Annotated in this window: 51 protein-coding genes and 2 tRNA genes (2 of these 53 running past the window's edge); 27 read left to right on the top strand and 26 right to left on the bottom strand. The window is 47.9% G+C overall.

Annotated features, from left to right (window positions below; translation table 11 throughout):
• The 3 genes in view from odhB to QU605_RS02780 are tightly spaced (at most 20 nt apart) and all read right to left on the bottom strand, a layout consistent with a single transcriptional unit that may run on beyond the window.
• A protein-coding gene (gene odhB, locus QU605_RS02790; protein WP_289723735.1) for a 2-oxoglutarate dehydrogenase complex dihydrolipoyllysine-residue succinyltransferase crosses the window boundary here: on the bottom strand, positions 1 to 455 show its beginning. Its footprint begins 775 nt before the window's first position; only the first 455 of its 1,230 coding nucleotides appear in the window; the start codon lies at positions 453 to 455; its stop codon lies off the left edge, out of view.
• Between the two features lie 20 nt (positions 456 to 475).
• On the bottom strand, positions 476 to 1,264 hold the full coding sequence (locus tag QU605_RS02785; protein ID WP_289723734.1) for a M23 family metallopeptidase: 789 nt from the start codon (positions 1,262 to 1,264) through the stop codon (positions 476 to 478).
• Positions 1,261 to 4,077 carry a 2-oxoglutarate dehydrogenase E1 component gene (locus QU605_RS02780; RefSeq protein WP_289723733.1) on the bottom strand — a complete coding sequence of 939 codons (2,817 nt, stop codon included), beginning with the start codon at positions 4,075 to 4,077 and terminating at the stop codon, positions 1,261 to 1,263. Before QU605_RS02780 ends, QU605_RS02785 begins: the two co-directional genes overlap by 4 nt.
• 100 nt (positions 4,078 to 4,177) lie before the next feature.
• Between QU605_RS02780 and QU605_RS02775 the strand changes: the two genes are divergently transcribed.
• A complete protein-coding gene (locus tag QU605_RS02775; RefSeq protein WP_289723732.1) occupies positions 4,178 to 4,702 on the top strand; it encodes an alpha-ketoglutarate decarboxylase in 525 nt (174 codons plus the stop codon).
• Here QU605_RS02775 and QU605_RS02770 read toward each other — a convergent pair.
• The 4 genes from QU605_RS02770 to QU605_RS02755 are packed head-to-tail and all read right to left on the bottom strand — an operon-like array spanning position 4,699 to position 8,634.
• On the bottom strand, positions 4,699 to 5,100 hold the full coding sequence (locus tag QU605_RS02770) for a hypothetical protein (RefSeq protein ID WP_289723731.1): 402 nt from the start codon (positions 5,098 to 5,100) through the stop codon (positions 4,699 to 4,701). The two genes, QU605_RS02775 and QU605_RS02770, sit on opposite strands and share 4 nt — an antisense overlap.
• Positions 5,101 to 5,111: 11 nt before the next feature.
• The gene (locus QU605_RS02765; RefSeq protein ID WP_289723730.1) at positions 5,112 to 6,386 is read right to left on the bottom strand and encodes a metal-dependent hydrolase family protein; all 1,275 of its coding nucleotides are present in this window, start codon (positions 6,384 to 6,386) and stop codon (positions 5,112 to 5,114) included.
• Positions 6,387 to 6,403: 17 nt separating this feature from the next.
• Positions 6,404 to 7,426: a UDP-glucose 4-epimerase GalE gene (galE, locus tag QU605_RS02760; protein WP_289723729.1), complete on the bottom strand. Its 1,023-nt coding sequence runs from the start codon at positions 7,424 to 7,426 to the stop codon at positions 6,404 to 6,406.
• A 53-nt stretch (positions 7,427 to 7,479) separates the two neighbouring features.
• On the bottom strand, positions 7,480 to 8,634 hold the full coding sequence (locus tag QU605_RS02755) for a DegT/DnrJ/EryC1/StrS family aminotransferase (RefSeq protein WP_289723728.1): 1,155 nt from the start codon (positions 8,632 to 8,634) through the stop codon (positions 7,480 to 7,482).
• 94 nt (positions 8,635 to 8,728) lie between these two features.
• On the opposite strand from QU605_RS02755, the gene QU605_RS02750 reads away from it, so the two are divergent.
• From QU605_RS02750 to QU605_RS02735, 4 genes are all read left to right on the top strand, one after another.
• Positions 8,729 to 9,967: a 3-deoxy-D-manno-octulosonic acid transferase gene (locus QU605_RS02750; protein ID WP_289723727.1), complete on the top strand. Its 1,239-nt coding sequence runs from the start codon at positions 8,729 to 8,731 to the stop codon at positions 9,965 to 9,967.
• A 62-nt stretch (positions 9,968 to 10,029) separates the two neighbouring features.
• Entirely contained in the window at positions 10,030 to 11,355 is a 1,326-nt protein-coding gene (locus tag QU605_RS02745) for a sugar porter family MFS transporter (protein WP_289723726.1), read from the top strand.
• 165 nt (positions 11,356 to 11,520) lie between these two features.
• On the top strand, positions 11,521 to 11,649 hold the full coding sequence (locus QU605_RS02740; protein ID WP_289723725.1) for a hypothetical protein: 129 nt from the start codon (positions 11,521 to 11,523) through the stop codon (positions 11,647 to 11,649).
• Between the two features lie 498 nt (positions 11,650 to 12,147).
• Positions 12,148 to 12,276 (top strand): hypothetical protein, encoded by a 129-nt coding sequence (locus QU605_RS02735; protein WP_289723724.1) that lies wholly within the window; start codon positions 12,148 to 12,150, stop codon positions 12,274 to 12,276.
• Between the two features lie 139 nt (positions 12,277 to 12,415).
• Here QU605_RS02735 and QU605_RS02730 read toward each other — a convergent pair whose 3' ends face one another.
• Positions 12,416 to 13,375, bottom strand: coding sequence for an L-threonylcarbamoyladenylate synthase (locus QU605_RS02730; RefSeq protein WP_289723723.1), 960 nt, complete (start codon positions 13,373 to 13,375; stop codon positions 12,416 to 12,418).
• A 144-nt stretch (positions 13,376 to 13,519) separates the two neighbouring features.
• A tRNA-Leu gene (locus tag QU605_RS02725) sits at positions 13,520 to 13,601 on the bottom strand.
• A gap of 315 nt (positions 13,602 to 13,916) precedes the next feature.
• On the opposite strand from QU605_RS02725, the gene QU605_RS02720 reads away from it, so the two are divergent.
• The 3 genes from QU605_RS02720 (at position 13,917) to ggt (ending at position 17,120) form a co-directional block, all read left to right on the top strand.
• On the top strand, positions 13,917 to 14,282 hold the full coding sequence (locus tag QU605_RS02720) for a cupin domain-containing protein (protein WP_289723722.1): 366 nt from the start codon (positions 13,917 to 13,919) through the stop codon (positions 14,280 to 14,282).
• 76 nt (positions 14,283 to 14,358) lie between these two features.
• Complete coding sequence (locus QU605_RS02715; protein WP_289723721.1) at positions 14,359 to 15,081, top strand: DUF6090 family protein; 723 nt, start codon at positions 14,359 to 14,361, stop codon at positions 15,079 to 15,081.
• A 326-nt stretch (positions 15,082 to 15,407) separates the two neighbouring features.
• Complete coding sequence (gene ggt, locus QU605_RS02710) at positions 15,408 to 17,120, top strand: gamma-glutamyltransferase (protein WP_289723720.1); 1,713 nt, start codon at positions 15,408 to 15,410, stop codon at positions 17,118 to 17,120.
• 164 nt (positions 17,121 to 17,284) lie between these two features.
• On the opposite strand, the gene QU605_RS02705 is transcribed toward ggt, so the two are convergent.
• Positions 17,285 to 18,337, bottom strand: a complete 1,053-nt coding sequence (locus QU605_RS02705; RefSeq protein WP_289723719.1) for a glycosyltransferase family 52 — start codon at positions 18,335 to 18,337, stop codon at positions 17,285 to 17,287.
• Between the two features lie 72 nt (positions 18,338 to 18,409).
• Here QU605_RS02705 and QU605_RS02700 point away from each other — a divergent pair, with 72 nt between their 5' ends.
• Positions 18,410 to 19,222, top strand: coding sequence for a glycosyltransferase family 2 protein (locus tag QU605_RS02700; protein WP_289723888.1), 813 nt, complete (start codon positions 18,410 to 18,412; stop codon positions 19,220 to 19,222).
• A gap of 121 nt (positions 19,223 to 19,343) precedes the next feature.
• Here the strand turns inward: QU605_RS02700 and QU605_RS02695 are convergent.
• From QU605_RS02695 to QU605_RS02680, 4 genes are all read right to left on the bottom strand, one after another.
• Positions 19,344 to 19,425, bottom strand: a tRNA-Leu gene (locus QU605_RS02695).
• 50 nt (positions 19,426 to 19,475) lie between these two features.
• On the bottom strand, positions 19,476 to 21,161 hold the full coding sequence (locus QU605_RS02690) for an adenylate/guanylate cyclase domain-containing protein (protein WP_289723718.1): 1,686 nt from the start codon (positions 21,159 to 21,161) through the stop codon (positions 19,476 to 19,478).
• Between the two features lie 8 nt (positions 21,162 to 21,169).
• Positions 21,170 to 21,547 (bottom strand): response regulator transcription factor, encoded by a 378-nt coding sequence (locus tag QU605_RS02685; protein WP_289723717.1) that lies wholly within the window; start codon positions 21,545 to 21,547, stop codon positions 21,170 to 21,172.
• Positions 21,548 to 21,587: 40 nt separating this feature from the next.
• Positions 21,588 to 25,952 carry a response regulator gene (locus QU605_RS02680; RefSeq protein ID WP_289723716.1) on the bottom strand — a complete coding sequence of 1,455 codons (4,365 nt, stop codon included), beginning with the start codon at positions 25,950 to 25,952 and terminating at the stop codon, positions 21,588 to 21,590.
• 137 nt (positions 25,953 to 26,089) lie between these two features.
• Here QU605_RS02680 and QU605_RS02675 point away from each other — a divergent pair, with 137 nt between their 5' ends.
• Both QU605_RS02675 and QU605_RS02670 read left to right on the top strand, forming a co-directional pair.
• Positions 26,090 to 27,490 (top strand): dipeptidase, encoded by a 1,401-nt coding sequence (locus QU605_RS02675; RefSeq protein WP_289723715.1) that lies wholly within the window; start codon positions 26,090 to 26,092, stop codon positions 27,488 to 27,490.
• 100 nt (positions 27,491 to 27,590) lie between these two features.
• A complete protein-coding gene (locus QU605_RS02670) occupies positions 27,591 to 28,691 on the top strand; it encodes a DUF4407 domain-containing protein (RefSeq protein WP_289723714.1) in 1,101 nt (366 codons plus the stop codon).
• A 131-nt stretch (positions 28,692 to 28,822) separates the two neighbouring features.
• Here the strand turns inward: QU605_RS02670 and QU605_RS02665 are convergent, their stop codons facing one another.
• The 8 genes from QU605_RS02665 to QU605_RS02630 form a co-directional block, all read right to left on the bottom strand.
• Complete coding sequence (locus QU605_RS02665) at positions 28,823 to 30,619, bottom strand: MutS-related protein (RefSeq protein ID WP_289723713.1); 1,797 nt, start codon at positions 30,617 to 30,619, stop codon at positions 28,823 to 28,825.
• Positions 30,616 to 30,975 (bottom strand): MmcQ/YjbR family DNA-binding protein, encoded by a 360-nt coding sequence (locus QU605_RS02660; protein ID WP_289723712.1) that lies wholly within the window; start codon positions 30,973 to 30,975, stop codon positions 30,616 to 30,618. Before QU605_RS02660 ends, QU605_RS02665 begins: the two co-directional genes overlap by 4 nt.
• A 19-nt stretch (positions 30,976 to 30,994) precedes the next feature.
• Positions 30,995 to 31,396 (bottom strand): Dabb family protein, encoded by a 402-nt coding sequence (locus tag QU605_RS02655; protein ID WP_289723711.1) that lies wholly within the window; start codon positions 31,394 to 31,396, stop codon positions 30,995 to 30,997.
• A 2-nt stretch (positions 31,397 to 31,398) separates the two neighbouring features.
• The gene (locus tag QU605_RS02650) at positions 31,399 to 32,064 is read right to left on the bottom strand and encodes a DUF4230 domain-containing protein (RefSeq protein WP_289723710.1); all 666 of its coding nucleotides are present in this window, start codon (positions 32,062 to 32,064) and stop codon (positions 31,399 to 31,401) included.
• Positions 32,065 to 32,132: 68 nt separating this feature from the next.
• On the bottom strand, positions 32,133 to 32,891 hold the full coding sequence (locus QU605_RS02645; RefSeq protein WP_289723709.1) for a cyclase family protein: 759 nt from the start codon (positions 32,889 to 32,891) through the stop codon (positions 32,133 to 32,135).
• A 21-nt stretch (positions 32,892 to 32,912) separates the two neighbouring features.
• Complete coding sequence (gene hemW / locus QU605_RS02640; protein WP_289723708.1) at positions 32,913 to 34,046, bottom strand: radical SAM family heme chaperone HemW; 1,134 nt, start codon at positions 34,044 to 34,046, stop codon at positions 32,913 to 32,915.
• Between the two features lie 236 nt (positions 34,047 to 34,282).
• On the bottom strand, positions 34,283 to 34,849 hold the full coding sequence (gene ruvC / locus QU605_RS02635) for a crossover junction endodeoxyribonuclease RuvC (RefSeq protein ID WP_289723707.1): 567 nt from the start codon (positions 34,847 to 34,849) through the stop codon (positions 34,283 to 34,285).
• Positions 34,842 to 35,330, bottom strand: a complete 489-nt coding sequence (locus QU605_RS02630) for a hypothetical protein (RefSeq protein WP_289723706.1) — start codon at positions 35,328 to 35,330, stop codon at positions 34,842 to 34,844. The genes ruvC and QU605_RS02630 overlap by 8 nt, the downstream gene beginning before the upstream one ends.
• 185 nt (positions 35,331 to 35,515) lie before the next feature.
• Between QU605_RS02630 and QU605_RS02625 the strand changes: the two genes are divergently transcribed.
• Entirely contained in the window at positions 35,516 to 36,034 is a 519-nt protein-coding gene (locus QU605_RS02625; RefSeq protein ID WP_289723705.1) for a DUF456 domain-containing protein, read from the top strand.
• Between the two features lie 41 nt (positions 36,035 to 36,075).
• Here the strand turns inward: QU605_RS02625 and QU605_RS02620 are convergent, their stop codons facing one another.
• Positions 36,076 to 36,969 (bottom strand): mechanosensitive ion channel family protein, encoded by an 894-nt coding sequence (locus QU605_RS02620; protein ID WP_289723704.1) that lies wholly within the window; start codon positions 36,967 to 36,969, stop codon positions 36,076 to 36,078.
• Between the two features lie 517 nt (positions 36,970 to 37,486).
• Here QU605_RS02620 and hutH point away from each other — a divergent pair.
• From hutH to hutG, 4 genes are read left to right on the top strand one after another with little or no spacing between them, the layout of a single operon-like run.
• Entirely contained in the window at positions 37,487 to 39,067 is a 1,581-nt protein-coding gene (gene hutH / locus QU605_RS02615) for a histidine ammonia-lyase (protein WP_289723703.1), read from the top strand.
• A gap of 3 nt (positions 39,068 to 39,070) precedes the next feature.
• Entirely contained in the window at positions 39,071 to 40,348 is a 1,278-nt protein-coding gene (gene hutI, locus QU605_RS02610) for an imidazolonepropionase (protein ID WP_289723702.1), read from the top strand.
• Position 40,349: 1 nt separating this feature from the next.
• Complete coding sequence (hutU, locus tag QU605_RS02605) at positions 40,350 to 42,371, top strand: urocanate hydratase (protein WP_289723701.1); 2,022 nt, start codon at positions 40,350 to 40,352, stop codon at positions 42,369 to 42,371.
• A 9-nt stretch (positions 42,372 to 42,380) separates the two neighbouring features.
• Positions 42,381 to 43,352, top strand: coding sequence for a formimidoylglutamase (gene hutG / locus QU605_RS02600; RefSeq protein WP_289723700.1), 972 nt, complete (start codon positions 42,381 to 42,383; stop codon positions 43,350 to 43,352).
• Here hutG and QU605_RS02595 read toward each other — a convergent pair.
• Complete coding sequence (locus QU605_RS02595; RefSeq protein WP_289723699.1) at positions 43,344 to 44,501, bottom strand: homogentisate 1,2-dioxygenase; 1,158 nt, start codon at positions 44,499 to 44,501, stop codon at positions 43,344 to 43,346. The two genes, hutG and QU605_RS02595, sit on opposite strands and share 9 nt — an antisense overlap.
• A 319-nt stretch (positions 44,502 to 44,820) precedes the next feature.
• Here QU605_RS02595 and QU605_RS02590 point away from each other — a divergent pair, with 319 nt between their 5' ends.
• Positions 44,821 to 45,051, top strand: a complete 231-nt coding sequence (locus tag QU605_RS02590; protein WP_289723698.1) for a hypothetical protein — start codon at positions 44,821 to 44,823, stop codon at positions 45,049 to 45,051.
• Here the strand turns inward: QU605_RS02590 and QU605_RS02585 are convergent.
• Together QU605_RS02585 and QU605_RS02580 are read right to left on the bottom strand one after the other, a co-directional pair.
• Positions 45,042 to 45,893, bottom strand: coding sequence for a universal stress protein (locus QU605_RS02585; protein ID WP_289723697.1), 852 nt, complete (start codon positions 45,891 to 45,893; stop codon positions 45,042 to 45,044). The two genes, QU605_RS02590 and QU605_RS02585, sit on opposite strands and share 10 nt — an antisense overlap.
• Positions 45,894 to 46,014: 121 nt before the next feature.
• Entirely contained in the window at positions 46,015 to 46,704 is a 690-nt protein-coding gene (locus QU605_RS02580; protein WP_289723696.1) for a Crp/Fnr family transcriptional regulator, read from the bottom strand.
• Between the two features lie 145 nt (positions 46,705 to 46,849).
• Here QU605_RS02580 and QU605_RS02575 point away from each other — a divergent pair, with 145 nt between their 5' ends.
• The 10 genes from QU605_RS02575 to QU605_RS02530 form a co-directional block, all read left to right on the top strand.
• Positions 46,850 to 49,225 carry a heavy metal translocating P-type ATPase gene (locus QU605_RS02575; RefSeq protein ID WP_289723695.1) on the top strand — a complete coding sequence of 792 codons (2,376 nt, stop codon included), beginning with the start codon at positions 46,850 to 46,852 and terminating at the stop codon, positions 49,223 to 49,225.
• 74 nt (positions 49,226 to 49,299) lie between these two features.
• Positions 49,300 to 49,494, top strand: a complete 195-nt coding sequence (ccoS, locus tag QU605_RS02570) for a cbb3-type cytochrome oxidase assembly protein CcoS (RefSeq protein WP_289723694.1) — start codon at positions 49,300 to 49,302, stop codon at positions 49,492 to 49,494.
• 10 nt (positions 49,495 to 49,504) lie between these two features.
• On the top strand, positions 49,505 to 51,706 hold the full coding sequence (gene ccoN, locus QU605_RS02565; protein ID WP_289723693.1) for a cytochrome-c oxidase, cbb3-type subunit I: 2,202 nt from the start codon (positions 49,505 to 49,507) through the stop codon (positions 51,704 to 51,706).
• Positions 51,707 to 51,709: 3 nt separating this feature from the next.
• Complete coding sequence (locus tag QU605_RS02560; RefSeq protein WP_289723692.1) at positions 51,710 to 51,901, top strand: CcoQ/FixQ family Cbb3-type cytochrome c oxidase assembly chaperone; 192 nt, start codon at positions 51,710 to 51,712, stop codon at positions 51,899 to 51,901.
• On the top strand, positions 51,898 to 52,869 hold the full coding sequence (locus QU605_RS02555; protein ID WP_289723691.1) for a cbb3-type cytochrome c oxidase N-terminal domain-containing protein: 972 nt from the start codon (positions 51,898 to 51,900) through the stop codon (positions 52,867 to 52,869). Before QU605_RS02560 ends, QU605_RS02555 begins: the two co-directional genes overlap by 4 nt.
• A gap of 36 nt (positions 52,870 to 52,905) precedes the next feature.
• Complete coding sequence (ccoG, locus tag QU605_RS02550; RefSeq protein ID WP_289723690.1) at positions 52,906 to 54,321, top strand: cytochrome c oxidase accessory protein CcoG; 1,416 nt, start codon at positions 52,906 to 52,908, stop codon at positions 54,319 to 54,321.
• Positions 54,322 to 54,332: 11 nt separating this feature from the next.
• Positions 54,333 to 54,788, top strand: a complete 456-nt coding sequence (locus QU605_RS02545) for a FixH family protein (RefSeq protein WP_289723689.1) — start codon at positions 54,333 to 54,335, stop codon at positions 54,786 to 54,788.
• A gap of 42 nt (positions 54,789 to 54,830) precedes the next feature.
• Positions 54,831 to 55,532: a sulfite exporter TauE/SafE family protein gene (locus QU605_RS02540; protein WP_289723688.1), complete on the top strand. Its 702-nt coding sequence runs from the start codon at positions 54,831 to 54,833 to the stop codon at positions 55,530 to 55,532.
• A 38-nt stretch (positions 55,533 to 55,570) separates the two neighbouring features.
• Positions 55,571 to 57,043, top strand: coding sequence for a vanadium-dependent haloperoxidase (locus tag QU605_RS02535; protein WP_289723687.1), 1,473 nt, complete (start codon positions 55,571 to 55,573; stop codon positions 57,041 to 57,043).
• A gap of 38 nt (positions 57,044 to 57,081) precedes the next feature.
• Positions 57,082 to 57,671, top strand: the beginning of a protein-coding gene (locus QU605_RS02530; RefSeq protein ID WP_289723686.1) for an acetyl-CoA hydrolase/transferase family protein. The gene runs 676 nt beyond the window's last position; the window shows 590 of its 1,266 coding nt (coding positions 1–590); the start codon lies at positions 57,082 to 57,084; its stop codon lies off the right edge, out of view.

Raw genomic sequence — 57,671 nt, 5'->3', positions numbered from 1 at the left:
TTGAGAATACGACCTCCTTTACCCGAACCCTTAACCGAAGAAGGATCAATATCCTTTTCCTGAAGGATCTTGCGGGCAGCCGGAGAGGGCACCCCTGTGGCGTGCGTCGCAGGCTCCGACTGCTTTACGGCTTGTTTTTCCGGGGTTTCCGATGGTGTTTTCGTCCCTTTCTCCTCCTCAGCTTCCTTAGCTTCTTTAGGATCTCCTGACGGTTTCGCGGCACTGGTATCGATAAGACAAACCACTTCACCTACATTTACAGCATCCCCTTCTTCCGCTTTGAGCGTAATAATACCGCTTTCTTCCGCGGGGAGCTCAAGCGTGGCTTTATCGGAATCCACCTCTGCGATGGCCTGGTCCTTTTCTACATAGTCTCCATCACTGACCAACCATTCGGCAATCTCGACCTCGGTAATAGATTCCCCTGGTGAGGGGACTTTCATTTCTAAAATCATGCAGTGCAGTATTTAGTAATTTATTCGATACGTTTTATAAAATCTTCCTTTACAGGTATATACCCTTCCCTGGGTGTTCCGTTGACTAAAATACGATTAAACAACAGGCGTGCGCCTGTTGCCTGATGAATGTCTCGCGTATTCTGAAGTTGCATATGGAGGTGCGGTTCTGTGGTATTACCTGAATTTCCACATTGAGCAAGCACCTGCCCTTTAACGACCTTGTCTCCTTTCCCCACCCGAACTGAACCCTGCTTTAAATGGCACATGAGAATAAATTCTCCGGCAACTGTTTTCAGAACCACGGTATTCCCGGTCAAAAAAATCGGATTTGTTTCTCCAGGGACATTATCAGGAACCCCATCCACCGCCATTTCCACGACCGCATCACAGGGAGCCAATATATCCGCTCCAAATGCAAAATAACTTTCATTCTTAAGCGGATCCCCTTCATAAGAAGCTCCATTGGCAACTTTGAGGATATCGTATGCAAATTGTTGGTTCTTATCAGCCATGTGATAGTTCTCGGCCTCCGTTTCTCCACCCCAATAGACGAACCACTCCCCATTAAAGGGAAGGTCCATGGGCGTGGTGTTGCGATCCAGTTTTGAATCCTGTACATGGGGTTTTACATACATCCCACTAATCTGTTTGGCTGTATCCGGAGTAAGGTGAGTATCAGGTATTCCGCCCTCAAAAGTATTTTTGTGTATATGGGCTTCTGCAACCCGATCATACTGAACATCTTCAGCCTGAGCATCTGCAGTCTGAAGTATCCCAATACTTAAAAGGAGAAGCCAACACTTCATTTTGTCTCAGCCGTTTTCAAAGTCGTTAAGGACTGGTTGTCCTTTTCCTTATCAAAGACGTAGTCGATGACCTGTTGGTGCCGCAATTTTGATCGCACAGCGCTTCCGGCTGCCGGAGAGGCATAAAACCTGCGGGAAGCCACCCGAAACTCCCTGGCCTCCGGGAAGTGCATCAATAAGTGGCTCCATGCACCCATATTCCTGGGTTCTTCCTGGGCCCAAACTACATCATCCGCATTTTTATATTTGGATATAATACCGCGCATTTGCTCCGTAGGTACCGGAAAAAGTTGCTCCAGGCGAACAAGGGCTACATCCGACCTTTCTCGTTTTTCCCGCTCCGCCATCAGATCGTAATAGAACTTTCCGGTACAGAAAACGAGGGATTTTACAGTATCTGCACTTACAGCATCGTCATCAATAACCTCCTTAAAACTCCCTTCAGCCAGGTCGGCTACTGTAGAAACGCATTTCGGATGACGCAGGAGGCTCTTTGGTGTAAAGACGATAAGGGGCTTGCGATAACCTACGAGCATCTGACGCCTGAGCAGGTGAAATAAACTAGCGGGGGTACTGCAATCTGCTACAAACATGTTGTCCCGCGCACAGAGCTGAAGATAGCGCTCCATGCGTGCAGAGGAATGTTCGGCCCCCTGGCCTTCATACCCGTGGGGCAGCAACATGACCAACCCGTTTTGCAATTTCCATTTATCTTCGGCTGAAGAAATATACTGGTCGATCATAATTTGGGCCCCATTGCTGAAATCTCCGAATTGGGCTTCCCATATTGTAAGGGTGTTAGGACTGGCCATGGCATACCCATAATCAAATCCGACAACACCGTATTCTGAGAGCAGGGAGTTGTAAATTTGAAAGTGGCCCTGTTTTTCCCCGATCTGATTCAGAAGCAGTACTTCCTCTTCGCTCTCCTCAACTTTCAGCACAGCATGTCGATGCGAAAACGTTCCCCGCTCCACATCCTGTCCTGAAATCCGCACTCCAAAACCTTGGTCCAGTAGCGTGCCATAAGCCAGGAGTTCCCCCATGGCCCAGTCCAGTTTATCGGTTTCGAAGAACATCTTTTGCCTGTCCTTTATCAGTCGCTCGATCTTGCGGAGGAACTTCTTTCCTTTTGGAAGCTCGGTTATTGCTTTTGCAATATCTTCGAGTCGCTCGCGGGGAAATGTGGTATCCACGGCATCCATCATCGCTTCTTCCCCTACCCGTACAAAACCACTCCATTCATCCTGCATGAATGGCTTAATGACCGTCTTCTCTTCCTTGCGGCTATCTTCGAGTTCTTCTTCAAGACTTTCTTTATACTGCTTTTCCAATGCGGCTACATGCCTGGAATCGATAACGCCCTCCGCAATCAGTTTTTCTGCATAAATATCCCGGGGATTTTTATGGCTGGAAATCATCTTGTATAATTTGGGCTGGGTGAATCTGGGTTCATCCCCTTCATTATGTCCGTATTTGCGATACCCGAGCAGATCGAGAAAGACATCACTGCGGAAACGCATCCGGTATTCCAGGGCGAACAGCGAAGCGTGTACTACGGACTCCGCGTCATCGGCATTCACGTGAAGTACGGGTGAAAGGGTCACCTTTCCGACGTCCGTACAATAGGTGGAGGTACGCCCATCGAGGTAATTTGTTGTAAAACCAATCTGATTGTTAACTACGATATGGATTGTGCCGTCTGTGCGATATCCATCCAGGCCAGCCATTTGAACAACTTCATACACTACGCCCTGTCCGGCAATGGCTGCATCCCCATGGACCAAAATGGGAAGCACCTTTGAAAAATCTTCCGGGTAATGGGTATCCTGTTTTGCCCTGGCAATTCCCTCAACTACAGGACCCACAGTCTCAAGGTGGGAGGGGTTTGGCGCAATGTTCATATTGATCCGTTCCCCTGAAGAAGTCATGCGTTCAGAGGTCCAGCCCAGGTGGTATTTCACGTCTCCGTCAAAGATTTCCTGTTCGTAGTCCTTCCCGTCGAATTCGCTGAAAATATCCCGCGCAGCTTTCCCAAATATATTGGTCAGGACGTTAAGTCGTCCCCTGTGCGCCATTCCCATTGTGAATTGCCGAACACCGAGTTCAGCGGCCCGTTCCACAATGGCGTCAAGAGCCGGAATAAGGCTTTCATTGCCCTCCAGGGAAAACCGTTTCTGCCCTACGTATTTCGTGTGCAAAAAACCCTCAAAAGACACTGCCTCGTTTAACTTAAAAAGAATATGTTTTTTCTGCGAAGGAGTGAATTCCCGGTGGTTGTCATTTTCGTTGAGCCAATTCTGAATCCAGGCTACCCGTTCGGGTTTTCGGATATACATATATTCCACACCAATCGAATCGCAATAGATCCGTTGCAGATGCTGGATAATATCGCTCAGGGAGTTGGGGCCAATACCCAGTATTTCACCCGCGTTAAAAACGGTGTCGAGGTCCTTTGCCTCAAGCCCAAAATTTTCAATTCCGAGCTCCGGAGTATATTTTCTTCGTTCGCGAACCGGATTGGTTTCTGTAAACAGATGCCCCCTGCTCCGATAGCCATCGATCAACCGAATTACCTGAAATTCCTTCTGTACGGACTCCGGCATGCGCACAGATTCGCCCACACCTGTGTGCACTAAGCCTTGTTCTGAATCAATACCTATTTCTTCAAGGGCACTCTCCATTCCGAAATCGAAACCCTGAAAAAATGCACGCCAGCTCGGTTCAACCCGATCGGGATTTGCGAGATACTGGTCGTACATGTCTGAAAAAAAAGCAGTGTGAGCCGCATTCAAAAAGGAGTACTTATCCATACAAAAGCCTTGCGTTTTCCCGTATTGAAAATAAGATCAAAAATACAATTTTTCACATGTAATCCCTTAACTTTACGGGTAATTCCTTAAAACTTAAGCCTTGAAATACTCAAGAAACCCTTTGTCCAGAGTCCTTGTGATTGCAATTCTTCTGATCGGCCTGTCATTTTCGTTAAAGGCTCAGAGCACATATTCAAATTCGGATGAGTTTTGGTCCAAGGTCCGTTTCGGAGGGGGGCTGGGCCTTTCTTTTGGAAATGACAGGGTCTTTATTGGGGTCACCCCTTCAGCCATATACCAGGCCAATGATTTTATAGCTTTTGGGGTTGGCCTGAATTATACCTACTCCAAGACCGGAGATTTCAATTACAACGCCTTTGGAGGGAGCCTTCTCGCCCTGGCCAATCCGGTAGCTGCCCTTCAGCTTTCGGCAGAGTTTGAACAACTTTATGTGAATGAATCAGCTCCTTTTTTCAAGGATTCATACTGGTTACCCGCCCTGTACCTGGGTGTGGGGTATGGCGCAGGTCCTGTTACCGTAGGGATTCGATACGATGTGCTCTATGACGATCGAAGAAGCCTGTATTCCACGCCCTGGCTTCCTTTTGTCCGGGTATATTTTTAAGCTTCCCCTGCCCCATCAAAACGCTTGCGCAATTGCAATTTCTGCCATTCCCTGTTCAGGACCATTCTGGTTAAATGCCCTGCTGCATCCACCGCATCGGCGGGCTCAATCGAGCTAAAATCCCTTTCAGGCACATCCATGGCATACATGAGTGTAAGATGTTGATCGAAAGATTCCATCAGCAGCCGATACATATGCTCCTTTAAAACTGAAAAAACTTCGGAAAGGTCCATTTCGGTAACCATCCTCTCTCCCAACGGATAGTGCAACCCTGCACGCTCATAGTCCTTTCTGAGTTGCTCCATAAGACGCTGAAGCATTCCCGATTCACGCGCCTTTTCAAGTATGTTCAGGGCATCTTCCAGGCCTTCAGGCGATGTCTTGGAATTCTCAGACAAAATCGAAGCTGTTATTGCTTATAGACCTTCCCGTCCTTCATGACAAAACGGACCGACTTCAGCACGCTGACATCTTTGAGGGGATCGCCTTGAACCGCAATAATATCAGCGAGAAAACCCGCCTTGAGCTGACCGAGTTCCTCACCCATCCCAAGCAAATTGGCATTGGTAATCGTGGCAGCACGAAGGGCCTCGTCTGCCGGCATTCCCGCTTCAACCATATACTCGAACTCCTGCGCATTAGTGCCGTGGGGGAAGACCCCGGCATCCGTGCCAAAGGCTATAGGCACCCCTTTTTTATATGCCCTTGCGAAGGTATTCTGAATCTGAGGTCCGATCTCCCTTGCCTTTTGTGCCACAACCGGGGGGAAAAACCCGGGAATTTCAGCGTTTTTCGCCGCTTCCTTCCCGGCAGAAATCGTCGGTACCATATATACCCCTTCCTCTTTCATCAGTTCCATTGTAGATTCGCTCATCAGCGTGCCGTGTTCTATGGTTTGAATACCCCCTTCAATGGCTCTTCGCATTCCCTCATCTCCATGGGCATGTGCAGCAGTAAGCATGCCATAGTCCTTTGCTGTTTCGGTTATGGCCCGAATTTCCTCTACGGTAAACTGAGGGTTCTGACCATTCTTGGCAACACTTAATACACCCCCTGTGGCCGTTATTTTAATAACATCTGCCCCTTCTTTATAGCGCTGGCGAACGGCTTTGCGCCCGTCCTCAGGAGAATTCACAACGCCTTCCGCCGGACCGGGATCTCCCATCAGTTCCATGCTCCTCCCGTTGGTTGGATCAGCATGTCCTCCTGTGGTCGCAATAGCCTTGCCCGCAGTAAATAATCTCGGACCCGGGGTTCGACCATCAGAAATAGCTTTGCTAAGGGCAATATTTACCCCGGAACCCCCAAGATCCCGAACCGTGGTGAAACCAGCCATCAGTGTACGGCGCGCATATACGGCAGACTCAAAAGCCACATCCGCGGGATTCATCGTAAACCTTTTAATATAGGTGGTGGGACTAAACTCACTTTCTATATGAACATGCATATCTATTAACCCCGGGAGGACGGTTAAAGCTCTTAAATCAAGGACTGAATCTGCGGCCGCACCTTGCTGATAGCCATCCAGCAGTTCGAGTATCCTGTTCCCCTCGAGCACGAGGGTTTTTTCTTTTAGCATCTTCCCTGAAGACACCTCAAGAAGTTGCCCGCATTGAACATAAGTCTTCTGGGCAAGGGATGTAAATCCGATGCAAAAAAGCAATAAAGTGATGGTGTATTTCATAAGGGTCGGTTTTTTTGTCAGTTTTCTTTTCGCACTTTTTGTTCCCACTCCCAGGCGGAACGCATGGCATCATCCAGGGTAGATTGCGCATGCCAACCAAGTACATTATTGGCTTTTTTTGTATCGGCATAAGCGCTGATAATATCCCCGGGCCTTCTACCTACAATCTTGTAATTTAAAGGCACTCCGCTAACACGTTCAAAACTCTGAATCACCTCCATTACGGAGCTTCCGGTACCGGTCCCAACATTGAAGACCTCATAATTGGCAGCGTTCTTACCGTTTAAGAGTCTCTCCATTGCAATGAGGTGTGCCTTTGCGAGGTCCACAACGTGAATGTAATCGCGAATACAAGTGCCATCGGGCGTAGGATAGTCATCTCCAAAAACCGACAGTTCCTTCCTCAACCCCATAGCTGTTTGGGTGATAAAAGGCACAAGATTCTGTGGAACCCCAATGGGTAACTCACCGATATGGGCAGATGGATGCGCTCCGATCGGATTAAAATAGCGAAGGGAGATTGCCTGAAGCTCTGGATTTACACAACAAGTGTCACGGATAATCTCTTCCCCTATTTGCTTGGTATTGCCATAGGGGGATTCCGCAGGCTGAACCGGGGCATTTTCATCGATGGGCATGGTTTCAGCCTGTCCGTAGACGGTACAGGACGAGCTGAAAATAAAATGGGCCCGCTGTTTTTCAGTGAGTTCCTGCAGCAGATATACCAGTGTCGACAAGTTGTTTTCATAATACAGGAGCGGATTTTCAACACTTTCCCCAACAGCCTTTGAAGCGGCAAAATGTATAATCCCTTCCAGATTCGGGTATTGCCTGAAAAAAGTACGGACGCTGTCCCGGTTTCTAAGGTCAAACTTTTCAAAATGGGGGCGGACACCCGTAATACGCTCAATTCCATCAAGGACACTTTCCGAGGCATTAGAACAATTGTCAACAATGATGACTTCGTACCCTGCCTGTTGTAGTTCTACTGTAGTATGGGACCCGATAAACCCAAGCCCGCCGGTAACAGCAATTTGCATAGAGGAAATGTTAAATGAATACTATTATTTGGGTTGTAAGAGGCATTTCGAAATCAACCTCCCATAAATTCAAGTACGGCCCGGGTAATGTGCTGTATTTGCTCATCATCGAGTTCGGTGTGCATCGGGAGGGAAATCACTTCCTTACACAACTGGTTTGTCACCGGAAAATCACCTTCGGCATACCGTTTGTCCAAATACGCCTTTTGCCTGTGGAGGGGAATCGGATAGTAAATCCCGAAAGGAATCCCGGAAGCCGCAAGATGTTCGGCCAACCCGTCCCGTTTACCGCCGCCAATCCGCAGGGTGTACTGATGAAAAACATGACAATCACAAGTATCACAAATCCCTTCACATTCCCGGACAGTGGTAGGAATAGTAATTTCAGGATGGTTGCGAAACGCTGAATTATAAGCCCGGGCTGCTTCCCTTCTTTTTTCGCAGTATCGATCCAAATGGGGCAATTTAGCGCGGAGAACCGCGGCCTGCAGCGAATCCAATCGAGAATTCACTCCCACCACATCGTGATGATATCTCTCATACATGCCGTGGTTTACAATACCGCGAATTATATGGGCCAAATCATCGTCATTGGTAAAAATGGCCCCGCCATCCCCGTAACATCCAAGGTTTTTAGAAGGAAAAAAAGAGGTCGCCCCAACGTCTCCCAGCGCACCGGCCTTTTGAAGTCTTCCATCGCCGAAGCGGTAATTGGCACCAATTGCCTGTGCATTGTCCTCGATAACATAAATGTCGTGTTCCTTTGCAATCTCCATGATTTCTTCCATGGGGGCACACTGACCAAACAAATGGACCGGAACTATGGCCTTTGTCTTTGTAGTGATTGCCTTGCGAATAGCTTCGGGATCAATATTGAAAGTATGCGGATCTACATCTACCAAAACAGGCGTAAGTTGCAACAGCGCAATTACTTCTGCAGTAGCTGCAAACGTAAAATCTGCCGTTATAACTTCGTCCCCGGGTTTCAGCCCGAGGCCCATCATTGCGATCTGCAGGGCATCCGTCCCGTTTGCACAGGGAATCACATGCTTGACACCCAAATAATTTTCAAGGTCCTTTTGAAACCCATGAACCTCTGGTCCGTTGATGAAAGAAGCGTTTTCGAGAATTTGCGAAAACGAATCCAAAACTTCTGTTTTGATGTCCTGATACTGAGTGACCAGATCCACCATTTGTATTTTACGCATCGAAGAAAATTTGTTCTAACAAACTTACAAAAATAGGGGCTGGCAGCAACGAATTGTCGAAAGAAGCGTATTTTTGAAGTAAACCCGGGGACAGGTGTATCTTCTTTATGATTTAGCGGTTCTAATTTCCTGGAACATCCTTAAACTCATTGCGCTTTTCAACCCTGGCATACGGAAGTTTGTCGTTGGCCGGAAAAACACACTCCCCTATTTACAGCGGATGCGGGATCCGCAGAAGCCTTTGATCTGGATGCACACCGCCTCCCTGGGCGAATTTGAACAAGGGGCACCCGTATTGGAGAAACTATGTGCGGCCTATCCCGAATATCAATTCCTGATCACCTTCTTTTCCCCCTCGGGCTACGAAATAAAAAAAGACAAACTGAACCCGCATCTGGTTACATATTTGCCTATGGACGGCAGCAGGAACTGTGCTAAATTCCTTTCCATTGTCCGCCCTGAGGTTGCGCTTTTTGTGAAGTACGAGGTATGGCCGGGAATGTATCGGCAAATGGCCCGCCAAAAAATCCCAATCCTGCTTATCTCTGCCATTTTCCGAAAAAGACAGGCATATTTCAAATGGTATGGCGGCCTGCTTCGGGGCGCTCTAAGGCGGGTTACTCACTTTTACGTCCAGGACACCCGTTCTGAAAAAAGATTGAAATCTCTTGGTATAAATGCTGTAACAGTAAGCGGGGATACGCGGTTTGATCGGGTTCTGGAAATCAGCTCCAACGCCAAACCGCTTGCTTTTATGAAAACCTTTAAGGGCAAGCGAAGCTGTTTTGTAGCTGGAAGCAGTTGGCCTGTGGACCATCGAATGATCGCACCCTATATCAATCAGGCCGCAGAAGGACAGTGTTTTGTCCTTGCACCACACAAAATTGATTTAAAAACCATAGAACACCTTGAGCAGCTTATTGAGAAAAAGACCATTCGCTACTCCGACATGAACCAGGGTGACCTGGAAGATGCTTGTGTACTTATCCTCGATACCATTGGCCTGCTTTCCAGGACATACCCGTATGCTGAAATCGCCTATGTCGGCGGGGGTTTTGGTACCGGACTCCACAATACCCTTGAACCCGCCGTCTATGGCCTTCCCATTCTTATCGGACCCGGGTATCACGGATTCCTTGAAGCAGAACAACTCGTAAGGGCCGGAGGAATTCGCGTAGTCCAAAATACGGGGGATTTTGAAGCAGAGGTCAGCGCCTTATTTAAGGCTCCGGAATTGAGAAGCGACATTGGGAAAATCAATGAAGCCTATATCCAGGAAAAAAAGGGGGCCAGTGATGCGATTCTCAAGGGGGTCCAATCCTTACTGGGCTGATCGGCAGTTCCCGCCAAGGGAATTTTTCCTAGATTTAGAGACCCAACTAAACCCAATTCGGAATGAACCCCAAAATACTACGCATATCGCTGATTGCCGCCCTCGCCGGATTTCTTTTCGGTTTTGATACCGTTGTCATCAGCGGAGCCGAAAAAAAACTTCAGGCACTTTGGGAAACCTCGGATGCCTTTCACGGCACGGTAGTCATCGGGATGGCACTCTTCGGGACGGTAATCGGAGCCATTTTCGGCGGGATTCCCACAAACCGGATTGGTCGAAAAAATACGCTCTTCTGGATCGGTGTCCTCTACACACTTTCGGCTATTGGATCTGCCCTGTCCAATGACCCCATAACTTTTGGGATATTCCGCTTCCTCGGTGGCCTTGGAATAGGGGCTTCCACGGTGGCTGCACCAACTTATATTTCAGAAATCGCCCCAGCCCGGCAACGGGGGCGTTTAGTAGGCCTGTACCAGTTTAATATTGTTTTCGGGATCCTTATTGCATTTTTTTCCAACTACCTCCTCAACGGTATCGGAGAAAACGACTGGCGTTGGATGGTAGGTGTGGAAGCCATCCCTGCATTTATTTATACCGTTTTCGCTCTTGGATTACCAAAAAGTCCAAGATGGCTCCTCACCAGGGGGGAAAGCGAAAAGGCCTCCGAAGTCCTGGATCGGATTGGGTCCGAACTCACCCTGGAGCGCCTTCAGGAAGTAATGGTCCGGCCAGCGTCCACTCAGGCTAAGCCTGAGCACATTTTTATGGGGAAATACCGCTTCCCCTTGATTCTGGCATTTTTGATCGCTTTCTTTAATCAGTTTTCCGGTATAAATGCCTTTTTGTACTATGCTCCCAGGATCTTTGAAGAGGCGGGTCTGGGTGAAAATACAGCCCTGCTGAGCAGTATCGGGATTGGGTTTACCAACCTGGTATTTACCTTACTTGGGATTTACCTGATAGACCGCCTGGGGCGAAGACAATTGATGTATATCGGTTCCGTAGGCTATATTATTTCCCTTGGATTGGTTGCTGCAGCGTTTATCCTTGAATGGTCCGGGATTATGGTACCCATTTTCCTATTCCTTTTTATTGCGGCCCATGCCATCGGACAGGGCACGGTGATTTGGGTCTTTATCTCTGAGATTTTTCCCAACCACCTCAGAGGTTCCGGACAGTCCTTTGGGACCTCTGTCCACTGGATCCTGGCCTGGCTTATCCCTTCCTCCATCCCCTTTCTGTTCAGTTGGATAGGTCCGGGACCCGTCTTTGGGTTTTTTGCCTTCACGATGCTACTTCAACTTTTCTTTGTGCATTTCATGATGCCGGAAACCAAAGGAATTTCCCTTGAAGATCTAAGTAAGACTCTGACTCGCGGCAAAAGCTGAAAACACAGCCCATTAAAGATCGGAGCTGACATTTTGTATGTATTCTCCTTCAAGCAATTGCGCAAGTGAGCGCATTATGGAGGGAATTCCCCGCTTGATCGATTTCGGCAGCGCAGAATCAGGGAATGCCCTGTTTTTTAGTACATTGTAGCAAACTATATGAAAATGGCTTTAAATTTTACAGTGGGAACCCGTTTGCTCAACGGCTTCCTGAGCGTAATGATTTTTATGTTGATTTTGGTTCTTGGAGTAGTACTCATCACCATGCTTCTGGCACTGATGGGTATCGTTTAGGATTTTTCCTGGACGCCCCGGGACTAAAAACAATAAACTAAGGGCAGTAGCCCGACTCATAAACCCTTCATACGAAGGGTTTTTTTATTGCCCGCAAACAGGCAGGTCTCTCCTTTACGGGACTTTATTAACCCTTGTAGTCTGCTATGTCCCTTGAGAAAAGCCAGGGCGCAAATCCCGATACTCTTCGATTGGATCGGTTACAGGCCTGTTTCGGATTTATTGATTTTACAATGGCGATTGGCCTTCCCTCTGCGATTTGTATTTTACCTCAAACAAAGGTCATTCCTCTTCATTTCCCATCCGGGAATTCAACATGGGTAAAGAAAGAAGGTTTCGCACTGCAGCCAGGACCTGAAAATGCCCAGTCAGGGTAATTACCTGCATTGATCCGTTTCGACTGGTCCGCTTTTCAGGGTTTCTGCAGTTGATAAATTTCCTTCAAAAAGATCTTCAAAGTCCTGTTTTATTCGTATTTTAAGGGAAATCAACATGAAAATGGAACGAGATATTCAATTCGGTATCCGTTTACTTAACGGCTTTTTGAAGGCAATGATTTTCGTCCTGGTACTGGTTCTTGGAGCCGTGCTTATTACAATGCTTCTGGCGCTTTTAGGGGTGGTTTAACCCATTCCTGATTCCGCCCCTTCTGAAAGAATAAATACGGGCTGAAGGCCTGCGACAAAAGACCTCCACCCGGAGGTTTTGTTTTGCCTGTACTCAAAAGATCTGCCTTTCTCCTGGAACAGGCCTAGAGATTTAAAAACTACTGTGGAGCCTGCGGATCACCATCCCAGGGATGTGCTGCTTTTCTGAGTCGATCCATGATTGCGATACCTATTCCCTCCTCGGGAACGGCTTCAGCAAGGATCACTGCAACATCTGACTCCTGCAACTCGTGCATGACTGAAAAAATCTTTGTGGCGCACTCTGTCAGATCACCTGCAGGTGAAAGTGTAAAGGCCTTCTTGAACGCTGCGGGAATCTCACCCTGAAAACTGATATACCCAGCCTCAGAAGGCACAATACTGGAAAGCATTTCTGGTTCAAACAAATAAAATGGTTTGGATGGGCTATAATGGGACTCCAGCATTCCGGGAGCCTCAGGACTCCCGACCCTCGCGCGTTTTAACGATTCGGGAAGTACTTTTACCAGCTCATCCCGGGTAATTCCTCCGGGTCTCAGAATTTGAAATCCATCAGGTTCTAAACGGATAATCGTGGACTCCAATCCTATGCGGGTAGCTCCCCCATCCAGAATATAGTCGGCCTCCGGCAAATGATGTTTTACATGGGCTGCTTTCGTTGGACTCAGCCGGCCAAATTTGTTTGCACTGGGGGCCGCTATCGGGCAGCCTGATTCCCGAATCAAATCCAGAGCCATGGGGTGATCCGGCATACGAATACCTACTGAGGGCAAACCGGAAGTCACGATATCCGGGACCTGTTCGGTCTTTGGCAAGACCAGCGTAAGAGGTCCGGGCCAAAACGCTTCAGCGAGTTTCCAAATTCGGGGATCTTCAGACGAGCTAAGCACCTTAAGCTGCTCCATATCTGCAATGTGCACGATGAGCGGATCAAAAGAAGGGCGCTCTTTTAATTCGAAAATCCGTGCCACTGCTCTTGGATTCAGGGCATTGGCACCAAGTCCATACACCGTTTCAGTGGGAAAGGCCACTACCCCTCCTTTTTGTATGATCCCAGCTGCAGTCTCTATTGCGGTCATGCCCTAAACTTTGAAACAAAAATAAGTCATTACAGACTATGGGCGGGCCGGAGAATCTGGTTTATTTCCCCACTACAAAAACTTCAGGGAGTGCGCTCACTGTAGGGCATAAAAAAACCCGCCTAACAGACGGGTCTTCAGATGTACAGGTGGGGAGACTCGAACTCCCAAGCCTTGCGGCACTAATACCTGAAACTAGCGTGTCTACCAATTCCACCACACCTGCATCAACCCTACAAAAGTACAAAACAGGTGACAATTTTACTAATATAATTATACCTCAAAAGAGGGCCTGAGTAATTGGAATCAGGGCTTTTCAATAGCTCTGGGCCCGATGATCTGCAGCTGGATACTTTCCAGATACCCCGCGATTCATTACCTTCAGAAACCAGACTTAACAAAGTGTATTACCTGTGGCCGGCAGTGGAGTTTATTTGGCTAAACCACCTGAATAAAGGCAGGAGCAGCAAAGGAACTTTCAGGCTCCTGGGGTTCCTGGAATTAATCAATTAAAGCCAATTCCCGATAAACGAATGTAGAAATGGAAATCGAGAAAGTGAATATCAATGAGAAACTAGGCTTGTTTAGCGCGTACTGGTCCCCTAAAATCATTGGCGAGCTCAATGGACAATTCGTAAAGATCGCAAAGTTTAAAGGGGAATTCATGATGCACAAACACCCGGGGGAAGATGAACTGTTTTATGTAATCGAAGGCGAGCTGTTTATCGAATTGATCTCTGAGACCCTGCATCTGAAAAAAGGGGAATTTGTCATTATCCCCAAAGGAACAGATCACAAACCCTACGCCCCGGAGGAGGCCTGTGTCCTGCTCTTTGAACCCGCATCAACCTCGAATACCGGGGACTCCAAAAATCACCTTACGATTAAGGATTTGGATCGGATTTAAGCAGCCGTTCTTAGCACAAGTCGTAAATACCAAACGGGGTATTATCTCATAAAAACTAACAATCCGGTTTAAATCCATGATCTCATTTTTCCGAAACCTCCGTAAAAAGTTTCTATCCCAAAACCACTTTAGTAAATACCTGCTCTACGCGATTGGCGAAATTGCCCTTGTAATGGTTGGGATACTGCTGGCCCTGCAGGTCAATAACTGGAATGAAAGTAAAAGAGAGCGTCACCGTGAAGTCAGTTTGCTCAAGGAGTTAAAACTTAACCTTGAAACAAATATCGAGAATCTGGAAAAAGATATCGCCATTCAGCAAAAGGGCTCCAATTACATTAACCGTATGATTGATATTATCGATCACAAAGAACCCTATACAGATTCTGTTCCGATTTTTATAACAAGGGGAAGCTATGTTCCGGATGTCATCCTCACTGCCTCGGCTTTCGAAACACTTAAATCCTCCGGGCTTGAACTCATTGAATCGGATACCCTGAGACAGCGGGTTATTGAACTCTTCGAGGTCACCTATCCATACCTCATGCAGGAAACGAGGCGTTTGGAGGATCAACTATGGCCAGCAGTTGTTATACCCCTGATGCAAAAGCATTTCAGAACCGTAAACAACATGTATGTACCTGTGGATTACCAGGCCTTGATTCACGATCAGGAGTTCCTGAATATGTGGACCTTCAGGGGCGCCTTGCGCGTATCTTCGACCCTGAGAAAAAGAGAATCTGCAGAAGAAACAGGGCGGGTAATTACATTGATCGAAAAAGAGTTAGCAAAAAAACCCTGAAGCCCGGGAACAAAAGATAAGTCAAGCGTTTATTTTAGTATTTTTCATGAGCCAATTTAAGGATGGAACCCAATACGGATTTACTTTATGTATTTCCCGCACCAGCACAATAAGTGTGATAAGAACTTACATCCAGCCAAATAAACCGATATTCCCGAATGATTATCATCAAGGAATTCAAAAGGCGGCACTTTAACGTTGGCCCGGGGGCAAACCTCAGCCCTGATTTAGCGATTAAAGATTGAATCAGAATTTAGAACATATTTGCACGAGGGCGTTTACGAAAATCGGGGAGGCGCTATAAAAATGGAATTGAAATAAGCACTATGAAATCAAATTACCTGTTACGTATTCTCTTGTTGTTCATCACCCTTGCTCCAGTAGCTGTATCTGCGCAGGTTTATGCCAAAAACGGCATGGTCGTATCGAGCAATAAAATTGCCTCTGAAGTAGGAGTTGCTATTCTGAAAAAAGGAGGTAATGCCATTGATGCATCTGTAGCTACTGCCTTTGCACTTGCCGTTACCCACCCCACAGCCGGGAATATAGGTGGTGGTGGGTTTCTGGTCTTTATGGATTCAACAGGGACTACAACCACCTTTGACTTTCGGGAAAAAGCCCCTTTGAAAGCCACAGCAGACATGTTCTTGGACGCTGACGGGGAACTGCAGAGCGGGACCAATCTCTTCGGTTCTGAATCGACCAACAACCACATTGGCCTGAAGTCCGTAGGGGTACCCGGTACGGTGGCCGGCCTGTATTTGGCACATCAAAAGCATGGCGTACTTCCCTGGCCGGATTTGGTACAACCCGCCATAGACCTTGCCAAAAATGGTTTTGAACTCCCCTGGAGCCTTGCAAGAGCAGGAGCCTATTTTGAGGCAAATTCCCCAGTCCCCTTTTTGCAAAACTACTTTAAGAATCAGGATGGCGTCATGACGCAATTCGGCGAGGTCTGGAGGCAACCCGAACTGGCAAAAACCCTTATCGAAATTCGGGATCACGGCCATGACGGCTTCTATAAAGGGATAGTTGCTCAGGAGATTGCCCGGTTTATGAAGGATAACGGAGGGCTTATCTCCCTGGAGGACCTGCAGCGGTATACTGCTGTGGAGCGCAAGCCGATTAAAGGCACTTTTAAATCTTATGATATTTATTCCATGGCCCCACCGAGTTCAGGAGGGGTAGCGCTCATTGAAATGATGAACCTCATGGAACAGGCCAGTTTGGATTCCCTGGAATTCAACTCAAAGGCCTACGTCCATCTCCTGGCCGAAGTCATGCGAAGGGCTTTTGCAGACAGGGCGGAACATATGGGAGATCCTGATTTTAATTTGGATACGCCAATAGCGAAACTCACATCTAAAGAATTTGCCAGGCAGCGTTTTGAGAATATCGATATGTCGAAGGCCTCTGTAAGTGATTCCACCAAGTTTGGACAGATATATGATGGAAGCAGTACGACACACTTCTCCGTGGCAGACAAGGACGGTAATGCCGTTTCTTTAACGTATACCCTGGAATACCCCTATGGCTCCGGAATGGGATCCGAAAAGCTGGGGTTTATATTTAACAATGAAATGGGTGACTTTAATCCCAAGCCGAACTTTACTACCGGTGACGGCCTGATTGGGACACCTCCAAATATCATTCAGCCTGAAAAAAGGATGCTTTCGAGTATGACCCCAACCATTGTAGCCAAAGACGGGAAGCCCTATCTCATTATTGGGAGTCCGGGGGGTAAAACCATCATAAATACCGTGTTTCAAACCGTACTGAAGGTGTTGGCTTACGACATGCCTGTGGATAAGGCCATTGAATCCATGAAAATTCACCATCAATGGCTGCCAGACCAGATTCGATACGAAAAGCTGTTGCTTTCCCCGGACACCCGGAAAGCCCTTGAAGCCATGAATCACACCCTGACCCCGACCAATTCTCTGGGCGAATTGATGGGCATTCAAATCGATGCCGAAAACAAGATCCTGATTGGGGCTTCCGATTCTTCCAGCCCTGAAGGCGCTGCCATCGGATATTGAGTTATGCCGCACCGCGTTCAGTAACCTGTCGCTATATTATCTAAAGGATTCCCTTCTGTCAAAGCCTGGGCATCAAGGGTTGCCCTAAAAAAACAGAATAGCTTTTTAAGGCCCAAGGTGGCCAATAGAGCCGATACTCTTAACTTTTTGACCGTATTTCTTTTCTAATTTTCGATAACCATATTTTCGATCAGGTCCCGTACTGCTTTAACCGAAATTTTATCCAGATAATCCTTGCCTAAAAAGAATCGCTCTTTTACATTTTCCAGATTCGAAAGGCCGGTGGACCAAAGGGTGTATCCCTGTTCAAAATGGAAACCCGAACGCAATTCTAGAATTTCAATGGGAAACAAGCCGGGCAAAACGGTTATGTTATCGAAGTGTTTTTCATATCGTGTCGTCTCCCTGGGGTGCATTTTAAGGATGATATTCATCTCTGGAGGCACCCTGGAAAGGACATCTTTATAAATCGCTATTTTTTCTGCCTCATCCCTGATCATTTTATCTTCCGACAAGGGCTGGGTTAAAATCAGCGCAGTGTTATCTCCTTCAACCTTAAATGAATCTGCTGGCAGGAAAACTTCAAATATTTCCTGTTTGGTTTCTGCATCCAATCCGGCCACTTCTTTTTTGATATTCAGCTCGACCGCTTTTTTTTGCAAAGCCGAAGGCAATCGGTCTGGGAACTGGGCATACAACGTCTTGACTTCCCTGTCGAAACCCCCTCCTATCGGGGTTTTGGTTATAAAGGACTTGATATACTGTTCTATCGGGCTGTGACGTTGTCGGTAGGTACGTGCACCGTCCTCGATCATACTAATACCCTTTTGGCCGAATTCATAAATAAAATAGCTTTTCGAAGAATCGGTATCACAGAGGAAGAGGTCCGAGCTCTGAATAAATTCCTTTTCCTTCTTTAGTATTGGGTGTTTAGCCTCCAGGTACGGGATGAGTTTTTTTCGCCTTCTAAATGCATAATTGAACTTTCCCAAATCAGCCACATGATCTTTCCGTTCTGAAATAATATGTACATCCCGGAAAAAACTTTTCTTCAGATTCGGAATCAACGATTCTATCATAGGCGTACTCTCGACCAAAAAAAGAAGATTATCACCTCTATTGGTTTTCTTATCAGGACTATTTTTCAAAATGTGTAAAAAAGCCAAATAGATGTGGTAAATCGTTGAACCCACATAGGTCCGCCTCACAGAATTCATAAGAATTTAACTTGAGATGAAATACAAAAAACTACTTTTATAAAAATAGCATAAATTAAAGGATCGTCAGTGATCACGGTAAGTGTCATAGTGAGTACCTATAACAAGCCCGACTGGTTGAAAAAAGTTTTATGGGGCTTTAATTGTCAGACCTACAAGGATTTTGAACTCGTCATCGCAGATGATGGATCCGGAGAGGAAACACATCGACTAATCGATACGATGCGCGCAAAGGTTTCCTACGAAATCAAGCATGTGTGGCAGGAAGACGATGGATTCCAGAAATGCAGAATTTTAAATAAAGCCATTCAGGCCTGTACGGCCGAGTATATTATCATGACCGATGGGGATTGTATCCCGCGCAAAGATTTTGTTCAGGTACACTACATCAATAAAGAACCGGCCTATTTTATTTCCGGGGGGTATTATATGTTGCCCATGAACATTTCCAGTGCGATAACCCTGGAGGATATTGAAAAGCAAAACTGTTTCGACATCAAATGGTTGAAGGAGTTGGGCATTCCTAAAACCTTTAAAAACAACAAGCTTAAAGCCCGCGGATTTATATCCACGATTTTCAATACGTTTACGCCTACAAAGGCCAGCTGGAACGGGCACAACTCCTCCGGATGGAAGAAAGACATCTGTAATGTCAACGGTTTTGACGAGCGAATGCAGTACGGGGGTGAGGATCGGGAATTCGGCGAACGCCTCTTAAATTTCGGGGTTAAATCAAAACAACTCAGGTACAGCGCCGTTTGTGTGCATTTGGATCATGAACGCGGGTATTTCACCCCTGAAGCCCTCGCCAGGAACCAGGCCATTCGAAAAGAAGTGCGGAAAAACAAAAGTGTATGGACGAATCACGGCATCGTCAAGAAGTAGCCCAGCAAAGAGAACAGGGTCTCAGGGCTATCCCTTTGCGCATAGCAAGTCGGGCCGAACTCCTCACCCAAATCAAATGATCATAAAAAAGGCCTCCCAAAAAGGAGGCCTTATTCTTTTGTACAGGCGGAGAGACTCGAACTCTCACACCTTGCGGCACTAGATCCTAAGTCTAGCGTGTCTACCAATTCCACCACGCCTGCAAAAGGACTGCAAAGATAATGTTATTTTAAAATTGTCAAAGAGTGACCGATTATTTTGTTGTCATGGTCTCCACACCTTTCCAATTATCCTCAATCTCCTGGGTGATGAGCTGGGCCGCCCGGTTCAGGAATAATTTAGCGGGCTGGTCTGCCGTATTGTGCTTAAAGATCTGCTGGAAGGTTACCGCAGCCATGGCAAATTCCTTATCCAGGAAAAGCGTCATGGCATCATCGAAGGTCTTCAGGTTGGTCAGTTTGTGTTCCCGAAGGTCATCGGCATCTCCATTGATGCACTCGTAGAGATCGATGGGCTGTTTTTTTCCTTTTGGCTGAACCCGGCCGAGGTACCTGAAATCGAATTGTTCCGGCTCCGTTAGGTTTGCCTTGCATTCCTGGGTCAGCAAAATGGACGTCCCAAAATGCTTGGAAAGGCCTTCAATCCGCGCAGCGGTATTCACGGTATCTGATATAATGGCGGCATCCAGGCGTTCATTGTCACCGGTAATCCCCATAATCAGCTTCCCGCTTTGCATGCCTACCCCAATGTGTACCGGGAGGCGATTCCTCTGGGCCCGTTCCTTGTTGTACTCCTGCAATTCCCTGTGCATCTCCACCGAAGCCGTTAGTGCGCCCTGGGAGCCTTCAGTAAAGAGGGCCATAAAGCCATCACCCAGATACTGCATGATAAAGCCTCCGTTCTTACGGATAATGGGGCCCATGCGGTTGTTAAAGCCGTTGACGAATAAAAAATTATCCGTAGGGCTAAGCCCTTCCGAGATCGTGGTAAAGCCCCGTATGTCCACAAAAACAACGGTAACCTCGCGCTCCACAAGATCCCCAAGAAACACCTCAGTGATCTTAGCCTTACCCAGGGATTTTATAAACTCAGAGGGGACGAATTTCTGGCTTACATCGTGGATTTTCCGGATAGCCTCTTCCCTGTCCTGTACTTCCTTCAGGCCTTTCTGATAAAGGTGGGCACTTTCGATGGCCGTGGCGGACTGAAGCGAAATAGTAGTCAGCAATTTGAGTTCTGCTGCCGTATACTCCACCTCTTCCTCATGGCCGAGAATAACCATCCCAAAGGTGCGGTGCTTTACTTTTAAAGGCGCATACATGACCGTCTTCAGGTGGTTCAAAGCTGGGTTCCTGGCTATGCGATCTGCGGGGACAATCGCGGATACACCCCGAGTGATCAATTCCTTGAGCACATCTTTCTGTTCCTCGATAAAGGACTGGCTTTTCGGGTTCTCTCCCAGGCGGGCGACCTGCCTGACGGTATCCTTTTCCGGATCGTACATCAGGAAGAGGGCGTGGGTGGTATCTATGATCTGTGAGGCCTCCTCCAGGGTGACCTTAGCGATGGATTCCGCATCGATTTTCTCCGATATCAGTTCGCTTAAATCGTAGATCATATTGATCTCCCGATACAGCCCGAGGACTTCTTTCCCAATTTTCTTTTTCTCCCATTCCTTTTGAAAGAGGAGGTTCAAGGTGTCAAATATGAGCATGGCCTTGTCTGAGGAATATCGAAACCGACCGAGTACCTTGTCCTCGTGCGTTAGATCCCGGGAGTGTTCAAAGACCTCCTCCGAACCCCAGAGCAAATGCCCGTCAACCGTTTCAAAAGCGCAAGCGGCCCCTGAGCTGTCGCATAGCCTTCCCAGGATTTCCCTGGCGGACTTATCCCTTTTGAGAATATGCTTTAAAGCGCGATCTGCGGTGGATAGACTCATTTATGAATTTACACGTTTAGGATTTCTTCGGCGATTGAAAGCATCTCATCCGGGTCAAAAGGTTTTGTCATATACTTATTGGCGCCCATATCCAGACCTTTTTGGCGGTCCACTTCCTGTCCTTTTGCTGTAAGCAGGATGATGTAGGTATCCGTGATATTGAGTTCTTTCTTTACCTTATAGCAGACTTCCATCCCATTCATTTTGGGCATCATCACATCGAGAAAGACCAGATTGGGCCGCTCTTCCTGAATAATCCTGAGGGCATCCGCCCCATTGTCTGCAAAGAGTAGCTCCACTCCTTCATCCTCCAAATCTTCCAGGGTTTGTTCGATAAGCATTCTTATATGGGCCTCATCGTCGACTATCAATAATTTTTTATCCATGGGATCTTATTGCATTTAAAAATTTATGATTGAATTCCCTTTACTGGTACACGAAGAACATGACGTTTTCCATGCCCTCCTGAAACTTGAGTTCCTTAATGGCTTTCTTCTCGAGTTTATCAAGGGATTTGAGCATGATAATGTCCGGCTTCATTTCCGATGCCATCTCCATGAGTTTATCCGGGTTGGCCTCCATCACTTTGTAACCCCTAGCAGTAAGCACATCCGTCAGGGATTTTACCGTTGAGGCATCTTCATCAACTACCAGGACCCGCTTTTTGGATACACCCTGTTCCAAAAGTTCATCGACTTCGTGAAAGAGCTTTTCCGTATCGATGGGTTTGGTCAGGTAGCGGTCCACTCCGATGCGGAAGCCTCGTTCCTTATCCTGAACGATCGAAAGGATTATAATAGGAATATCCATGGTCGCCGGGTCATTTTTCAATACGGCAGCCACATCAAAACCATTGATCTCGGGCATCATCACATCGAGAATAATCAGGTCGGGTTTGCTCAGACGAACGGCATCGAGGGCTGCCTTTCCGTTGGCTGCCTCTTCTACCTGATAACCGGCGTCCGAGAGTTCCTGTCGCAGCAATGACCGTATGGGGGTATCGTCATCTACAACCAATATGGTTGGGGAATCCTCCAGAGTTTTACTCGAAGAATGTTTGATCTGTGTTTTCAGGCTGCTAAGGATCCGATCCAGTTTAATGGGCTGATCACTATCCTGCCCCATAGCGGGAACAGAGAAAAAGAACGTACTGCCCACATTGGGCTCACTGTTCATCCAGATAATGCCTCCGTGGTGTTCGATGATTTCCCTGCAAATAGGCAAGCCAAGCCCGGTTCCCTTGGGCTTGTCGGTTAGGGTATCCCCTGCCTGTCGGAACCGTTCAAAAATCTTGTGCTTGTCCTCTTCAGCAATACCTACTCCCGTATCCTGCACCTCAACAATCACCTGGTTGTTGTCCTTGTAAGCCTCAATGACCACGGAGCCCTTGTCGGTGAATTTAACAGCATTGGACAGCAGGTTGATCACTACCTGTATCAGTTTGTCTTCATCCCCGCTGATCAGGGGAAGGTTATCCGGAACATTTTTTTGAAGCTTCAGGTCCTTTTGCTCAAACAAGGCTGACGTTGCCGAAACCGCGCGACCGATAACATCCTGCATAAAGACGGGCTTCATATTCCACTCCATACGGCCGGATTCTATTTTCGCAAGATCCAGGACGTCGTTAATCAGGCTGGTCAGCCGCTCCCCTTCTGAGACCACCACATCCAGGTTTTCACTCACCTGTTTCATGGTCTTTTTAATTTTCTGATCCTCCACATTCACAGCCGGGAAAACCTTATCTACAAGTCGCTTACGAATGATTTTGGCAAACCCAAGCACTGAGGTGAGCGGAGTTCTTAGCTCATGGCTTACCGTTGATAAAAAGGCGCTCTTGGCCTCATTGGCCTCCTCTGCTTTTGCCTTAGCCACCTTGGCCTCCTCAAAGAGCTCTGCATTGTGCAGGGCCACCCCTACATTAATCGCCAGGGTACTCAGGAGCTTTTTATCCTCCTCATTGAATCGGCTTTCCTGTTGGGTGCTCTGCACGCTGAGGACCCCGATAATATCGTCTTCAACAGGGATAGGTACCCCAAGGTAGGAGATCGCCTGTTTCCCTGTTTGTTCAATGCCGTGTTTCTGGTACTCCGCCATGATATCCACATCGCGGTTGATCAGTAAGGACTCCCCGGACTGAATGATCCTGGAGGTTAAGCCCTCCCCAAGTTTGAAGGGAGGCATATTATCCCCATCCTGATAGGGGAAATTGATCATGTTTGTTTCATGGTCGAGAATCGCCAGGTAAGTGATGTCCGAATTAAAAACATCCTTCATCTTAGTTCCTACCAACTGAATAAGCTCCTCGAGTTCCAATTTGTCGTTCAGTGCTTTGGTCACGGAATTCACCGTGGCCAACTCATTGAGGCGCTGCTGTACTTCTTTGGTGCGCACCTCAACCTTATCTTCAAGTGCTTTTCGCTGATTGACCAGGATACGCGTTCTGGCTCGTACGATAAAATACAACAAGGCCAGGGCCCCAAGGGCATAGAGGGCATAGGCCCACCAGGTGCGATACCAGGGCGGAGTGATTGAGAAGGGTACGGAAGCTGCTTCAGACTCCTCACCGTAGATATTCTTAGCCTTGACACTAAAAGTATAGCTGCCCGGAGGCAGGTTGATATATTCCCTTGACGTTTGTAAGGTCCAATCAGACCATTTGGCGTCAAAACCAGTGAGTTGGGTGCTGTATAGCATTTCCTTCTGCCCGATATATAAAGGTGCTGCGTATCCGAAGTTGACAGAATTATTCTCAGCCGAGATAGTTATATCTTCAGGGATGGCAATATTCCCGGAATAGATAATAGAATCCCCTGCCACTGCAATACTCCGGATGTCCGTGTGGAAATCGGGAATACTCGGTGTTTCCAGATTGCCCTCATAGCGGATGGCTCCGTCCGGGCCAGAAAACCATATAACCCTTGAGCCGTCTTCCCTGACATCTTCAGAGTATATCGTAAAAATGTTATTGTTCTGGATTCCCCTGAACGTCTCTGTATTGGTCACCTGGTACTCCCCATCGATTTTCTCGGCAACCATAATTCCACTACCTGCATTGAAGATAATTTTACCATCAGAAGTCTTACTTGGGGGTGAGCCAGGGCGATCCCAATCTAAATACTTATCAAAGAAAAATTTTCGCTCTTCAAAACGATCCGTTTCAGGATTGTATCCAAAGGTTTTTTCAACCTCACCTGAGAAAATATACATTTCCTCTTCAATAAAATTAACACCTATCCCAGCGTCCGGAAGCCCGTTTTCCGGGGTATATCTTTTATACTCTGAGGCCTCCAGATCTATTTTTCCGTCCACAAAGGCGGGGATCAGCTTAACCATAATTCCTTCTTCCCCAGTGTCCGTCCACCAGGTTCCATCACTATTCTCCTCAATATTCCCGGAACCAGAAATCAATTTCGCGGTGGAGGATTCTTCTACAAATTGGTTCACCTTTTCATCGAAGTAAAAACTTTTTAACCCTTGCTGGTGGTCTACCAGGATCCGGCTGGAATCTGATTTTGACTGGTTGATAATACGGGCCCTGAAATCGTAGTTGTTATCCGCACGGACCATCTCAATAGTAGTCCCCTTGATTTCAAACATCCCGACACCGTTGGTACAGGCATATAATCGGTTCCGGAATTCCAAAAAATTCCCCACCTGCCCGTTGGTACCCGGTATAACTTTAACCTGCTTGGAACCCGGTTCCAGATAGGCTACCCCATTATTGGTGGCGAAATAAAGAATCTCATTAAACTTGCGGGTTGTGAAAACTACAGTATTCAGACCCATATTGCCATCCACGGCTGTAAAAGTAGAATTCAGGTTAACACTGGATATCCCATTAAATAAAGTCATCCATAACACCCCCCGGGAATCTACATAAGTATATGTAGTACTGCCGTCTTGCAAACCATTCTCAGGAGTGTACTTTTGGATGTATTTCCCATCGTGATCCATGAGATAAGCCCCACTGCCAAAAGTATTGAACAAATAACTCCCATCATCTAAAGCCAGTCCGGGAAGATATAAAAGCCCGTTTATTTCATCATCGATTTCAGTTTTAAAGGGGGTAAACGTTTTACCGTCATAAAGGAAAAAACCCTGGGTTCGCGTACCAATGAGCATCTTGTCGTCATACGGTAGCATTGTATAGATACGTTCACTGGCAAACTGTTCGCCTCCCGGTACAATCTCAAAGGTGTCTTCATCGGTCAGAACGCACAATCCGCGATCCCAAATACGAAGATAGTAGACGTCGTTTACAATGGCCCCTACGTGATATCCCTGCTCAGAGGTGATAACTTTAATGGTTTCCCCGTCCCACACGTAGAGTTTAAACTCGGTCCTGAAGATGATCCGACCTTTATAAAAATCAATTTCCCATACGTCGGCAAAAATCCGATGTTCCTCGGGTATTTTATCCAATAGGGAGACATATCCCACTTCCCCTTTTGCTCCCGTGGTCAGATATCCAAAATCCCCGCCGCCACCAATATAGATGGTCCCCTTGTCATCTTTGGCCATGCTTCGACTCGACCCATTAATTTCTATATGGCGCCAATTCACTCCATCAAACTGAAGGGGTCCCCCCTGGTTCGCGAAGTACATAATCCCATTGCTGTCTTCTGTTGCCCACCAGTTTATGGGAGCTCTACCGTATTCCTGGTATTTGTAATTGGTAATGAGGGGTCTCCCGATCTGCTCCTGAGACGTTCCGGCGGCAAGGCAAAAAGCAAAAAACCCAAACAGGCCCAGCTTGAGGCCCGAAAGGGAAGGAATCCGAAAATTTTGCATAGTGTTGGGTTGTGTGTGTGTGGGTCGTGGTGGTTATTTGATTAGAAAAATACGAAAAAGTCCTGAATAATAGGACATTGGGCAGGTGCGATAAAAAACTTCTTTTTTGTATGTTTGAGATTGTCTAAAAAATTGCAATGAATCAACCGCATACCTATTGCTCCGAAAACAAGGAGCGCTTTCTTCAGGAACTCATTGAATTGCTAAAACTACCATCCGTAAGTGCCGATTCGGCTTTTTCCCAGGATGTGCTCAATACGGCTGAAGCCGTTTCGGAGTACCTCAGGGCAGCGGGATGCGATGGAGTTGAAATATGTGAAACCAAGGGATATCCTATTGTTTATGGTGAGAAACTGATCGATCCGTCCCTGCCTACAATTCTTGTATATGGGCACTACGACGTGCAGCCACCAGACCCCGTAGAACTTTGGAATTCTCCGCCTTTTGAACCGGTAATCCAAAAAACGGCGCTCCACCCGGATGGAGCCATCTATGCGCGCGGCGCCAGCGATGACAAAGGTCAGATGTTCATGCACATCAAGGCGCTTGAATGTATGGTCCGAACCGGGACCCTGCCCTGCAATGTAAAATTCATGATAGAAGGAGAGGAAGAGGTAGGCAGTTCAAGTCTGGAAGCCTTCCTGATGGAAAACCGTGAAAAACTGGAAAACGACATCATCCTGATTTCAGATACAGGGATCATCGCCAATGATGTTCCTTCGGTTACCACAGGGCTGAGAGGGCTTTGCTATGTGGAAGTAACCGTTACGGGCCCGAACCGGGATTTGCACTCCGGACTATATGGAGGGGCCGTGGCGAACCCCATCAACATACTGGCAGAAATGATCGCTTCCCTTCACGATGAGGACAATCGGGTTGCCATTCCGGGTTTTTACGATGATGTCGAGGAACTCAGCGACAACGAGCGCAGACTGATGGCAGAAGCACCTTTTGATTTGGAGGCGTATAAAAATGCTCTGAATATCGAGGCGGTCCATGGTGAAGCGGGATATGTTACCAATGAACGGAATTCAATTCGACCCACCCTTGATGTGAATGGGATCTGGGGCGGTTATATCGGGGAGGGAGCCAAAACGGTTATTCCCAGCCAGGCCCATGCCAAAATTTCCATGAGACTGGTGCCCCACCAGGACTGGAATAAAATCACTGTGCTTTTTACCGATCACTTCAAAAGTCTGGCTCCGGCCGGGGTCAAAGTCGAAGTGCGGCCCCACCATGGAGGACAGGCCTACGTGATGCCCATAGAACATATCGGGTATAAGGCTGCAAGCAGCGCGTATGAAACTACTTTTGGCAAACCTGCTATTCCGCATCGCGGTGGGGGGAGCATCCCCATTGTACCCATGTTCGAAAATATCCTTGGAACCAAAACGGTGCTTATGGGCTTTGGGCTGGACAGTGATGCCATTCATTCCCCCAACGAACACTACGGGGTTTGGAATTTTCTTAAGGGCATTGAAACCATCCCCTATTTCTACAAATACTACACAGAGCTTTCACAAAATCAAGAGGTCTGAACCCCATAATTTTTTCGCAAAGGACGGATTTCAGGAATTTTTCCGTAACAAAAACGGAAAGGTTGCGTTCTAATAGGTAGATCAAAAAACGAACACTATTATGATACGCAACTTCTTTGTGCTCTGTTCCGGTGCGGACAGGGCCCTGCTCGACACGTGCTCCGAGGGCGAACAAAATAAATATGCCGGCATTGGAGCCACCGTCTTTTTTACTGCCCTAATGGCGTTTATCGCCGCATCTTATGCCCTTTATACCGTCTTTGATTCCGTTTATCTGGCGATTCCATTTGGGCTGGTCTGGGGACTTTTGATTTTTAACCTGGACCGTTTTATTGTCTCGACCATCCGGAAACGGGACAGCTTCTGGAAAGAAATGCTTCAGGCAAGTCCGAGGATTCTGCTTGCCGTTATTATTGCCGTGGTTATTTCAAAGCCCCTGGAATTGAAAATTTTCGAAAAAGAAATCAATCAGGTATTGCTCGAGGAGAAAAACCAGATGACCCTGGATAACCAACAGCAGCTGGCCCTTCAGTTCACGCCGACTATTGAGCAGAAGAAAGCGGAAATTGCCGGACTCAAACAGGAAATCAGCCTGAAGGAGGCCGCCACAGATACGCTGTACGAAACCTATATTTCTGAAGCCGAGGGAAGGAAAGGCACACTCCTCATTGGGAAAGGACCGGTTTATGCCGAGAAGCGGGAAAAGCACGATGCCTCCCTTGCCGAACTCAAAGCCCTGAAAGAGGCCAATACCGGACGTATCTCCGAGATTGAAGCCGAAATCGAAACGCTTGAACTGGGGTATACCGAGGCGGTTTCGACTTCTCAGCCCGTTATTGATGGTTTCGATGGCCTTATGGCGCGTATCGATGCCCTGGGCAAACTTCCCTGGTTTCCCTCCTTTTTTATCTTTCTGTTGTTCCTGGCCATAGAAACAGCGCCCATCCTGGTAAAACTGATGACGCCAAAAGGCCCCTATGATTACAAGCTGGAGGATGAAGAAACTACCGTGGCCTCCTGGGTAGCCCAGAAAGTAGACCAGCGTAAGAAGCTCCTGGAGACCGACCGGGCATTAAATGAAAAGGTCTATGGTGAAATCGCAGAGGAAGAAGCCGTATTTGCATACAAAAAGCAGAAGGCGGAAGAATTGATGCGTTTACAGGCAGAGCGGTTTCAGGAGATGCAGGTAAAAGGGATGTAGGTTAGATGATGGGGTTCCTGAGGAATTAGAGGTTTATGTAGAGGGTTTCATAAATGGGGGCGTTGCCCCCTCCCCCTATAAACAATTTAACAACCTTAGCCGCAATTTCCAAACAGGGGATTTCTCCCACCTTATATTTTATCACCTTCCGCGTCATCTTCCACAACACCCAGTTTACGCAACAGGAAAGAAGCATTCATATTTGAACAAACTCCGGGTTTCAACAGGTAATCGAAATGCAGGACTCCTTCACGGATATCCGCATCGAAAAAGAAATTCTGCACTTCAGGGATTCGGGTAGCGACTTCACAGAGGCTGAGGTCATGTGTAGCAATCAGGCCAGTGGCCTGCAGTTTAAGTAACCGCTCCAAAAACTCTTGTGAACCCCTGGCCTTATCCTTGCTGTTGGTGCCTTTGAGGATTTCATCAAGAATCACAAAATAAGGCCGCTCCCTAAGGTGATCCACAATTATTTTTAGCCGCTTGAGTTCGGCAAAAAAGTAAGACTCATGACGGGAAAGGGAATCCGAAGTACGCATACTGGTGATTATGGGTATTGGCGTATAGACCATCCGCCTGGCACGTACCGGGAGTCCCATATTAGCCATGACAAGGCTTAAACCCACGGCCCTTAGGAAGGTGCTTTTTCCTGCCATATTCGCTCCGGTAATCACCATAAAGTGCCCATTCTGCAATTGAAAATCATTGTAAACCGGAGTCTCAAAAAGCAAAGGATGAGCAAGGTAGGTTGTCTGAATACATACCTTCTGTTTCTCCTGAACAATTGGATAGGTATACGTCGGGTGGTTAAAGGAAAAGTTGGCAAGACTACAGCTGGCATCAAAATGGGCGAGTGCCTGAAACCAATATTCAACAGCGTCACCATGCTCAGCTATCCAGTCCTCCACAGCCCTTGCCTGCCGGATATCCCAGAGAAAAAATGCATTCCCAAAAAGGGCTATAATCAGGTTATTTCGCTGGTCCAGGGCTCCGATTATCCGGCTGAACTTTCGAAGTTTGGCAGAAACAGGTTGCCCGGATCCCAATAAGGCCTTCTGGGCTTGCCTGAGCCCTTCAGAATGATACGTTTCACCTTCAATCTGGCTCACTAACCGCCTGTACTGGCTGAAGGTTTCCTGCATTTTACCCGTAGCTTGTGCCAATTCTCCAATCTTTTTAATAAAAGGTAAACTGATCATCAGTCCGATAAAAAAGAGTGCGATCAAAACTCCCAGGGGCAGAATCCCGAATACAGTGAGAACTGCAGAAAATAATGAGATGCTGGAAAATGCGGCAGGCAGGAACCCGGACCATGAGGGCATCTTTGGTTCATGTTCTGAAAACCACTTGGCAAGGGCTGAAGTTGAAAACGGGGTTTGAATAAGGCGGGCGGTAGCGATATAGTTCTGGCGCCAGTCCACACTCTGGGTAAGTTCCTGAATGGCTTCCTGTTTTTGGACTATTCCATGAAACTCATTGGCGGAAAGCCAGGTCGCCAGGAGTTCCTGCCCGGCCGGAAGTGCACTTCGATTGAGGTACTGAAAAAAGGAGCTCGGGCCAAATAAATCCAAGTCATCAGAATAAGGATGTCCAGGTTTCGCAAACTGAGATCCGTCTTTAAAGGCACTGAAATCTCCGTTGAGCACTTTAAGCTCTTCCTGGTTGATCTCAATTAATTGTTTCAGTCTGGACGCTTCATATTTTAAATCCTGATGCCGGGAGACCAGGTAGGCAAAAATGCCCAAAAAGGCAACCGCAACCACTCCATAAAAAGCTTGCCCATTCAGCCCGAGATATGCGCACACCCCAATGGTTGCAAACACAAAAAGGCGGATTCCCGAAGAAATCCGCAGCCTGCGTTTTTGTCGCCGGGCCCCGTCGATATACCGAGCCGTGTTTTTGTCGTATAAACTCTTGGGATCCGTCATTCTAAATTTTCGAGGGCCGACAGGGACTTCTTTGGCAGGGAGGCAACGATAAGTGCATATGAATGGTCGATGAGTTCCCGGATTAAATTTTCGGGGAGCTCCTCCAGGTAAATCGTGTTCCAGTTTGCCTTGCTCATGTGATATCCGGGGATAATGCGTCCATCGTAACGCTCACGCAGTTCAATGGCTCGCTCTGGATCGCACTTCAGATTCGCCTGGGACGGAAGTCGATCCAGGGCGGTTAGGGCGAACATTTTACCCATAACCTTGAATACCAGAACATCCTGACCAAAAGGGAATCCCTCGGTTACACCTTTTTTTGCTAAACAATAATCTCTGAAGGCCTCAATATGCACGGCTCTAATTTTTAAGGATTCAGGGTTTCAGACCTTGGGCATCGTAAACGACAAAACGCTCCAAAAGGTGTTTCGTCTGTTCGATAAATTTTAAGTGGGCCGCTTCGGTCTGATAGGCCTTTTGGGCCTCAGCGGACTCAAAAGTGACGATCATCGCAAAGGTAAACGAATCATCGACCACCTCACGGGTAGCCTTGGGCGGGGCACCCAGAAAATTGGTCTGAGTATATCGGGAATCCTTGAACAAATTGCGAAGGGCAACATCAAACACCTTACGATCCTGCACATTCTCAGGGTTTTTAAGCCAGAAATAGACCACATGGGTATAGGTAGGGTCAAAGGCCCGTTCGTCCTTGAGATCCTGTGCCAGGATGGCAACAGGCATAAGAAGAATCAGGTATAAACATAGTTTGGTTCGCATGTTCAGTTTGTGCTTTTTGATTCTCCTCTCTCGGCCTTGGTGTAACTTTTTGCCGAGGGATTGAGCAATTGTTCAACCGGGCCATCTAATTTGAGGGCTTCATAATCGAGTTTCCAACCAAGGGTTTCCACAATTTTCTCCATAAACAGAATGGCCTCAAGCATCTCGTGATTGGCAGTTTCCATAAGGCCGCTTTCGGGGATCTTCTCACGTATACGCAATTTCGCCTCCTTGTTCATACTCGTCATATCGTCAGGTGTAAAGGCATTGAATATATCATTCCGGATGTCGTAAAATTCCAATTCCGGCTCAATGGACAGGATTTCCGGAGGGGGAAAATTTCCCAGGATAATCTTCTTGCGCTCCGGGTCTGCTGAAACTTTTAGTTTTTTGAAATCGTATCCGATATTGGCTTTTGCGTTGATTACAATGAGTGCCTTTTTCTTGCTACTGAAGAGGTTCATAAAATGTCCTTTCCGGTTCTCATACCGGTAAATTTCCGCAAAATCCCCTTCTACGGAAATCAGTTTACAAACGGATCGTACTTTCTCCAACAGGACCGAGGATTGTTGAATTGTAAGCTCCTTCTGCTTTTTAATATTCAGCAGGGAATACCCCCAGTACATGAGCAGTGCCCCAATAAGTAAACCTAATGCTAATTCAGCCATCAAATTTGAATTTTAGTGCAATCACAAGGCCAGATTTTCCGGTGGCCCTTCCCGGGGTTTGTCCTGACCTATTCCATTTTTGGTTTCAGGGGAAACAGAATTGGCCTGCTCGGGCTGGCATCATTTTCAAAGGCGGCCATTTGCAGATTTAAAAGGTACATCCCATCCGGCACCTCATCCGGAACATATATCAATTCAGTTATTGTTGCGCCGGGTCTTGGGGCTTTCGGAATGTCCCAAAACGCTTTGTGAGCAGCAAGTAACCCCCCATCCTCTTCCCTGTCTACAGAAGGAAGGTCAAGCAACAAATGCAGCACCCCTTTCTGGCACAACCAGGATGCCGCATCGGCTTCCAGATAGGGTGGATTCGATCCGGAGTATTCCTTGTTCTGTTTGGATTCCGGGTTTGGAAGGGTTCGAAGGATTACAGCCTCGGGAAGTGTTTCTGCTAAAACCTGCCGGAGCCCGGAGCGGGTCACAATCCGATCTTCCTGTTTCACTTCAGGGGTAACACTAACCAATTGCGCCAGCATCCATGGTGGCGGAGGATGTGAAAGAATCGATTCCTCTTCCGCTGTAATATGCCCCATACACTCCGTATGGGTTCCATGCGCATGAGGATTAAAAGCAATATCATTAAAGTTCACCGGGGCTCCTGCCTTTACGCTCCCGATAAAATCGCCCTGTTGAAAGGGTTTAACACTGGGGTAATCAACCCACCAGCAACGCACGCCCCGGCCTCCGCCCTGAATCGGGATTGAAACATCCACCCCCTTGCTCAGGTCTGCTTCCCAGGATGCACTGTCTAATGTGATTTTCACTTTCATAACCCTCGGCTCGCGGCGATTTTACTTCAAATTAATCATAAATAAATCACTTGCAATCCCATCAGCTAAAAATTTCCCTTTCCCAGCCGTGTATAGCGTTTCCTCATCCAGAAATAAGAACTGATCCCGAAGATAAGGTGCGGCCTGTTCGAGCAGATACGCCTGGTACACCTCCCCGAATTGCTCGCGGATCTTTTCAAGGGAAACACCCCAGCGGCTTCGCAGACCAGTCATTACCGCCTCGTTGTAACGATCTCTGATGGTAAGCTCTTCCACCTCAGCGGGTAGTTCTCCTTTCTCCAGGGTTCGGACATAACTCAGGTTGTTTGAGGGGTTCCACCACCGGCGGGCTCCGTCAAAGGAATGGGCCGCCGGACCGATGCCCAGATAATATTCCCCCTGCCAGTAGGCCGAGTTATTGCGCGAGTAAAACCCATTGCGCGCGAAATTTGAAGTTTCATAGTGGTCGTACCCAAGATCGGTAAGGGTATCCACCAGGTGGTTGAACTGTTCCTGCGTGGCCCCTTCATCAACATCATCGGACACGCCTTTATCTATAAAGGACCGAAGCGCCGTCCGCGGCTCTACCGTTAGTGCATAGGCGGAAATATGAGGTGGATTAAACCGGAGGGCCTCATTGAGGTTGGCCGCCCACTGTTGCATGCTGCTTCCAGGAATGCCGTAGATCAGGTCCAGGGAGTAGTTTTCAAACAAATGCGCAGTCAGTTCCAGGGATTCCAAAGCCTGTTGGGGGGTATGGGCCCGGTTCATCCAGGTCAGTTCTTTTGCGTTAAAGGATTGAATGCCAAGGCTAAGCCGGTTAACCGGGGATTTTGCCAGCTCGCGCAGTTTATCGTCATTCAGGTCATCCGGATTGGCCTCAAGGGTAATCTCGGCCCCGGGGGTTAATCCATATAATTGCCTGGCAAGCTCAATAAAATGTTCAATTTCTTCTACCGTCAATATCGAAGGTGTTCCACCGCCAAAATACAAGGTTTTTAAAGGACCCTGCCACCCCTCCCTCGCATAATGGTGCAATTCTTTTTTCATCGCCTGAAGGACTGCATCCTTGTGTTTCAGGGAGGTTGAAAAATGAAAATTACAGTAATGGCAAGCCTGTTTGCAAAAAGGAATATGGAAGTAAATGCCGCTCATAGGCTTGTTTAAGGATCAGGTATTGGGAAAGCCATATGTGTACTTTCCCGATACAAAAACCCCTCGTTATTTAGAAGGGTAAAAATAGGGATTTCAGGAGGAAGCGGGAGGAATTGTGATTGTTCTTTGCAGGCGAAGTGGTTATCTTAATCACGGGTGGGTGGGGGCCCTACCCATTCTCAAGTTTCAATAATCTCTTCAAATCGAATTTCAAACCCCAACCCCCAAAGATCCCCCTACTTCTTAAGCCGGCCCTCGTTTTGTTTTATGAACGAATCCCAGCCGGTATATTTTTTGCCGATCTCGGGATTTCCCTTGTTGTAAAAATGACATACAGCTGCAGCCAGACCGTCCGTGCAATCGAGGTTTTTGGGGAGCGCTTGCAAACCCAGGGTAGTTTGTAGCATCCTGGCGACCTGTTCCTTACTGGCATTTCCATTTCCGGTAATGGACATTTTGATCTTTTTTGGCAGGTATTCTGTAATGGGGATCTGGCGGGAAAGCCCGGCGGCCATAGCAACACCCTGGGCACGACCCAACTTGAGCATGGATTGCACATTCTTACCGAAAAATGGAGCCTCTATAGCTATCTCATCCGGGTGATAGGTATCGATCAGTTCCAAGGTGCGATCAAAAATGAGTTTTAATTTGGTAAAGTGATCCTTGTACTTACTGAGAAGGAGCTCATTCATCTGAATGAATTCCATCTCCTTCCCGCGGACACGGATTACTCCAAATCCCATAATAGTTGTGCCGGGATCAATCCCCAGGATAATGAGTTCTGATGGCTTGGGTTTAGTCATCTGTTTGTAGTACGAGGGGGATTCGGAAGCGAGCACTTACAGGAATACCTCGTTTTATGGCCGGTTCTAATTTAGGTAGACTTCTCAGGCTTTTGGAGACAATGCGTTCAAACTCGGGGTTTTCTTTGCTGAAATCCGGGTTTTTATCCATGGACACTACTGAGATCCTTCCCTGATGATCCACCATAAAATCCACATATAACGTATCGGCAAGTGCCTGACCGGACTGAAATTCAAAATCCTGAAGGGACATCGCCAGGTGCATAACCAGATTCTGTTCAAAACAATTCTGTTGTTCCGGCTTGGATGCTGTTTCCTCACATGCGGCAAACAGCGGGTACTGGTCAACTTCATTCCAGTCGATGGCACTCAGTTCCTCTTCCACCAACTGCCGGGTCTTGGTTTCAGGGGAAGCAAAGAATTCACAGGAGGAAAGACACAAAGCCAGGACTACACTATATAAACCAACCGAACTCTTCATGGATTTGCTATACGGCCGGAAATTACAATTTTTTTCAGGGAATTAAGAGATGAAAACACCCCGGGCTCCATAAACCCGGTCAGACTCATTGTCCGCGCAGCGTGAGAAGGCATATGCCTATGGCAAGGCCGCGAAAAGATATGTAACTTTGAGTGGTTATAGGCAACATATAGCGGTCAGACCTCATGGATATTCTATTATTGGTTCTCGGTTTCTTCTGCGTAATCCTCGGGGTTTTCGGTAGTTTTTTACCTGTACTTCCCGGCCCACCCGTCAGTTGGATCGGACTCTTACTCCTTTTTCTGACTTCAGCTGTACCCAATGACTGGTGGCTGATTGGCATCACTGGATTAGTTGCTTTGAGCGTGGTCGCACTGGATTATTGGATACCCGCTGCAGGGACCCGTAGATTTGGGGGTAGCCGGGCCGGTATGATAGGCACCACCATTGGCCTGCTTGTCTCTATCGTTTTTCCTGTCCTCGGGCTTGCCGGTATCGTGATCTGGCCATTCGTGGGAGCTGTGGTCGGTGAACTGATCAATAAAACCAGCCACAAACAGGCACTAAGGGCGGCTTTTGGTTCCTTTGTGGGGTTCCTTACAGGCACCTTCCTGAAATTCGTGGTCTCTATGGTCCTGCTCGGGATCTTCCTCTTCAGGTTCTGGGATTACCGCACTGAATTCTTTCCTTTCCTCAACGGGTAGGCGCTTTCAATCCCCGCCCTCGCAGGGGTCCCTTTCATCCCTTAACCGGGCTTACTGGTGTGGTCTTTCTCGATATTCAATGTCGGGACCCGTACTACTTCAATGGTTGTCGAAGCCAATACGACTTTCCCATCCGTTTCTTCTATAGCCTTTAAGATCAGTTCATTGAGAAGGTGTTTTGTATACCTCCTTTTCTTGTAATCCACGATATACCTCAGGTTAAACTGAACCCAGTTATCGGTCATGGTAAGGGCCAGGGTGGGTGCCACCTGGGCATCTTCGATATAATAACGCTCCACTACGCGTTTCCAATCCGATATCGAATTTTTCACGTATCCCGACAATTGCTCCGAGGCAATCCCCACGATCAGCTCCTTGGCGAGTTCAATATCGGATCCGTACCTCACGGGTATATTGAACTCATCCCAGATAAAGGGAAAATCCCTCGAGTAATTATAAACAGGACCTTTAAAGACAAAGGCGTTGCTTAATTTGACAATCCGGCCACTATAATTGTCGCTGCTAACCCACTCCCCGATCTCCATCATAGTCGTATAAATACTGTCAATATCTATGACATCCCCCTTGATGCCGTTGATCTCAATCCGATCCCCGGGTTTATACACCTGAATAAAAAAGATGTAGACGGAACCTGCAATACTCAGTATCAGTTCCTGAAGGGTGATGGTGATCCCGGCTGTCAGCAAACCAATTGCCAATGCGAAGTCCTTTATGTTTCCAGTGAAGTACGAAATGGACAACAACAGGATAAAAACATATCCTGTAACTTCAATGACCTTTTGGGACTTATACCTGGCATCTGTGTTTGGCTGGTTTTTCCGGATGAGTTTCCTTAAAAACTGAACAAACCCAATGATCACGACCACCCAGACGAAGTATCTGATCAGGGCCACGGATGTCGGATGGTCTGCCATCCACGATTTGATTTGTTCAATCCAATCCAAAATTCCGGTATTAAAATCGGTTTGGCGAATTCTGAAACCTTCAAAGGGCACAATCGACCCCTGTTGGGAAGGAACAGTTCTCGCCTTTTAATTCTCTTTCAATTTAGGGAAATTCCATCAGTTGATCAGCTTATTTACCAGCAGATTGGACATATAGATTTGTTTGAGGTTTAGGGGCCTTGCCAGCCCTGGAACCAATCCACCCCCTTTAACCCTACTTTGAACAAGCGGGGCCGGGCATGCAAAAAATCCCTGTAGTTGCCTTGGCGAGGGAACCTTTTATTACCTGATCCCCTCAGGCGAACATCATGGCAATATCCCCTTTCGATTGCGCCCATTCCGAATTAAGTTCTTAAATTCATCTTTATATTTAGGCCATCTACCCCGACATTATTGCAAGGCAGGTGAGACACGCTTAAACCTTTGATTTAAAGCGAATAAACCCTAATAGATTCACCCTTAATAATTTATTATTTAAGTATAGACTATGCACAAAAAGACTGCGGAATTCGCCTACGGGGAGGACCACCTGACAGCGGGAAAGGCACTTGAAATTGCCCGTGGCAGGCTAAAGGGCATTCTGACCCCTACCGCACGTGAAAAGGTACGGGCCAGCGCTGAGATCGTCGCAAAAATCGTTTCAAAAGGGGAACCTGTTTATGGAATCAATACAGGATTCGGGCCATTATGCACGACGCGCATTTCGGCTAAGGATACAGAAACCCTGCAGGTTAACATCCTGAAAAGTCATAGTGTGGGCGTAGGCCGGTCCATCGATCCGGAGATCGCCAGACTGATGCTTATTCTTAAAATACACGCTCTGGCAAAGGGCTATTCCGGGGTGCAGGAATCCACCCTGGACCGCATATTGTGGCACATTGAGATGGAAATCACCCCCCGGGTTCCTTCACAGGGATCGGTGGGTGCCTCCGGAGATCTTGCACCCCTCGCTCATTTGTTTCTTCCTCTTATAGGATTGGGCGAAGTAGACTCAGATGGGAAACGGCTCCCTTCAGGGGAAGTTTTGGATGAAAAGGGTCTACCCCCTATCTCACTTGGACCCAAAGAGGGCCTTGCGCTGATCAACGGGACACAATTTATCGCGGCCCACGCAGTCGCAGTTCTTGAAAAAATGCATGCGAGCTTATCCCAGGCAGATATCATTGGGGCAATGATGATTGAAGGCCTGCAGGGGTCCGTCAGGCCGTTCCACAAAAAGCTGCACAAAGTGCGCCCCTTTAAAGGCAATTTACACGTAGCTGAACGAATACGAAGGCTTCTAAAAGGCTCAGAAATTCTTGAGGACCACGTGAATTGCGAACGCGTACAGGATCCGTATTCCCTTCGTTGCATCCCTCAGGTTCACGGGGCATCCCGGAACGCCTGGTTGCATCTAAAAGAGCTCCTCGAGGTCGAACTCAATGCCATCACCGACAATCCGGTGATTTTTGATGAGGACCTGGCAATCAGCGGGGGGAATTTCCATGGACAGCCTCTGGCCATGGCCCTGGACTACGCCTGTATGGCAGCCTCCGAAATCGGGAATATTTCAGATCGTCGCATTTACCTCGCCTTAGAGGGCAACAATACCGACCTGCCCCAGTTGCTGATGAAAGATACCGGTTTGAATTCGGGCTATATGATCCTTCAGTACACCTCCGCGGCCCTGGCAAGTGAAAACAAAGGCCTATGCCATCCGGCAAGCACGGACAGCATCCCGACCTCCATGGGACAGGAAGATCATGTCAGTATGGGGTCTATAAGTGGACGCAAGGCTCTGAGGGTCATTAAGAATGTAGAAAAGATATTGGCAATTGAACTGCTCACAGCAGCACAGGCCTTTGAATTCCGGAAGCCTTTGAAATCCGGATGGTTTTTAGACCAAGTACATCAGTTGGTTCGCACAAAGGTGTCTTTTGCAACCGAAGACCGCGTGTTTGCCACGGATATTGAAGCGGGTATTGAACTCATCCGAAACAAAGCCCTCATTCGCCTTTTGGATTCTGTTTCAGAAAAACAAAAAGTATCTTTAAGAACACCTCTTTATGAGGTTTTTGAAACTTTTTAACCCATGATGGAACCAGATACGAATTCAAACACGGCTTCAGTCCTGATTGGGCCCTTCGCGCAGCTTGTAACCATGGACACCCTGCCCCTCAAGGGTAGCCTTTCCGATGGGCAGCTCACCGTTATGGAGGATGCGGGAATCCTGATCGAGGGTGGGACTATTGTAGAAACCGGACCTTTTGATCGGCTTGTAAAAGAAGTGCATTCTGATAAGGTCAGGACCGTTGAACTGCCAGCACACAGTATAGGGTTACCCGGATTTGTCGATGCGCATACCCACAGTTGTTTTGCCGGGAGTCGGGCGCAGGACTACGCCCTGAGAAACAGTGGGTCCAGCTATCTGGAAATCGCTCAGGCCGGCGGGGGAATTTGGGATACTGTGGAACAGACCCGAAAAGCTGATCCGGAGTTTCTGGAGTCACTTCTCCTGGAGCGCATCCAGGGTTTTATGCAATCAGGTATCACAACCCTGGAAGTGAAAAGTGGATATGGCCTCAGCATTTCCGAAGAATTGAAAATGCTCAGAGTGATCCGGTCAGCCGCTGAAAAAACCGCCATGGATTTAATTCCCACCTGTCTGGCTGCCCACACCTTCCCCAGGGACTTCAAGGGAAAGCCGGCGGACTACCTTGAGATCATTGTAAAAGAGCTTCTGCCAATCCTGATAGGCGAACGCCTGACCACCCGCCTGGATGCATTTGTTGAGCAAAGCGCCTTTAGTCCGGAAGAAATCATCCCTTACCTCAGAGCAGGTAAAGAAATGGGATTTGACCTGACCCTTCACGCCGATCAGTTTTCAGCCGGGGGCAGCGATGTTGCCATTTCGTGCGGGGCTATAAGTGCCGACCATTTAGAGGCCAGCGGTCCCAAAGAAATACAGGCACTCGCCAATAGTGAGGTAATTGCCACGGCCCTTCCCGGAGCGAGTCTCGGGCTGGGATGTGGCTTCACTCCGGCCCGTGCCCTCCTCGACGCCGGGGCCTGCCTGGCAATCGCCAGCGATTATAATCCCGGGTCCGCACCAATGGGTGATTTGCTTACCCAGGCTTCAATTCTGGGAGCGTTTGAAAAGCTGTCTAATGCCGAAGTGCTCGCTGGGATTACCTTCAGGGCCGCTGCTGCTCTGGGCCTGAGTGACCGCGGGCGCCTGGTTCCGGGACAAAAAGCGGATATCGCTATTTTCCATGCTAAGCACTATAACGAAATTCCTTACCATCAGGGAAAACTACGCCCGTCACAAGTGGTGAAAAATGGCAATTTTATCCTGAATCAAACGCGTTAAAATGAAATCAAATACCAGTACTTTATCTTTTAGCCAACAGATCCAAGAGGGGATTCCTACTGAGCTCCCACCCGCCCGTGAGCGCAACCCCGAATACTCTCATGCCCCGGTTCGCAAGGATATCCTGTCCGAATCCGAAAAGAAACTCGCCCTCAAAAATGCCCTTCGCTATTTTCCGTCTGCATGGCACCCTGTCCTGGCTCCGGAATTCCTGGAGGAATTAAAGCAGTTTGGTCGCATTTATGCCTATAGGTTTAAACCCGACTACCCTATGTATGCCCGCCCCATTTCAGAATACCCGGCAAAAACCCGGGAAGGGGCTGCAATAATGCTGATGATACAGAATAACCTGGATCCCAAGGTAGCCCAACACCCGGATGAATTAATTACCTATGGCGGTAATGGAGCCGTATTTCAGAATTGGGGCCAGTACCTGCTTACAATGAAATACCTTTCGGAACTTTCCGAAACTCAAACCCTGCATATGTATTCCGGACACCCCATGGGCCTGTTTCCATCAACTCCGGAAGCACCTCGTGTGGTGGTTACCAATGGAATGATGATCCCGAATTATTCCACATCCGACGATTGGGAGCGCTACAATGCCCTTGGCGTTACCCAATACGGTCAAATGACCGCAGGGTCCTATATGTACATCGGACCACAGGGAATCGTTCACGGGACAGCCATAACGGTCTTAAATGCCTTCCGGAGGGTCCTTCCCAAGGATGAATCCATTAAAGGACAGGTCTTTTTAACCGCAGGACTTGGAGGTATGAGCGGGGCACAACCCAAGGCCGGGAATATCGCAGGCTGTATCACAGTATGTGCTGAAGTAAATGCCATGGCCGCACAGAAACGCTTCGATCAGGGATGGGTGGACATGCTGTTTACAGATATGGATAAGCTCGTAGACCGCACCAAAAAAGCCATAGCCGGGAAGGAAACGATTTCCCTGGCCTACGTCGGTAATGTCGTACATGTCTGGGAACGCTTCGCAGATGAAAAGATCCATATCGCGCTGGGAAGTGACCAGACTTCCCTGCACAATCCTTGGTCCGGCGGGTATTACCCGGCAAATCTAAGCTTTGAGGAAGCCAACACCATGATGGCAAATGATCCCGAGGGTTTTCAAAAAGAAGTACAGGAATCCCTGAGGCGACATGTGACAGCCATCAATCGCCACACCGCCAAGGGCACCTATTTTTTTGATTACGGGAATGCATTCCTGCTCGAAGCTTCCCGGGCAGGAGCAGATGTGATGGCCGACAATGGCGTGGATTTCCGGTATCCCTCCTATGTACAGGACATCCTTGGGCCTCTTTGTTTTGACTATGGTTTTGGGCCGTTCAGATGGGTCTGTGCATCGGGAAAACCCGAGGATCTCAAAGCAACAGACCGGATTGCCCTGGAAGTAATGACAAAACAGCTTGAAAATGCTCCAGAAGGCATCAGGCAGCAGTTACAGGATAACATCCTCTGGATTAAAGAGGCTGAAGAAAATAAACTCGTGGTCGGGTCCCAGGCCCGAATTCTCTATGCTGACAGTGAAGGAAGGATAGCGATTGCGAAGGCATTTAATACAGCTATTGCTGCGGGAAAACTATCGGGTCCGGTTGTTTTGGGCCGGGATCATCACGATGTAAGCGGCACGGACAGCCCGTACAGGGAGACGAGTAATATTTTTGACGGGAGCCGGTTTACTGCAGACATGGCTGTGCACAATGTCATTGGAGACAGTTTCCGCGGAGCGACCTGGGTATCGATACACAATGGTGGAGGCGTTGGCTGGGGGGAGGTCATAAACGGAGGCTTTGGCCTTCTGCTCGATGGAAGCGAAGCGGCGGAAGGCCGTCTGAAGAACATGCTGTTTTTCGATGTGAATAACGGAATTGCCCGAAGAAGCTGGGCGCGGAATCCACATGCCATGACAGCCCTAAAAAGGGAAATGGAACGGACCCCGGAATTAAAAATCACTTTCCCGAACCTCGTCGACGAATCCCTTTTCCAGAACCTGTTTTAATAACAAACTATGCATTCAACCTATCGCGCGCCTGAGCTTTCCATTTGGAAGGGAAGACCCTCCGCAGACCGGGCCTACCTCCACGAAAACATTCAGGCGCTCGACCTCAGCAATGCACCCATTCTAAAACAAACGACCCTTCAGCCAGTGCTGATTGGATACTCCTGTGATGCCGGAGTGTCCCGAAATCTGGGGCGGGCCGGGGCTGCAGCAGGTCCGCAGGCCTTAAGAGGCGTATTGGGGCGACTTCCGCTTTTAAAGGACGGTCCCGGCTTTCTATGGGATGCCGGGGATTTTACCTGTCCTGACGGGAATATGGAACAGACGCAGGAAGGGTTTTCAAAAGGCATCGAACTCCTAATTCAGCATGGCTATTTTCCTTTGGGAATCGGTGGAGGACACGACATCGCCTACGCTCATTACAGCGGTCTTGCTGCGGGACTCAAGGAAGGCACCCGAATAGGAATCCTTAATCTGGATGCGCATCTGGACCTGAGACAACCAGATCCGCTTCCGCACTCCGGAAGTCCTTTTCTGCAAATCGCTAAATTAGGTTCGGATGCTCCAACGGATTTCCGGTATTGTTGTCTCGGGGTACGCCCTGATGCAAATCCTCAGGAACTGTGGGAACGGGCTTCAGAACTCAATGCTACCCTAATTGGCAGAGATGAACTAAAACCCTCGACCCTACCGGGGGTCCTTGATAAAATCAGGACATTTTTGGATGCACTGGACGCCCTTTACCTCACCATTGACCTGGACGGTTTTGCCTCTGCTTACGCCCCGGGAGTGAGTGCGCCTTCCCCGTTGGGCTTTACGCCTGAAATAGCCTTTCAGGTACTGGATGTTGTACTCGAAAGCAACAAGCTGATCAGTGTGGATATCGCTGAACTCAACCCGGAATACGACAGGGATTCACAAACAGCGGTCCTGGCATCAGGGATTATCCATAGGATTCTCCATTACCCGGATTTATTCTAACCAGGAGCGGTAGTATTTTCCATCATCAAGACCCAGGGCGGCCTGAGTGACCTGCAGCGGTTTGAAGGTGTCGACCATTACGGCGAGTTCCTCGGTTCCTTTTTTTCCAATACTGCCTTCATAGGTTCCGGGATGCGGGCCATGGGGGATTCCTGCCGGATGCAGCGAAATGTAACCCTGGTCAATCCCTTTTCGGCTCATAAAATCTCCATCCACATAGTACAATACCTCATCCGAATCGATGTTGGAATGATTGTAGGGTGCTGGAATGGCCTGTGGGTGATAATCGTAAAGACGGGGAACAAAGGAGCAAACGACAAAAGCGCTGGTCTCAAAGGTCTGGTGTACAGGAGGTGGTTGGTGCACCCTCCCGGTTATGGGTTCAAAATCGTGGATGGAGAAGCCATAGGGATAATTATATCCATCCCAGCCTACCACATCGAAAGGATGTGTAGCGTAAACCATATGATGGAGCTGACCTTGTTTTTTCACCTTAATCAGAAAATCCCCGGTTTCGTCGTACGCCTGCAAATTCTGAGGCAATTTGAAATCCCTTTCACAAAAAGGAGAATGCTCGAGATGCTGTCCAAACCAATTCCGATAGCGTTTGGGCGTATACAGGGGATGATAGGACTCCACAACAAAAAGGCGGTTGTCCGGGCCGTCAAAATGGATCTGATAAATCATCCCGCGTGGGATCAACAGGTAGTCTCCGTATTCAAAAGGAATTTCTCCCAACAGTGTTTTTAAAACACCACTGCCCTTGTGTACAAAGAGAAGTTCATCTGCATCTGCATTCTTATAAAAATAATCCGTCTGGGATTTTCTGGGGGCTGCGAGGCCAACGGTGACGTCCGTATTAAAGAGCAGCACACTGCGGCTCTCCAGGTAGTCATCCTTGGGAGCGAGTTCCAATCCTTTAAAGAGTCGGGAGTGCATATTGTATTCCACCGCTGCCTTTGGCGCTACGTCCAGAGTTTCACCGATCTCCTTTACCTGAGTGGGCCTGTGGATGTGGTAAAGCAGGCTGGACATCCCATCAAATCCTATGGTTCCAAAGAGTTGCTCGTAATACAGGCTATCATCTTTTTTTCGAAAGGTCGTATGGCGTTTATGGGGTATTTTCCCAAGTTTGTGGTATAGTGGCATAATAAATACGGGCTTTTATCAATGCCTTAAAATTACGATATTTTGACCTCAGCCCCGCATACCTCCACAAAAAAAGCCTCCCTTTACGGAAAGCCTTTCATCGGCGCGACAGTTTGTCGCAGACCTGATTTCCCTCTCGGGAAATACAACACAACGCGGTAAAGATAAGAAAGCTTTTTCAGTCCGCCTTAAAACCCATTCGTTTTTCCTCTTTTAGTGGAATTCAATCACGGATATCCAGGCTTCCGGTTTAGGGTTATTTTAACAGGGCAAGCACTTCATATTGCGTAATTTGCAAATAAAAATGAAAATTTCTGCTATGAGCTGGGTGGGTATAACCACCTTTTTCCTGCTGATGCTTACCATTGGCGCTGCAATGGGATTCGCCTTCTCCTGGATTTTTTACGCCACGGTATTCGGCCAGGGCCTGGTCATCATTATGGTCTACAAGGTACTTACAGATTCTTATGCGACCTCAAAGACTTTCGAAGATTTCTATGAGGATCGGCCGATCCCAAGGGAAGAATACCCAAGGGGAGATCAGGGCTGAACGGGAGGCAGTACAAGCATTGGGACATTTGTATGGAATGCCACCCTTTTAACCACAGGCTCGCGTAGCCATTCATCTACCAGATGGTGGTCGTTGCGAATCATAATCAGCATCTCAACTGAGGAACTTTCCAGATAGTCTTCGATGGCCTGGGCCTTACTCGACTGGTGTTTACACCACCTCATCCGGGGCGCTGCCCTTTCGAGTTCTAAAAAGAGCTGATGTTTGTGAAGTTCCTGAAATCCGGTTAAGGATGCCGGGCTGCCAATGTGCATTACTTCCAGTTGCGCATCCAACTTGTTTTGAAATTCCAGGATAGCTTCAATTTGGTCCGAAGAATACGGGACTCCAAAATCCGTAACCAGTCCGATTTTTATGGCATCCCGAAATCTTGCGGCTCTGGGGATTACCAAAACAGGTCGATCCGATGCAGCCCTTAAAATACGAACGGTATTGCTGCCCAGGAAAACTTCCTTGATACCCGACGCGCCAGTGGTGCCCGATACGATCATGTCAATCGGATAATGGGCAACCTGCTCTTTCACTTCTTCAGAAAGGAGGTTGAAAGAGGATACGCTATGAAATTCATGATGGGAATACATCTCCTGTGCCGACAGCGATTCAATAAGATTTCGCAAACCCTCTTCAGAGGCCATTTGCATGGCATCCTCAGCCTGATTCCCTCCATGAGCAAGGGCCATTACACGACTGTGAACAAAGTCTGGGGTATAGGTGTTGAGAAAATGAAATGCGCACCGTTCTCCTTTATAAAAGGAAAGGGCGTAATTCACTGCGTTCAGTGCAGTGCCTGAAAAGTCGGTCGGTATAAGAATATGATGCATACCCATTTGAATCTACACATGTAAAAGTAGTTTCTCAAATAGGGAGAAAGTATGATATCGATCATCTTTTCGAAAAAAGCCTGAAAATTCTTTGATGTAATGAACTGCAGCCTTAGTAAATTCAGAAGCCGTCGGCCAGATCCTGAAGCTTTCGCGCTTCCAGGATCGCCATGCGCTTTCCGGAAGTTTTGATCAATCCTTTTTTCTTAAACTCAGAAAGGATTCGAATACAGGATTCGGTCGCAGTACCCACAACATTTGCGATGTCCTCCCTTGATAATACCAGGGCGAGGTACCCTTCCTTATCTTCACCGAAATTGTTCTTCATATAGATGAGGGCTTCGGCTATGCGCTCCTTGACCGTCTTTTGGGACATATTTACGATGACGTCATCGGCTTCCTTGAGGTCGTGGGCCATATGACGAAGCACCTCATAGGTGAAGTCAGGATTTTTATGCAATGTACTGATGATAGCCTCCTTTGGGATAAAACACATTTCCATATCACTGACCGCAGTTGCGCTCAGGTTGGAATTTTCCTCGGCAACTACTGAACGCTGCCCGAGTACTTCTCCCTTGGAGGCGAGTTTTACAATCTGGTCTTTGCCGTTCGGGCTAAGTTTTGCCAATTTGGAAACCCCTCCCCGGACACAGTAAATACCATTGAGTTTTTCCCCTTCGTCGAAAATGACTTCCCCTTTTTTGACCTTGCGGGAAACTTTGGAGTCGCTGACTGCTTTCAACTCCTCCTTGCTCATTGCCCGTAAGGCGTTGAATTTTCGAACAATACAATTCTCACAACGCTCCTCCATTGGAATGGTCGATTTTCTTTAATAAAAGTAGCTAAAATTTGAATACTTTAAAAGCTGACAAGTGTCATCTTTTCTCCTTTAACATTCCGTCACCTTTGCGGGATTGTAAGCTTTTTATAATTTCAAAGCGTATAAGCGCCCTAAAATGACTGACACTTCTTGTTTTCATTGCGGACTTCCATGTGAGGCGGAGGAAATACGGTTCGACGAAAAATCCTTCTGTTGCAACGGTTGCAAGACGGTCTATGCCATATTCAGAGATAACGACCTGAGTTACTATTACGAACTCGAAGGTGCCCCGGGCAAAACCCCCGAACCCCTGCATGGTAAGTTTGACTTCCTGGATGACCCGCTAATTGCAGAGCGCCTTCTGGAGTTTCAGGATGGTTCCCATTCTGTGATCACCTTCAACATTCCTCACATCCATTGCAGTTCCTGTATTTGGATCCTCGAAAACCTGAGTCGTTTAAATTCAGGGGTTTACAGCAGCCAGGTAGATTTTCCGCGGAAAGAAGCCCGCATCCACTTCAATCCGGATCATATCAGTCTAAAAGAATTGGTAGGCCTGTTAAATGCCATTGGATATGAACCCTCTATAACCCTTGAGCAGTACGAGGGGGAATCGGAAAAAGTGGACCGTAAACTGATCTACCAGTTAGGTATCGCGGGTTTTGCCTTTGGAAATATCATGTTTCTCTCCTTCCCGGAATACTTCGAAAGCGGGGAATTCTGGCTTGAAAAATACAAAGGCCTTTTCCACTGGATTATGTTCGCGTTTTCCCTCCCCGTGGTTTTCTATTCAGGTTCGGGATATCTGACCTCGGCCTACAAAAGCCTGCGCTCAGGGATGCTCAACATCGACGTTCCCATCGCCCTGGGAATCCTCGTATTGTTTATTCGCAGTACCGTTGAGATCTCCTTTGATCTCGGGCAGGGATTTTTTGACAGCCTTTCCGGACTGGTTTTTTTCCTCCTTCTCGGGAAATTCTTCCAACAGCGGACCTATTCCTTTTTATCATTTGAGCGGGATTACCGTTCTTATTTTCCGATTGCGGTCACCCGTCTAAAAGCGGATGCGTCAGAAGAAAACATCCCAGTCCACCAGGTTGAAACCGGAGATCGGTTACTGATTAAAAGCGGCTCGCTTATCCCAGCAGATTCTATCCTGCTCAAGGGCGAGGGAAAATTAGATTACAGCTTTGTAACCGGGGAGGCAAGAGCCGTCTCCAAACAAAGCGGAGACCGGCTATATGCCGGTGGAAAGCAGTTAAAGGGAGCCATCGAGATCGAAGTACTCAAACCCGTTTCCCAAAGCTACCTGACAGAGCTCTGGAGCGATGCCGCCTTCTCCAAAAACCACAGGACGGCCTTTCGGAATCTCACTGACCGCATTGGAAAAAGATTTACAGTAGCCGTGCTTTCCATCGCCTTTTTGGCTGCAGCTATCTGGCTCTTTATTGATCCCTCCCGTGCTCTGAATGTACTTACCGCTGTACTGATTATTGCCTGTCCCTGCGCCATTGCTCTTGCAGCCCCTTTCACCCTGGGGAACCTGCTGAGAATCTTCGGAAAAAAAGGTTTCTACGTCAAGGATACGGAGAGTCTGGAACGCATGGCGCTGGTAGACACGGTTATTTTTGACAAAACCGGCACGCTGACCACTACCCGGAAGAACAGCATCGACTATACCGGTATCGAACTCACAGAAGCCGAGGCGATTTTATTAAAAAACACACTCAGGGCATCCGGCCACCCTCTGAGTCAGACGCTGTATCAGCAATTGGCATCCTATAATATTGTTCCCCTGGACGGGTTTGAAGAACACCTTGGGGAAGGCCTTGAAGGCAGGTTGGCAGATGAACATATCCGGGTAGGCTCCAGTCAGTTCGTCACTGGAATGCCCTCACTTGAAACAGGGGGATCTGAAGTTCACGTCAGTTCCAACGACACCTATAAAGGGCGGTTTGTCATTCGCAACAGCTACAGGAAAGGGGCGGGCAAACTCTTTGAAGATCTGAGCAAAGTCTATGCCCTGGCGGTACTCTCCGGGGATAACGAATCAGAGAAAGCATACCTGGAAGACCTGCTGCCTCCCCTGACTCCTATGTATTTCAATCAGAAACCGAAAGAAAAACTCCAGTTTGTCCGGGAATTACAGCAGGACGGAAAGGAAGTCCTGATGGTGGGGGATGGCCTGAATGATGCCGGGGCCCTTGCACAGAGCAAGGTCGGTATCGCCATCAGTGAGGATGCAAACCTCTTTACCCCGGCCTGTGACGGCATCCTCGACAGCAGGCAGTTTGCCAAACTCAATGTATTTCTGGAAACCACGAAAAAAGCGATGAAGATCATCTACATGAGTTTTGGGTTTTCCCTCATGTACAACGTGGTGGGGTTGTATTTTGCGGTTACCGGACAACTTGAACCCGTAATTGCCGCCATCCTCATGCCGTTGAGTTCGATCAGCATTGTCGGATTTACCACCCTGGCCACGAATTGGATCAGCAGAAAAATTCTTTAACATTTGAACACTGATATTTATCATATTTTTAACTTTACAAAGCGTCTAGTTTTACGACCAAATTCCGCCTGGGTATGAGCGTTATTTATATGTTGCTGGCTATCAGTATCTTGGTGGCCTTAATCTTTTTTATAGCCTTTATTATTTCTGTCAGGAGCGGTCAGTATGACGACTCCTACACCCCTTCTGTGCGCATGCTTTTTGAAGATGAGCTGCTCGAGAAGGAACCTGATGCGCAAAATTTCAACCAACTGGATAAACCAAAATAAAAATTGATCTATGGAGATTCAGCAATTTCACTATGACAACAAAATCGTACAGAAATTCCTGTATGCCACGCTGCTTTGGGGTGTTGTCGGGATGCTGGTAGGGCTGCTACTGGCATTTATGTTTATTTTCCCAAACCTCACGGATGGGATTTCCTGGCTGAGCTTTGGGCGCCTTCGCCCCTTGCACACCAATGCAGTTATTTTTGCCTTTGTCGGTAATGCCTTGTTTGCAGGGGTTTACTATTCGACCCAGAGACTCCTCAAAGCGCGTATGTTCAGCGACTGGATGAGTAACTTTAACTTCTGGGGATGGCAGGCCATTATTGTGGCGGCTGCGATTACACTTCCTTTAGGGTATACGTCTTCAAAAGAATACGCTGAACTCGAATGGCCAATCGATTTGGCGATTGCAGTAGTATGGGTCATTTTCGGCTGGAACTTCATCGGGACCATGCTCAAGCGCCGGCAGCGCCACCTCTATGTGGCTATCTGGTTCTATCTGGCAACCATTGTAACGGTTGCAGTACTCCATATTTTTAACAGCCTGGCGCTCCCTGTGAGTGCGATGAAAAGTTATTCAGTATATGCTGGTGTACAAGATGCACTGGTACAATGGTGGTATGGTCACAATGCAGTTGCCTTTTTCCTGACCACGCCATTCCTGGGGCTGATGTATTATTTCGTTCCCAAGGCGGCAAACCGTCCTATCTATTCGTACAGACTCTCCATAGTTCACTTCTGGTCCCTCATATTTATCTATATCTGGGCCGGACCCCACCATTTACTCTATTCCGCCTTGCCAGACTGGGCACAAAACCTTGGGGTTACCTTTTCTATTATGCTCATCGCCCCTTCCTGGGGAGGTATGATCAACGGGCTGCTTACCCTTAGGGGTGCCTGGGACAAAGTACGGACGAGTCCGGTGCTGAAGTTTATGGTTGTGGCTATTACCGGTTATGGTATGGCCACCTTCGAAGGCCCGATGCTCTCGCTTAAGAACATCAATGCCATTGCTCACTTTAGTGACTGGATTATTGCCCACGTCCACGTCGGAGCGCTCGCATGGAACGGGTTCCTTACTTTCGGGATGATTTACTGGCTGGTGCCGAGAATGTTTAAAACCCGACTGCACTCTACGGGCATGGCCAACTTCCATTTCTGGATTGGCACCCTTGGGATCATCCTCTATGCCCTGCCCATGTACGTCGCCGGGTTTACGCAGGCCCTGATGTGGAAAGAATTCAACCCTGACGGTACCCTGGTTTATGGAAACTTCCTGGAAACTGTAAATGAAATCATGCCCATGTACTGGATGCGTGCCATTGGAGGTTCCATGTACCTGGTAGGGATGCTGGTAATGCTCTACAATATCATTGTAACGATACGCTCGGGCAGCAAGTTGGAAGATGAACTTGCCGAGGCTCCCGCACTTTCCAGAATCGGAGGAAGAAGAAAAGCCGGAGAAAAATATCACACCTGGCTGGAGCGCAGACCGATTCAGCTCACACTCCTGGCCACAGTGGCGATCCTTATCGGTGGTGTTATTCAGATCATCCCAACCTTGCTGGTGAAATCGAATATCCCAACCATCACAAGTGTCACCCCCTATACGCCCCTTGAACTCGAAGGTCGCGACCTGTATATCCGAGAGGGCTGTGTAGGCTGTCACTCCCAAATGGTGCGTCCCTTCCGGAGCGAAGTCGAGCGTTACGGGGAATACGCCAAGGCTGGTGAATTTGTGTACGACCACCCTTTCCTATGGGGAAGTAAACGGACCGGGCCCGATCTGCTACGGGTTGGCGGAAAGTACTCCGACAACTGGCACCTGAACCATTTTTACGATCCGCAAAGCACTTCATCTGGTTCGATAATGCCATCCTACAAATGGCTTATCCGAAACCGTCACGACCGAAGTGGCACTGTGGACAAAATGAAGACCATGGTTACCCTGGGCGTACCCTACACAGAAGAGGATATCGCCGGGGCGCAGGAATCCATGGCTGCACAGGCCGCACAGATCGAAAAGAACCTCTACGCCGATCCTGAATTTGTAAGGAGTTACGAGGAGGAGAAAACCTATGCCCAGCAGAATGGGGAGGAATTCATCGAAATGAAAGACCGGGAAATCGTCGCGATGATTGCCTACCTGCAGCGCCTGGGGACCGATATTAAGATTCAACAGAACACGGAGGTCGCCTCTGAAAACCGCTAAGCCATGATGAAAATTGTAAAACACCATTTGGAAAGCATCGAAGGGATTGCGACCTATCCGATGATTTCACTCCTGATATTCTTCGTCTTTTTTACCCTCCTCTTTTGGTGGGTCTTTACCACCTCAAAAGAGCGGATCAAGGAACTTGAAGAAATGCCACTAGACGACCAACACCAAAAACCTTTTGACCAATGAGAAATTCAACGCCCGCCTGGGTACGGGTTCCCGTGCTGTTTTTCACGATTTTCCTCCTGATGGAGTACTTTATCGACTCAGGAGATCAGCCGGCCTTTATCGCGTATCCGATGACTGTATACTTCCTGATACTGGTTCTGATGCTGCTAATCGCAATTGAACTGATCCTGAAGTCCATAGAAAACATCATGTACCAGACGCTTTCAGAGGAGGCCAAAGCCCGCTACCGGGAATCCAAAAGCCAGGGATGGGAATGGGCATGGGGTAAACGCGTCTATCAGAAACTCCTGGGTTCCCGGCCTATAGAGGAAGAAGGGGAAATCATCCTGGATCACAATTACGACGGAATTCGGGAACTCGACAACCGGTTACCACCTTGGTGGATTTACCTTTTTTACATCACCATCGTTTTCGGCGTGGTGTACCTGGTCCGGTTTCACGTTTTTAATGATTATGATCAGGATACGGAGTTCGAGCAGGAAATGGCCCAGGCGAGAATTGCGATCGAAGAATACAAGAAAACGGCTAAAGATCTTGTGGATGTCAATACTGTGGAACTACTCACTGAAGCCTCAGACCTGAAAGCAGGCGAAGTCATCTTTCAGGGAAATTGTGCGGTTTGCCATATGAATGACGGAGGCGGGGGAATTGGCCCCAACCTGACAGATGAGTACTGGATCCTCGGTGGAGGCATCCGAAATGTCTTTAACACCGTTTCTGAAGGTGGCAGGTCCGGGAAAGGAATGGTCGCCTGGAAAACCTCCCTAAAGCCCAGCGAAATGGCGCAGGTATCCAGCTATATCCTGTCGATGCAAGGAACGACCCCTGCAAATCCCAAAGACCCGGAAGGCGAAATCTGGATCGATGAGAATGCCGCCGCAGAAGAAGCGGAGGTACAAACAGACTCTACTATGGCAGATACCCCTATGGAAACGGAAGCCCTGAATCCTCTTGAACAAGAGGAATAAAACCACCTGAAAAAGGTGCGATGAAGTTGTCAACATATGGAATCAAACGAAAATTTCCGGGATTCAATAAGCACCATTTCAGAAGAAGGCAAACGGTCCTGGATTTTTCCTAAAAAACCGAGTGGCAAATTCTACACCTATCGAAAATACGTAAGTTATGTCTTGCTGATTTTTCTGTTTGCCGCTCCTTTTGTCAAGGTGAATGGCAACCAGTTCCTCATGTTCAACGTGCTGGAACGCAAGTTTAATATTTTTGGTTTTCCATTCTGGCCGCAGGATTTTCACCTCTTTGTCATCTCCATGATTATTGGGGTGATCTTTATCGCCCTTTTTACCGTGGCTTTCGGCCGGATTTTTTGCGGGTGGATGTGTCCTCAGACCATTTTTATGGAAATGGTTTTTCGCAGGATCGAATACTGGATTGACGGGGATCGGGGGGCGCAGATTCGCCTGGACAGGGCACCCTGGAATGCTCAGAAAATTCGGAAACGGCTGCTGAAGTGGAGTATCTTTTTTATTATTTCCTTTCTGATCGCCAATGTCTTTCTCGCTTACCTTATAGGGAGTGATGAACTCATCGCATACATTAAGGAGGGCCCTTTACAACATACCGGAACCCTTACCGCCCTCCTCATTTTTACGGCAGTCTTCTATTTTGTATTTGTATGGTTCCGGGAGCAGGTCTGCATTATAGCCTGTCCCTACGGACGCATGCAGGGCGTGCTTTTGGATGACAAATCGGTTGTCGTGGCCTATGACTACAAAAGGGGTGAAGGCGAAAACGGCCGAAAGAAATTCCGGAAGAACGAGGATCGGTCCGCAATGGGTCATGGAGACTGCATCGATTGCCTTCAGTGTGTACATGTTTGCCCAACGGGAATCGATATCCGTAACGGAACACAACTCGAGTGCGTCAATTGTACCGCATGCATCGACGAATGCGATACCATTATGGAAAAAGTAGGTTACCCCAAAGGACTCATCCGCTATGCCAGTGAGGTTGAAATCTCGGACAAAGTGCCTTTCCGGTTTACACCCCGGATGAAGGGATACGCCGCCGTACTGATGGTACTGATGAGTGTTCTAATTGGGATGCTGTTTCTTAGAAATGACCTGGAAGCCACGGTTCTGCGGCTTCCTGGCCAGCTCTATGAGCGTAAGGACAATAATATGATCAGCAATGTTTACACCTTTAAACTGATCAATAAAACGAGTCGGTCCATCCCGGACATCAATTTTAAACTCCTCTCACACAATGGGACCATCACCTTTGTTAAGGGATCGGGTTTTGATGTTCCGGCTCAGGAATTGTCTGAAGGAACCTTATTTATTGAGATCAATAACGCAGCCCTGAGTGGGGATAAAGATAAAGTAGAAATAGGGGTTTACAGTGGTGATGAACTCGTTGAGACGACCACCGCGCGCTTTTTAGCGCCCCATTCATACCGATAAAACAACACATTATGAAATTCAATTGGGGAACCGGAATTGTCCTGGCTTTTGTGGCCTTTATCATCTTCATTTTGTATTTCGTCGTGCTCTCGTTCCGGGATCCGGAATCCAATCACGATCTGGTTACAGAGGATTACTACAAACAGGAACTGAAGTACCAGCAGGATATCGATGCCGCCCGAAACCTATATGAAACCGGAGCCCGGATTCAAGTAGCTAAAACCTCTGAGGGTATCCGCATCGGATTCCCAGAGGCGTTTGAGCCGGAAAAAATAATAGGAACTGTATCCCTGTACAGACCGTCCAATAAGCAGTTGGACTTCAAAACTCCAATTCAATTATCCGAAAGACAATTGCTCATACCCAAGAGTCGCTTGTTGGATGGTCGCTGGGATATTCGCATCGAATGGAATTATAAAGGGAAACCGTATCTCTTTCAGCACAAAATGACATATAGCCAGGATTAAAGTCCTGCCGACCCCACAGAGGCGGCAGGCATAAAAATCGCTATGCTTGGAGCAGCATTAATTTTGGGATTACTGGGAAGCCTGCATTGCATCGGAATGTGCGGGCCCATAGCCTTTATGCTTCCCCTAAACCGGAAAAACCGGCTGAAAGGAGGCCTGCAACTGGGTCTATATCATTTTGGTCGCCTGCTTGCCTATGCCCTGATCGGCTTTGTTTTTGGGCTTATCGGGAAAGGGCTTTTTCTCTTTGGTTTTCAACAGAAACTTTCAATTGTCCTTGGGGCGGTAATGATCTTACTGGTGCTCATTCCCGGTAATTCGTTCCGGAAATGGAAGCCAGCCATGCCCGTATATCGACTTCTTGGAAAATTGCAGTCCGCTATGGGCTCCAAACTCAGGGAAGGAAATCCGGATGCTTTTCTGAGCATAGGATTCCTAAATGGATTCCTTCCCTGCGGCCTGGTCTATATGGCCCTTGTCGGCGCTATGGCCATGGCCTCTGCTCCCATGGGCGCCCTGTATATGATGGTTTTTGGACTGGGAACCATACCCCTGATGAGTGGGGCGGCCCTGATGGGGAAGCTTTTTAAGACCAAAATCCCCGCCGTGCGGAAGTTAATTCCCGTTTTTGTCGTGCTGATCGGGCTTCTCTTTATTCTTAGAGGTATGGGGTTAGGAATTCCGTATGTTTCCCCAAAACAACCTCAAAACCAGGTAACCACAACCATGGAGTGCGAACCTTAAATATCTTAAGCATTATACTGTATATCAAACTGTTAGTCATGAAAAAATCCTGGATTTCTTTTCTGGTTTTAGTAATACTGATTTCCTGCAGGCAGGAAACCGAAAAAGCAATTGTGGAAACAGAACCCACGGGTGTACATAATCGGGCTTACCAATGGGGGCAAATGGCCCTGGAAGCCACTGCCCTGGACACGGAGCGCTTTACACCCCGACCCACAGTTACTTCCCGATATCTCGGGTTAATCTTTACGGCCGTATTCGATGCCTGGTCCCGATACGATTCCACAGCCATTCCGGTATACCTTCAAACGGTAGAACGCCGTCCCGAAGGTGAACACACCCGCTCCAACAAGGAAATTGCTATCAGCTACGCGGCTTTCCGGACACTCAATGAATACTACTATGCGGATACAACCCTTTTCCGGGAATACATGCTCGAACTGGGACTGGATCCGGATGACATGGGCACTGACCCAAAAACTCCCGCAGGAATTGGCAATCTTGCGGCATTATCGGTGATAGAAGCCCGGAAAAATGACGGCGCAAATCAATATGGGGAAGCCCCCGGTTCTGATGGTGTCCCCTATTCTGACTATACGGGATATACACCCGTAAACTCCCCGGACAGCAATGTGGATATCAACCGATGGCAACCCAAGTATTTCACCAATGCCGAGGGCGAAAAATTTGCTCCGGGTTGCCTGACGCCCTATTGGCAAAATGTAAGGCCAATCACTCTTGACTCTGCCAGCCAGTTTCGGCCAGGACCTCCCCCAATGGTCGGTTCTGAACAACTTGAACGGGAAGTGGCGGAAGTAATAGAGATCCAGGCCAGTCTTACAGATACGGACAAGGCACTTGTAGAATTTATGCGGGATGGGCCAAAGTCCGTTCAGCAGGCCGGCCACTGGCTGAAATTTGCCCAGGACGTTTCCCGCAGGGATGCCCACTCCCTTGATGAAGATGTAAAAATGTACTTTCTGAACCAGATTACCGCCATGGATGCCTTTATCGCATCCTGGGATTCAAAAATGTATTACGATTATGCGCGCCCGTATGCCCTGGTCCACCAATACTACCAGGACAAGGTTATTCAGGCCTGGGGAGGTCCTGGTAAAGGTATGATCAGTATGCCTGGAGAGCAGTGGCGGCCTTATTCGCCGGATGTGTTTCTTTGTCCGCCATTTCCAAGTTATACCTCGGGCCACAGTACAGTTAGCGGAGCCTGTGCCGAGGCCCTGCGCCTGTTTACGGAAGACGATTACTTCGGTGAATCCGTAAAACTGGTCCCTGGCGCATTGACCGAGCTGGATCCCATACACTATGGGGATACAGTCACCCTGAAATTCCCAACCTTCACCGAAACTGCTGAAATGGCGGGAAAATCACGTGTGATGGGCGGTTACCATATCGAAGCTGACAATGTTGCCGGCCTTGAACTCGGGCGAGACGTTGCCCAAAACGCCTGGAAGTTTTATCAAAAACACCTGGGACTCCCCTCGGGCTCGTAACCTGCAAGGATACCCTTAAGAACCTAAAAAATAGCCCTATGAATATCGTATCCCTGGAAACCGCTGCTTCCTATGTGAAATCCGGAAACCGAATCTTCATTCAGGGAGCCGCCATGACCCCAAACACCCTTGTCAACGCTATTTGCAGCCGGTATGAGGAATTGGAGGAGGTCGAGGTGATTTCCATCCACACGGATGGTGTGGTCAATTACGCACTGCCCCCGTATAATAAGGCATTTAAAATCAATTCATGCTTTGTCGGAGGCAACGTTCGAAAGGCTGTCAATACAAACCAGGGGGACTACATCCCTATTTTTCTCAGCGAGATTCACTGGCTGTTCAGAAGAAACCTACTCCCGCTCGATGTTGCCGTAGTACAGGTATCTCCACCCGATAAACACGGGTATTGTTCCCTGGGTGTTTCCGTGGACATTACCCTGCCGGCCGTACAGACTGCAAAAAAAGTAATTGCCCAATTGAACCCCAGGGTACCGAGAACGCATGGGGACGGGATAATACACATCAGTCAGATCGATGCATTGGTGGAAATGGATAATCCCATTCATACCTATCCACAGGGTGAGATTTCAGAAACCGAAGCAAAAATCGGGGCACATGTCGCCTCCCT

This window comes from Robiginitalea aurantiaca, assembly GCF_030380815.1.
Lineage (GTDB): Bacteria > Bacteroidota > Bacteroidia > Flavobacteriales > Flavobacteriaceae > Robiginitalea > Robiginitalea aurantiaca.
Note: the sequence above shows the minus strand (reverse complement) of the source record. Positions and strands in the feature narration are given on the sequence as shown.

What these genes read in the sequence shown, in the direction of transcription:
- QU605_RS02785 (WP_289723734.1), bottom strand. Translation starts at nt 1,264, where the DNA reads ATGAAGTGTTGGCTTCTCCTTTTAAGTATTGGGATACTTCAGACTGCA.
- QU605_RS02780 (WP_289723733.1), bottom strand. Translation starts at nt 4,077, where the DNA reads ATGGATAAGTACTCCTTTTTGAATGCGGCTCACACTGCTTTTTTTTCA.
- QU605_RS02765 (WP_289723730.1), bottom strand. Translation starts at nt 6,386, where the DNA reads ATGAAATACACCATCACTTTATTGCTTTTTTGCATCGGATTTACATCC.
- galE (WP_289723729.1), bottom strand. Translation starts at nt 7,426, where the DNA reads ATGCAAATTGCTGTTACCGGCGGGCTTGGGTTTATCGGGTCCCATACT.
- QU605_RS02755 (WP_289723728.1), bottom strand. Translation starts at nt 8,634, where the DNA reads ATGCGTAAAATACAAATGGTGGATCTGGTCACTCAGTATCAGGACATC.
- QU605_RS02745 (WP_289723726.1), top strand. Translation starts at nt 10,030, where the DNA reads ATGAACCCCAAAATACTACGCATATCGCTGATTGCCGCCCTCGCCGGA.
- QU605_RS02740 (WP_289723725.1), top strand. Translation starts at nt 11,521, where the DNA reads ATGGCTTTAAATTTTACAGTGGGAACCCGTTTGCTCAACGGCTTCCTG.
- QU605_RS02735 (WP_289723724.1), top strand. Translation starts at nt 12,148, where the DNA reads ATGGAACGAGATATTCAATTCGGTATCCGTTTACTTAACGGCTTTTTG.
- QU605_RS02730 (WP_289723723.1), bottom strand. Translation starts at nt 13,375, where the DNA reads ATGACCGCAATAGAGACTGCAGCTGGGATCATACAAAAAGGAGGGGTA.
- QU605_RS02720 (WP_289723722.1), top strand. Translation starts at nt 13,917, where the DNA reads ATGGAAATCGAGAAAGTGAATATCAATGAGAAACTAGGCTTGTTTAGC.
- QU605_RS02715 (WP_289723721.1), top strand. Translation starts at nt 14,359, where the DNA reads ATGATCTCATTTTTCCGAAACCTCCGTAAAAAGTTTCTATCCCAAAAC.
- ggt (WP_289723720.1), top strand. Translation starts at nt 15,408, where the DNA reads ATGAAATCAAATTACCTGTTACGTATTCTCTTGTTGTTCATCACCCTT.
- QU605_RS02705 (WP_289723719.1), bottom strand. Translation starts at nt 18,337, where the DNA reads ATGAATTCTGTGAGGCGGACCTATGTGGGTTCAACGATTTACCACATC.
- QU605_RS02690 (WP_289723718.1), bottom strand. Translation starts at nt 21,161, where the DNA reads ATGAGTCTATCCACCGCAGATCGCGCTTTAAAGCATATTCTCAAAAGG.
- QU605_RS02685 (WP_289723717.1), bottom strand. Translation starts at nt 21,547, where the DNA reads ATGGATAAAAAATTATTGATAGTCGACGATGAGGCCCATATAAGAATG.
- QU605_RS02680 (WP_289723716.1), bottom strand. Translation starts at nt 25,952, where the DNA reads ATGCAAAATTTTCGGATTCCTTCCCTTTCGGGCCTCAAGCTGGGCCTG.
- QU605_RS02675 (WP_289723715.1), top strand. Translation starts at nt 26,090, where the DNA reads ATGAATCAACCGCATACCTATTGCTCCGAAAACAAGGAGCGCTTTCTT.
- QU605_RS02670 (WP_289723714.1), top strand. Translation starts at nt 27,591, where the DNA reads ATGATACGCAACTTCTTTGTGCTCTGTTCCGGTGCGGACAGGGCCCTG.
- QU605_RS02665 (WP_289723713.1), bottom strand. Translation starts at nt 30,619, where the DNA reads ATGACGGATCCCAAGAGTTTATACGACAAAAACACGGCTCGGTATATC.
- QU605_RS02655 (WP_289723711.1), bottom strand. Translation starts at nt 31,396, where the DNA reads ATGCGAACCAAACTATGTTTATACCTGATTCTTCTTATGCCTGTTGCC.
- QU605_RS02650 (WP_289723710.1), bottom strand. Translation starts at nt 32,064, where the DNA reads ATGGCTGAATTAGCATTAGGTTTACTTATTGGGGCACTGCTCATGTAC.
- QU605_RS02645 (WP_289723709.1), bottom strand. Translation starts at nt 32,891, where the DNA reads ATGAAAGTGAAAATCACATTAGACAGTGCATCCTGGGAAGCAGACCTG.
- hemW (WP_289723708.1), bottom strand. Translation starts at nt 34,046, where the DNA reads ATGAGCGGCATTTACTTCCATATTCCTTTTTGCAAACAGGCTTGCCAT.
- ruvC (WP_289723707.1), bottom strand. Translation starts at nt 34,849, where the DNA reads ATGACTAAACCCAAGCCATCAGAACTCATTATCCTGGGGATTGATCCC.
- QU605_RS02630 (WP_289723706.1), bottom strand. Translation starts at nt 35,330, where the DNA reads ATGAAGAGTTCGGTTGGTTTATATAGTGTAGTCCTGGCTTTGTGTCTT.
- QU605_RS02625 (WP_289723705.1), top strand. Translation starts at nt 35,516, where the DNA reads ATGGATATTCTATTATTGGTTCTCGGTTTCTTCTGCGTAATCCTCGGG.
- QU605_RS02620 (WP_289723704.1), bottom strand. Translation starts at nt 36,969, where the DNA reads ATGGCAGACCATCCGACATCCGTGGCCCTGATCAGATACTTCGTCTGG.
- hutH (WP_289723703.1), top strand. Translation starts at nt 37,487, where the DNA reads ATGCACAAAAAGACTGCGGAATTCGCCTACGGGGAGGACCACCTGACA.
- hutI (WP_289723702.1), top strand. Translation starts at nt 39,071, where the DNA reads ATGATGGAACCAGATACGAATTCAAACACGGCTTCAGTCCTGATTGGG.
- hutU (WP_289723701.1), top strand. Translation starts at nt 40,350, where the DNA reads ATGAAATCAAATACCAGTACTTTATCTTTTAGCCAACAGATCCAAGAG.
- hutG (WP_289723700.1), top strand. Translation starts at nt 42,381, where the DNA reads ATGCATTCAACCTATCGCGCGCCTGAGCTTTCCATTTGGAAGGGAAGA.
- QU605_RS02595 (WP_289723699.1), bottom strand. Translation starts at nt 44,501, where the DNA reads ATGCCACTATACCACAAACTTGGGAAAATACCCCATAAACGCCATACG.
- QU605_RS02590 (WP_289723698.1), top strand. Translation starts at nt 44,821, where the DNA reads ATGAGCTGGGTGGGTATAACCACCTTTTTCCTGCTGATGCTTACCATT.
- QU605_RS02585 (WP_289723697.1), bottom strand. Translation starts at nt 45,893, where the DNA reads ATGCATCATATTCTTATACCGACCGACTTTTCAGGCACTGCACTGAAC.
- QU605_RS02580 (WP_289723696.1), bottom strand. Translation starts at nt 46,704, where the DNA reads ATGGAGGAGCGTTGTGAGAATTGTATTGTTCGAAAATTCAACGCCTTA.
- QU605_RS02575 (WP_289723695.1), top strand. Translation starts at nt 46,850, where the DNA reads ATGACTGACACTTCTTGTTTTCATTGCGGACTTCCATGTGAGGCGGAG.
- ccoS (WP_289723694.1), top strand. Translation starts at nt 49,300, where the DNA reads ATGAGCGTTATTTATATGTTGCTGGCTATCAGTATCTTGGTGGCCTTA.
- ccoN (WP_289723693.1), top strand. Translation starts at nt 49,505, where the DNA reads ATGGAGATTCAGCAATTTCACTATGACAACAAAATCGTACAGAAATTC.
- QU605_RS02560 (WP_289723692.1), top strand. Translation starts at nt 51,710, where the DNA reads ATGATGAAAATTGTAAAACACCATTTGGAAAGCATCGAAGGGATTGCG.
- QU605_RS02555 (WP_289723691.1), top strand. Translation starts at nt 51,898, where the DNA reads ATGAGAAATTCAACGCCCGCCTGGGTACGGGTTCCCGTGCTGTTTTTC.
- ccoG (WP_289723690.1), top strand. Translation starts at nt 52,906, where the DNA reads ATGGAATCAAACGAAAATTTCCGGGATTCAATAAGCACCATTTCAGAA.
- QU605_RS02545 (WP_289723689.1), top strand. Translation starts at nt 54,333, where the DNA reads ATGAAATTCAATTGGGGAACCGGAATTGTCCTGGCTTTTGTGGCCTTT.
- QU605_RS02540 (WP_289723688.1), top strand. Translation starts at nt 54,831, where the DNA reads ATGCTTGGAGCAGCATTAATTTTGGGATTACTGGGAAGCCTGCATTGC.
- QU605_RS02535 (WP_289723687.1), top strand. Translation starts at nt 55,571, where the DNA reads ATGAAAAAATCCTGGATTTCTTTTCTGGTTTTAGTAATACTGATTTCC.